Annotated in this window: 48 protein-coding genes and 2 pseudogenes (1 of these 50 cut by a window edge); 25 read left to right on the forward strand and 25 right to left on the reverse strand. The window is 70.2% G+C overall.

Features of this window, described 5'->3' with window-relative positions:
• Positions 1 to 111: 111 nt before the first annotated feature.
• From ACFWWR_RS33940 to ACFWWR_RS33950, 3 genes are all read right to left on the reverse strand, one after another.
• Complete coding sequence (locus tag ACFWWR_RS33940) at positions 112 to 1,599, reverse strand: glutamate synthase subunit beta (RefSeq protein ID WP_384307316.1); 1,488 nt, start codon at positions 1,597 to 1,599, stop codon at positions 112 to 114.
• Between the two features lie 151 nt (positions 1,600 to 1,750).
• Positions 1,751 to 2,230: a DUF1772 domain-containing protein gene (locus tag ACFWWR_RS33945; protein WP_383860671.1), complete on the reverse strand. Its 480-nt coding sequence runs from the start codon at positions 2,228 to 2,230 to the stop codon at positions 1,751 to 1,753.
• A 156-nt stretch (positions 2,231 to 2,386) separates the two neighbouring features.
• On the reverse strand, positions 2,387 to 3,097 hold the full coding sequence (locus tag ACFWWR_RS33950; RefSeq protein WP_384307319.1) for a DUF2293 domain-containing protein: 711 nt from the start codon (positions 3,095 to 3,097) through the stop codon (positions 2,387 to 2,389).
• 476 nt (positions 3,098 to 3,573) lie between these two features.
• Between ACFWWR_RS33950 and ACFWWR_RS33955 the strand changes: the two genes are divergently transcribed.
• On the forward strand, positions 3,574 to 4,215 hold the full coding sequence (locus ACFWWR_RS33955) for a uridine kinase (RefSeq protein WP_384307322.1): 642 nt from the start codon (positions 3,574 to 3,576) through the stop codon (positions 4,213 to 4,215).
• A gap of 322 nt (positions 4,216 to 4,537) precedes the next feature.
• Positions 4,538 to 4,963 carry a CBS domain-containing protein gene (locus ACFWWR_RS33960; protein WP_383860680.1) on the forward strand — a complete coding sequence of 142 codons (426 nt, stop codon included), beginning with the start codon at positions 4,538 to 4,540 and terminating at the stop codon, positions 4,961 to 4,963.
• Positions 4,964 to 5,000: 37 nt separating this feature from the next.
• Here the strand turns inward: ACFWWR_RS33960 and ACFWWR_RS33965 are convergent, their stop codons facing one another.
• The gene (locus tag ACFWWR_RS33965; protein WP_384307325.1) at positions 5,001 to 6,128 is read right to left on the reverse strand and encodes a magnesium and cobalt transport protein CorA; all 1,128 of its coding nucleotides are present in this window, start codon (positions 6,126 to 6,128) and stop codon (positions 5,001 to 5,003) included.
• A gap of 240 nt (positions 6,129 to 6,368) precedes the next feature.
• Here ACFWWR_RS33965 and ACFWWR_RS33970 point away from each other — a divergent pair, with 240 nt between their 5' ends.
• Positions 6,369 to 7,163, forward strand: coding sequence for a methyltransferase domain-containing protein (locus ACFWWR_RS33970; protein WP_383860686.1), 795 nt, complete (start codon positions 6,369 to 6,371; stop codon positions 7,161 to 7,163).
• Between the two features lie 76 nt (positions 7,164 to 7,239).
• Here the strand turns inward: ACFWWR_RS33970 and ACFWWR_RS33975 are convergent, their stop codons facing one another.
• Entirely contained in the window at positions 7,240 to 8,145 is a 906-nt protein-coding gene (locus tag ACFWWR_RS33975; protein WP_384307391.1) for a carbohydrate kinase family protein, read from the reverse strand.
• Between the two features lie 53 nt (positions 8,146 to 8,198).
• Positions 8,199 to 9,107 (reverse strand): pseudouridine-5'-phosphate glycosidase, encoded by a 909-nt coding sequence (locus ACFWWR_RS33980; RefSeq protein ID WP_384307327.1) that lies wholly within the window; start codon positions 9,105 to 9,107, stop codon positions 8,199 to 8,201.
• Between the two features lie 99 nt (positions 9,108 to 9,206).
• Between ACFWWR_RS33980 and ACFWWR_RS33985 the strand changes: the two genes are divergently transcribed.
• On the forward strand, positions 9,207 to 9,635 hold the full coding sequence (locus ACFWWR_RS33985) for a VOC family protein (protein WP_384307330.1): 429 nt from the start codon (positions 9,207 to 9,209) through the stop codon (positions 9,633 to 9,635).
• 63 nt (positions 9,636 to 9,698) lie between these two features.
• Here the strand turns inward: ACFWWR_RS33985 and ACFWWR_RS33990 are convergent, their stop codons facing one another.
• Positions 9,699 to 10,253 (reverse strand): methylated-DNA--[protein]-cysteine S-methyltransferase, encoded by a 555-nt coding sequence (locus tag ACFWWR_RS33990; RefSeq protein ID WP_383860694.1) that lies wholly within the window; start codon positions 10,251 to 10,253, stop codon positions 9,699 to 9,701.
• 87 nt (positions 10,254 to 10,340) lie between these two features.
• Positions 10,341 to 11,210: a glycerophosphodiester phosphodiesterase family protein gene (locus ACFWWR_RS33995; RefSeq protein ID WP_383860697.1), complete on the reverse strand. Its 870-nt coding sequence runs from the start codon at positions 11,208 to 11,210 to the stop codon at positions 10,341 to 10,343.
• Between the two features lie 280 nt (positions 11,211 to 11,490).
• Between ACFWWR_RS33995 and ACFWWR_RS34000 the strand changes: the two genes are divergently transcribed.
• From ACFWWR_RS34000 to ACFWWR_RS34025, 6 genes are all read left to right on the forward strand, one after another.
• Positions 11,491 to 12,360 (forward strand): MHYT domain-containing protein, encoded by an 870-nt coding sequence (locus ACFWWR_RS34000; protein WP_383860700.1) that lies wholly within the window; start codon positions 11,491 to 11,493, stop codon positions 12,358 to 12,360.
• 86 nt (positions 12,361 to 12,446) lie between these two features.
• Positions 12,447 to 14,585, forward strand: a complete 2,139-nt coding sequence (gene uvrB, locus ACFWWR_RS34005) for an excinuclease ABC subunit UvrB (RefSeq protein WP_383860703.1) — start codon at positions 12,447 to 12,449, stop codon at positions 14,583 to 14,585.
• A 238-nt stretch (positions 14,586 to 14,823) separates the two neighbouring features.
• Positions 14,824 to 15,390, forward strand: coding sequence for a TerD family protein (locus ACFWWR_RS34010; RefSeq protein WP_383860845.1), 567 nt, complete (start codon positions 14,824 to 14,826; stop codon positions 15,388 to 15,390).
• Positions 15,391 to 15,439: 49 nt separating this feature from the next.
• A complete protein-coding gene (locus ACFWWR_RS34015; RefSeq protein WP_384307332.1) occupies positions 15,440 to 17,764 on the forward strand; it encodes a TerD family protein in 2,325 nt (774 codons plus the stop codon).
• A 226-nt stretch (positions 17,765 to 17,990) separates the two neighbouring features.
• Positions 17,991 to 18,992 (forward strand): TerC/Alx family metal homeostasis membrane protein, encoded by a 1,002-nt coding sequence (locus ACFWWR_RS34020; protein WP_383860709.1) that lies wholly within the window; start codon positions 17,991 to 17,993, stop codon positions 18,990 to 18,992.
• Between the two features lie 108 nt (positions 18,993 to 19,100).
• A complete protein-coding gene (locus tag ACFWWR_RS34025) occupies positions 19,101 to 20,201 on the forward strand; it encodes a calcium:proton antiporter (RefSeq protein WP_383860712.1) in 1,101 nt (366 codons plus the stop codon).
• Between the two features lie 154 nt (positions 20,202 to 20,355).
• Here the strand turns inward: ACFWWR_RS34025 and ACFWWR_RS34030 are convergent, their stop codons facing one another.
• A complete protein-coding gene (locus tag ACFWWR_RS34030; protein WP_384307335.1) occupies positions 20,356 to 21,624 on the reverse strand; it encodes an MFS transporter in 1,269 nt (422 codons plus the stop codon).
• Between the two features lie 93 nt (positions 21,625 to 21,717).
• A complete protein-coding gene (locus tag ACFWWR_RS34035; RefSeq protein WP_384307337.1) occupies positions 21,718 to 22,764 on the reverse strand; it encodes a S66 peptidase family protein in 1,047 nt (348 codons plus the stop codon).
• Positions 22,765 to 22,867: 103 nt separating this feature from the next.
• Here ACFWWR_RS34035 and aroQ point away from each other — a divergent pair, with 103 nt between their 5' ends.
• Positions 22,868 to 23,341, forward strand: a complete 474-nt coding sequence (gene aroQ / locus ACFWWR_RS34040) for a type II 3-dehydroquinate dehydratase (RefSeq protein WP_384307340.1) — start codon at positions 22,868 to 22,870, stop codon at positions 23,339 to 23,341.
• A 27-nt stretch (positions 23,342 to 23,368) separates the two neighbouring features.
• On the opposite strand, the gene ACFWWR_RS34045 is transcribed toward aroQ, so the two are convergent.
• From ACFWWR_RS34045 to ACFWWR_RS34060, 4 genes and pseudogenes are all read right to left on the reverse strand, one after another.
• On the reverse strand, positions 23,369 to 24,121 hold the full coding sequence (locus tag ACFWWR_RS34045) for an amino acid ABC transporter ATP-binding protein (protein ID WP_383860723.1): 753 nt from the start codon (positions 24,119 to 24,121) through the stop codon (positions 23,369 to 23,371).
• Entirely contained in the window at positions 24,118 to 25,002 is an 885-nt protein-coding gene (locus tag ACFWWR_RS34050; protein WP_383860726.1) for an amino acid ABC transporter permease, read from the reverse strand. Before ACFWWR_RS34050 ends, ACFWWR_RS34045 begins: the two co-directional genes overlap by 4 nt.
• Positions 24,999 to 25,883 (reverse strand): ABC transporter substrate-binding protein, encoded by an 885-nt coding sequence (locus ACFWWR_RS34055; RefSeq protein ID WP_384307343.1) that lies wholly within the window; start codon positions 25,881 to 25,883, stop codon positions 24,999 to 25,001. Before ACFWWR_RS34055 ends, ACFWWR_RS34050 begins: the two co-directional genes overlap by 4 nt.
• A gap of 608 nt (positions 25,884 to 26,491) precedes the next feature.
• Positions 26,492 to 26,677: pseudogene (locus ACFWWR_RS34060) on the reverse strand (MBL fold metallo-hydrolase); the annotation flags it as partial.
• 53 nt (positions 26,678 to 26,730) lie between these two features.
• On the opposite strand from ACFWWR_RS34060, the gene ACFWWR_RS34065 reads away from it, so the two are divergent.
• Positions 26,731 to 28,206 (forward strand): recombinase family protein, encoded by a 1,476-nt coding sequence (locus tag ACFWWR_RS34065; RefSeq protein WP_384307345.1) that lies wholly within the window; start codon positions 26,731 to 26,733, stop codon positions 28,204 to 28,206.
• Between the two features lie 171 nt (positions 28,207 to 28,377).
• Here the strand turns inward: ACFWWR_RS34065 and ACFWWR_RS34070 are convergent, their stop codons facing one another.
• From ACFWWR_RS34070 to ACFWWR_RS34080, 3 genes are all read right to left on the reverse strand, one after another.
• Positions 28,378 to 28,731 (reverse strand): hypothetical protein, encoded by a 354-nt coding sequence (locus tag ACFWWR_RS34070; RefSeq protein ID WP_384307347.1) that lies wholly within the window; start codon positions 28,729 to 28,731, stop codon positions 28,378 to 28,380.
• A 107-nt stretch (positions 28,732 to 28,838) separates the two neighbouring features.
• Complete coding sequence (locus ACFWWR_RS34075) at positions 28,839 to 29,255, reverse strand: ion channel (RefSeq protein WP_384307350.1); 417 nt, start codon at positions 29,253 to 29,255, stop codon at positions 28,839 to 28,841.
• A gap of 161 nt (positions 29,256 to 29,416) precedes the next feature.
• Complete coding sequence (locus ACFWWR_RS34080; RefSeq protein ID WP_383860740.1) at positions 29,417 to 29,995, reverse strand: hypothetical protein; 579 nt, start codon at positions 29,993 to 29,995, stop codon at positions 29,417 to 29,419.
• A gap of 475 nt (positions 29,996 to 30,470) precedes the next feature.
• Here ACFWWR_RS34080 and ACFWWR_RS34085 point away from each other — a divergent pair, with 475 nt between their 5' ends.
• On the forward strand, positions 30,471 to 30,992 hold the full coding sequence (locus ACFWWR_RS34085; RefSeq protein ID WP_383860743.1) for a hypothetical protein: 522 nt from the start codon (positions 30,471 to 30,473) through the stop codon (positions 30,990 to 30,992).
• 65 nt (positions 30,993 to 31,057) lie between these two features.
• Here the strand turns inward: ACFWWR_RS34085 and ACFWWR_RS34090 are convergent, their stop codons facing one another.
• The 5 genes and pseudogenes from ACFWWR_RS34090 to ACFWWR_RS34110 form a co-directional block, all read right to left on the reverse strand.
• Positions 31,058 to 31,567, reverse strand: a complete 510-nt coding sequence (locus tag ACFWWR_RS34090; protein WP_383860746.1) for a DUF1269 domain-containing protein — start codon at positions 31,565 to 31,567, stop codon at positions 31,058 to 31,060.
• Positions 31,568 to 31,610: 43 nt separating this feature from the next.
• Entirely contained in the window at positions 31,611 to 31,775 is a 165-nt protein-coding gene (locus tag ACFWWR_RS34095; RefSeq protein ID WP_384307394.1) for a DUF1214 domain-containing protein, read from the reverse strand.
• A gap of 67 nt (positions 31,776 to 31,842) precedes the next feature.
• Positions 31,843 to 33,159, reverse strand: a pseudogene (locus ACFWWR_RS34100) (DUF1254 domain-containing protein); the annotation flags it as partial.
• A 285-nt stretch (positions 33,160 to 33,444) separates the two neighbouring features.
• Positions 33,445 to 34,098 carry an MBL fold metallo-hydrolase gene (locus ACFWWR_RS34105; protein WP_384307353.1) on the reverse strand — a complete coding sequence of 218 codons (654 nt, stop codon included), beginning with the start codon at positions 34,096 to 34,098 and terminating at the stop codon, positions 33,445 to 33,447.
• A gap of 47 nt (positions 34,099 to 34,145) precedes the next feature.
• Positions 34,146 to 34,832 carry a maleylpyruvate isomerase family mycothiol-dependent enzyme gene (locus ACFWWR_RS34110; protein WP_384307355.1) on the reverse strand — a complete coding sequence of 229 codons (687 nt, stop codon included), beginning with the start codon at positions 34,830 to 34,832 and terminating at the stop codon, positions 34,146 to 34,148.
• Between the two features lie 223 nt (positions 34,833 to 35,055).
• Here ACFWWR_RS34110 and uvrA point away from each other — a divergent pair, with 223 nt between their 5' ends.
• The 4 genes from uvrA (at position 35,056) to ACFWWR_RS34130 (ending at position 42,296) form a co-directional block, all read left to right on the forward strand.
• Positions 35,056 to 38,127, forward strand: coding sequence for an excinuclease ABC subunit UvrA (uvrA, locus tag ACFWWR_RS34115; protein ID WP_384307358.1), 3,072 nt, complete (start codon positions 35,056 to 35,058; stop codon positions 38,125 to 38,127).
• Between the two features lie 298 nt (positions 38,128 to 38,425).
• Entirely contained in the window at positions 38,426 to 38,845 is a 420-nt protein-coding gene (locus ACFWWR_RS34120) for a DUF4231 domain-containing protein (protein WP_384307361.1), read from the forward strand.
• Positions 38,842 to 40,794, forward strand: a complete 1,953-nt coding sequence (locus ACFWWR_RS34125) for a TRAFs-binding domain-containing protein (protein WP_384307364.1) — start codon at positions 38,842 to 38,844, stop codon at positions 40,792 to 40,794. Before ACFWWR_RS34120 ends, ACFWWR_RS34125 begins: the two co-directional genes overlap by 4 nt.
• The gene (locus tag ACFWWR_RS34130) at positions 40,791 to 42,296 is read left to right on the forward strand and encodes a toll/interleukin-1 receptor domain-containing protein (RefSeq protein ID WP_384307367.1); all 1,506 of its coding nucleotides are present in this window, start codon (positions 40,791 to 40,793) and stop codon (positions 42,294 to 42,296) included. Before ACFWWR_RS34125 ends, ACFWWR_RS34130 begins: the two co-directional genes overlap by 4 nt.
• Positions 42,297 to 42,344: 48 nt before the next feature.
• Here ACFWWR_RS34130 and ACFWWR_RS34135 read toward each other — a convergent pair whose 3' ends face one another.
• From ACFWWR_RS34135 to ACFWWR_RS34145, 3 genes are all read right to left on the reverse strand, one after another.
• Entirely contained in the window at positions 42,345 to 43,250 is a 906-nt protein-coding gene (locus tag ACFWWR_RS34135; protein ID WP_384307370.1) for a carbohydrate kinase, read from the reverse strand.
• Positions 43,247 to 44,386, reverse strand: a complete 1,140-nt coding sequence (locus tag ACFWWR_RS34140) for a LacI family DNA-binding transcriptional regulator (protein WP_384307373.1) — start codon at positions 44,384 to 44,386, stop codon at positions 43,247 to 43,249. The genes ACFWWR_RS34135 and ACFWWR_RS34140 overlap by 4 nt, the downstream gene beginning before the upstream one ends.
• 134 nt (positions 44,387 to 44,520) lie before the next feature.
• Entirely contained in the window at positions 44,521 to 45,477 is a 957-nt protein-coding gene (locus ACFWWR_RS34145; protein WP_384307376.1) for a hypothetical protein, read from the reverse strand.
• 533 nt (positions 45,478 to 46,010) lie between these two features.
• Between ACFWWR_RS34145 and uvrC the strand changes: the two genes are divergently transcribed.
• The 8 genes from uvrC to tpiA form a co-directional block, all read left to right on the forward strand.
• The gene (uvrC, locus tag ACFWWR_RS34150) at positions 46,011 to 48,053 is read left to right on the forward strand and encodes an excinuclease ABC subunit UvrC (protein WP_383860779.1); all 2,043 of its coding nucleotides are present in this window, start codon (positions 46,011 to 46,013) and stop codon (positions 48,051 to 48,053) included.
• The gene (gene rapZ, locus ACFWWR_RS34155; protein WP_383860782.1) at positions 48,050 to 49,009 is read left to right on the forward strand and encodes an RNase adapter RapZ; all 960 of its coding nucleotides are present in this window, start codon (positions 48,050 to 48,052) and stop codon (positions 49,007 to 49,009) included. Before uvrC ends, rapZ begins: the two co-directional genes overlap by 4 nt.
• Positions 49,006 to 50,073: a uridine diphosphate-N-acetylglucosamine-binding protein YvcK gene (yvcK, locus tag ACFWWR_RS34160; RefSeq protein ID WP_383860785.1), complete on the forward strand. Its 1,068-nt coding sequence runs from the start codon at positions 49,006 to 49,008 to the stop codon at positions 50,071 to 50,073. Before rapZ ends, yvcK begins: the two co-directional genes overlap by 4 nt.
• Complete coding sequence (gene whiA, locus ACFWWR_RS34165; RefSeq protein WP_030039584.1) at positions 50,064 to 51,053, forward strand: DNA-binding protein WhiA; 990 nt, start codon at positions 50,064 to 50,066, stop codon at positions 51,051 to 51,053. The genes yvcK and whiA overlap by 10 nt, the downstream gene beginning before the upstream one ends.
• Positions 51,054 to 51,206: 153 nt before the next feature.
• Complete coding sequence (locus ACFWWR_RS34170) at positions 51,207 to 54,158, forward strand: M14 family zinc carboxypeptidase (protein WP_383860788.1); 2,952 nt, start codon at positions 51,207 to 51,209, stop codon at positions 54,156 to 54,158.
• 226 nt (positions 54,159 to 54,384) lie between these two features.
• A complete protein-coding gene (gene gap, locus ACFWWR_RS34175) occupies positions 54,385 to 55,395 on the forward strand; it encodes a type I glyceraldehyde-3-phosphate dehydrogenase (protein WP_307673985.1) in 1,011 nt (336 codons plus the stop codon).
• 134 nt (positions 55,396 to 55,529) lie between these two features.
• Positions 55,530 to 56,741 (forward strand): phosphoglycerate kinase, encoded by a 1,212-nt coding sequence (locus ACFWWR_RS34180; protein ID WP_383860791.1) that lies wholly within the window; start codon positions 55,530 to 55,532, stop codon positions 56,739 to 56,741.
• Positions 56,742 to 56,783: 42 nt separating this feature from the next.
• Positions 56,784 to 57,388: the 5' portion of a triose-phosphate isomerase gene (tpiA, locus tag ACFWWR_RS34185; RefSeq protein ID WP_384307397.1), read on the forward strand. 151 nt of this gene lie beyond the right edge of the window; the window shows 605 of its 756 coding nt (coding positions 1-605); it begins with the start codon at positions 56,784 to 56,786; its stop codon lies off the right edge, out of view.

Below are 57,388 nucleotides of genomic sequence, written 5' to 3' on the forward strand. Positions count from 1 at the left end.
CCTCCGTGCGGTGAAGATTCGACACCTCCACCACACACGGAGGCCTTCGCCATGTTCAAGCCCGGTCAGCGTTAACAACGCTCGTGATCAATACAGCTAGGCGGTCGGGCCCTACACGACCATGGGCCGGTCGTACGGACCGATCGGTGCCGGCAGCCGCGAACTCCCCGTCAGGTGGCGGTCGACGGCCGCCGCCACCGCCCGCCCCTCCGCGATGGCCCACACGATCAGCGACTGACCGCGCGCGGCATCACCGGCGGCGAACACGCCGGGCACGTTGGTCGCGAAGCCGGCGTCCCGCGTGAGCGTCCCGCGCGGCTCCAGCCCCAGCCCCAACTGGTCCACGAGGCCGTCGGCCCGGTCGGGCCCGGAGAAACCGAGGGCGAGGAGCACGAGGTCGGCGGGCAGGGTCCGCCCGGTGTCCGGCACGGGGCGGCGCCGCGCGTCGACCTCGACCAGATGCAGTGACCGTACGTGTCCGTCGGCGTCCCCGGTGAAGCGCAGCGTGGACGCCGCGAACAGCCGCGCGTCCGCGTCCGCCGCCGGGGCCGTCCGCAGCACGCCGGCCTCCTCGTGCGCGGCCGACAGCCGGTAGACCTTCGGGTACGTCGGCCAGGGATCGGTGTCCTCGTCCCGCTCGGCGCCCGGCTGCGCGTAGATGTCCAACTGCGTTACTGACGCGGCCTCGTCCCGCACCGCCGTGCCCAGACAGTCGGCCCCCGTGTCACCACCCCCGACGATGACGACATGCTTGCCGGCGGCGGACATCGGCGAGACCTCCAGGTCCCCCTCGCACACCCGGTTGGCCAGCGGCAGATACTCCATCGCCTGGTGGATGCCGACCAACTCCCGCCCCGGTACGTCAAGTTCACGCCAGGCCGTCGCTCCGGTGGCGATCACGACGGCGTCGTAGCGCGCCCGCAGCTCGGCGGCCCCGATGTCCCGCCCGACCGCGGTCGACGTACGGAACTTCGTGCCCTCGGCCCGCATCTGCTCGATCCGCCGCTCCAGATGGTGCTTCTCCATCTTGAACCTGGGGATGCCGTACCGCATCAGCCCGCCGAGCCGGTCGTCCTTCTCGTACACGGCGACCGTGTGCCCCGCCCGGGTCAACTGCTGTGCCGCGGCAAGCCCGGTGGGCCCCGACCCGATCACCGCGACCGTCCGCCCGGACAGCCGCTCCGGCGGCCGCGGCGGCGCGAACCCCGATTCCCAGGCCCGGTCGGCGATGGCGACCTCGACGTTCTTGATGGTGACCGCCGGCTGGTTGATGGCCAGCACACACCCCGTCTCGCAGGGCGCCGGGCACAACCGGCCGGTGAACTCGGGGAAGTTGTTCGTCGCGTGCAGCCGGTCGGCGGCGGCTCGCCAGTCCTCCCGCGACACCAGGTCGTTCCACTCGGGGATCAGGTTGCCGAGCGGACAGGCGTCGTGACAGAAGGGGATGCCGCAGTCCATGCAGCGGTCGGCCTGCTTACTGATGATGGGCAGCAGCGCCCCCGGGACGTACACCTCGTCCCAGTCCCGGGCTCGCTCCTCGACCGGCCTGCGCGGCCAGTCCTGGCGAGGCGTGGTCATGAATCCCTTGGGATCGGCCATGAGCGTCTTCCTTGCGTACGCGTGCGACGCTTGCGCGTCCGACGTGGCCGTGCGTCATCGGGCGGCACTCTTTCGAAGCATCTTTCGGCCACGATACGTCCCATCGGTCACGCGTGCAGAGCCTTCTCGCCCGTCGGCAGGCCCTCTGCAATCAGGTGACAGCCAGCAGGTACGCCACCGCCGCGGCGGCCGAGGCGACCGTGCGGACGTGGTTCCACAGCGTCCACTCCCGGACGTACGTCGGCCAGTACGCGGCCGCCTCCCGGCTGCCCGGATCAAGCTCGGCCAGCGCGTCGTTGCGCGGCACGTTCGCCACCATGGTCAGCCCGAACACGCCGAAGAGGTACAGCCCGCTGCCCACCAGCAGCTCCACCGTCCCCTCGTCCGGCCACAGCACGAACGTCACCACCGCGATCACCGCGCACAGCACCGCCGACCCGGCGAACACGACCATGAACGCCGGACGCACCGCGCTCACATTGATCGCGTTCATCGCGGCGACCCCCTGCGCGGGCGGCAACGCGGCGAGCCCCCGCATCACGAACGTCGAGAACCCGCAGAAGACCCCGGCCACCAGCGCGGTCCCCAGCACCCCCAGCACGGTCAGCGCGAAATACGGTCCCTCGATCATCCCGACACCCACTCCCACATCCGGCCGGGCTCCCACCCGCCGCCGCCCAGCACCACCGGTCACCACAAGTGAATCCCCGCCCAGACCCACGAACCATGCCCGAACCGCGCGAGGGCATGCGCGAGCGTCCAGTGCTCCGCCGGCAACGCCCGCCCCTCAGCCGACCTCCGCCGCCGCTCCCGCCGTCCCCTCCGCCCGCCACCCCCGCAGCACCGTCTCCACCGCCGCCGCGATCCGCCGTCGCGCCTCATGCCGTGCCACACCGCTCATCAGCAACTGGTCGTACGGCGTGTCCACGTGCCGTACGGACGCCATGACCGCCGAGACCACCGCCCCGTCGGACAACGCGCGACCCGCCGCACTCCGCCCGACCCGCCCGCTGCCCCGGGCCGAGGCGTGCTCGGCGATCGCCCGCGCCCGGTCCGCCGGGCACCCCGGGAAGAGCCGCCGTATCTCCGACGCGAAGGCATCGGCGAACCGCAGGTCCTGAGCCGCCCGCCGCGCGGCATCCCGCACCCGGCGTCGCCGACGGGCCTCCGCGTCCGCCAGGCACCGCCTCTCGGCCCGGGCGAGAGCGGCCTCCTCGACGAGGACGCCCTGCCGCTCGTAACGGCCCTTGCGCCGGTTGAACCGTACGACCACCGCCGACAACGCACTCTCCTCCCGCGACCGGCGCGTCAGCGCCGTGTCACCACGCGGCAGGAACACCAGGTGCCCGAGATCCGCGCAGTCGAGGCAGCGCGGCGCACCGCCCTCCAGCACGAGCAGTGACAACGGCCCGCCGCGGCACTCCGCGCAGTGCCGTCTCCGCAGCGGCTGGATGACGAGGAGCCCGGTCCGGGGCGGGGGAGTTGCGAGAGCTGCCATGCCCTCTTCATTCCCGCCGCCGACGTCCGGAACTACGCCCTCAGCGCCCGACTCCGCCACGCCCGTGCCCTCCGGGCAGACCACCGACACCGGCGTCCGACGCGGCGTCGGCGTCTCGACACCGGTGTCCGACGCTGCGCCGCCACTGGCCACGGGAGACAGGCATACGGCAGGGCGTCCGCCGTGGCCGTGCCCCGGCACCCTCGGTAACCCGCTGCCCCGAGCCGGTACCGCCCGGTGCGCGCAACGGGCGGTACCGGCCGCCGCCCGGCGTGGGCAGCACTCGGTCGACCAGGCCGGCGCCTCCTCCCGCAGGCGCCGCGGACCTGCCGTGCGCACCGGCGCGAAAGGCCGTCCCCGGCGGGAACGCCTCGGGGCCGTCCACCACCGGCAGCCAGGCGACCCGGCCGCCCCTTCACCCCCAGCAGCTTCGCGGACAGCCCGGTGGCGACCCGTCGCCGCGGGCCTGACGCATCATGGGCCGTGTGCGACTCGAAGCGATCACCTGGGACCGGCTCGGCGACCTCCTGGCCGAGCGACTCCTCGACCTGAAGCCGGCCGACGGCAGCCCCTGGCCTCGCATCGCGTTCGACGGCGCCCCGGCCGCCCGCCCGGGCGACCTCGCCGACCGCGTCTGCGAGGCCCTGCGCGTACGCGGCCGCCGCTCGCTGGTCGTCGGCACCCACGGCTTCCTGCGTCCCGCCTCGCTCCGCCTGGAGTACGGCCACCAGGACGTGGAGGCCTACTACGACGGCTGGTTCGACACCGGTGCCCTCTGGCGCGAGGTCTTCGGCTCCCTCGAACCCGGCGGCGACGGCCGCGTCCTGCCCGACCTGTGGGACCCCGCCACGGACCGCGCCACCCGCAGCCCCTATGTCCAACTCCCGCCAGGCGGCTTCCTGCTGCTGCACGGCCCCCTCCTGCTGCGTCACTGGTTCCCCTTCGACCTGACCGTCCACGTCCTCCTCTCGTCCGGCGCCCTGCGCCGCCGCACCCCCGAGGCCGAGCACTGGACCCTCCCCGCCTTCGAGCGCTACCAGGGCGAGACCGACCCGGCCGCCACGGCCGACGTCCTGGTACGCGCCGACGACCCACGACACCCGGCGTGGAAGGGCTGATCCGAGCCCTCAGGGGTTGCGGGGTCGAAGACCGAGAGGCCGATACGGGGAACGCCGCGGAGGTTCGCACCTCGGACGAGGCAAGCGGCCCCCCCGCACGGCCTCTCGCACAAGCGCCTCGGCATCGGCCCGCCCGCCGAGAAGGACGACGAGGTCCGGGGGGGGCAGCCGCGTCGTCCCGCCGACGAAGATCGTGGCCCTCTCGGTCCGGCCGGGAGGTCCGGGGTGCGTGCGTCTGGTCGCGCGGCGAGAATGTAGGACGCCGGGACTTGCGGTGCTCTCCCTCGCGCCGCGCCGGCCGCCCGGCACCGGGAGGTACCCCATGACCACTGCCGGAGACATCATGCACCGTGGTGCCCAGTGGATCCCCGCCCACGAAACCCTCGACCGCGCCGCCCAGCTGATGCGCGAGCTGAACGTCGGAGCACTGCCCATCAGCGACGAGAACGAGCGGCTCTGCGGCATCCTCACCGACCGCGACATCGTCGTCGGCTGTGTGGCCATGGGCCACGACCCGGCCAGGGTCACCGCGGGCGAGATGGCCCACGGAACCCCACGCTGGATCGACGCCGACGCCGATGTCAGCGAGGTGCTCCACGAGATGCAGGAGCACCAGATCCGCCGACTCCCCGTCATCGAGAACAAGCGCCTGGTCGGCATGATCAGCGAGGCCGACCTGGCCCGGAACCTGGCGGAGGACCAGATCGCGACCTGGGCCGAGAGCGTCTACGCCAGGACACCCGGCTGACACCGACCCCGTCGGCGGGCGGCTGTGGTCCCGGTCGTCAGAGCCAGCCGTTGCGCCGGAAGCCGCGGTACAGCGCCAGACATCCGACGGATATCACGCCGATCACCATGCCGTAGCCGTACCGCCAGTGCAGCTCCGGCATGTGCTCGAAGTTCATGCCGTACACCCCGCAGATCATCGTCGGCACGGCGATGATCGCGGCCCACGCCGTGATCTTCCGCATGTCCTCGTTCTGCGCGACCGTCACCTGCGCGAGGTGCGCCTGCAGAATCGAGTTGAGCAGTTCGTCGAACGCGGCGATCTGATCCCTGGCCCGCAGCAGATGGTCGGAGACATCGCGGAAGTAGGCCTGTATCTCCGGATCGACCACCCGGATCGGCCGCGTGGCGAGATCCTCGAGCGGCCGGCCGAGAGGGACCACGGCCCGCTTCAGCTCCAGGAGTTCACGCTTGAGCTGGTAGATGCGCCCGGCGTCGACCCGCGCGCCGTTCTCCGCGAAGACGGCCATCTCGACCAGGTCGATGTCCGCCTGCACGGCATCGGTGACGTGCAGATAGTCGTCGACCACGTGGTCCGCGAGTGCGTGCAGCACCGCGGCCGGTCCCTTGGCGAGCTGCTGGGGAGCGGCCTCCAGCTCCTCGCGCAGCGGCCCCAGCGAGCCGTGCCGTCCGTGTCGTACCGTGATCACGAAGTCGTGGCCGACGAACACCATGATCTCGCCGGTGTTGACCACCTCGCTGGTCGCCGTGAGCTCCTCGTGTTCCACGTAGCAGACCGTCTTGAACACGGCGAACAGCGTCTCGTCGTAGCGCTCCAGCTTGGGGCGCTGGTGGGCCTCGACCGCGTCCTCGACCGCCAGCGGATGCAGGTCGAAGAGCTCCGCGATACCCGCGAACTCCTCGTCCGTCGGCTCGTGGAGGCCGAGCCAGACGAAGCCGTCGCGGTTCTTGCGCACCCGTTCGACAGCGTCCACCAGATCGACGCCGGCCGGCACCCGGACGCCGTCCCGGTACGTCACGCAGTTCACCACCGACGAGCCCAGCGGGGACCGGGCCGGGTGGCTCAGGTCGACGCGCGGGCGCCGCCGTGCCAGCCGTGCCACCTTGCGGAGGCCGCCGACCCTGCTGAGGCTCGTGACCTTCCGCAGATTCCCTGCCATGGACATCTGGATCTCCTTGCGTGGATCTCCCTCGCGCCGCGTTTCCGCGCCCTGGCGAGCCAGTTTGCCAGCTCGGGGTGTGGACCGGGTAAGCCTGTGGGAACAGAGGGTTCCGCTTTGTTCCCGGCTGTGGACGACGGACTCGGCCGTGGACACGGCGGACCCTGCGGACCGGGCGTCCGCCATCTCGTCGCAGGCGACGCGTCGACCGCTCCGAACAAGACGGGCAACTGGGATGATCACGGCATGACGCGAACCGACGGGTATCTCCTCGACAACCGGCAGAACGAGGCGGCGGAGCGTTTCGACGCCTTGGCCACCCTCTTCGACCCCACGACCTTCCGGCACCTCGAAGCGTTCGGCATCGGGTCGGGCTGGCGGTGCTGGGAGGTCGGCGCCGGAGGCACCTCCGTGGTGTCCTGGCTGGCCAAGAAGGTCGGCCCGACCGGACGGGTCGTCGCGACCGACATCGAGACCTCCCGCCTCGCCGCGGCCGCCCGGCCGCCGGTCGAGGTACGCGTCCACGACGTGGGTGCGCACGAGCCGCCGGGGGAGCAATTCGACCTGGTCCACGCCCGCCTCGTCCTCGTCCATGTACCGGACCGCGAAAGGGCGTTGCGATCCATGGTCAAGGCTTTGCGGCCCGGCGGACGGATGCTGGTCGAGGACGCCGACCCCGCCCTGCAGCCCCTGCTCTGCCCCGACGAGCACGGCCCCGAGCAGGAGCTGGCGAACAGGCTGCGGCAGGGCTTCCGCCAACTGCTCGCCGACCGGGGTGCCGACCTCGCCTACGGCCGCAGACTTCCGCGCCTGCTCCGCGAGGCCGGCCTGTGCCGGGTGGAGGCCGACGCGTACTTCCCGGTCACCTCGCCCGCCTGCGCCGCGCTGGAATCCGCCACGATCCGCCAGATCCGCGACCAGCTCGTCACCGCGGGCATCGCCACGGACCAGGACATCGACCGGCACCTCACGAACGTGGCCTCCGGCAGCATGGACCTCGCCACGGCACCGATGATCTCGTCGTGGGGGCGCAAGCCGTAGGAGACGGGCGTGAACCGCCGCCGTCAGCCCGCGAAGGCGGAACGGTGGCCGTACGCATCCGAGCCGCCCGCTCCCGTCAGCCGTCCACCGGCGGCCGACCCCCCACCCACTCGACCGCCACGGCACCCGCCCGGCACCCCTCCGCCGCCGCGGCCTCGGGCCCGGCGCCCATGAGGAGGGCGGCGAGAAAGGCGCCAGTGAAGGCGTCGCCCGCTCCGGTGGTGTCCCGGGGCGTCGCCGGTACCGCCGGGACGTGCGCGACGACGGTGCCGGAGCGGGCCACCAGCGCGCCCTCCGCGCCCTGCTTGGCGACGACCAGCGGAACGTGGCGGCTCAGCTTGGCCGCCGCGTCCGCCGCCTCGGTCAATCCCGTGAGCAGGCATGCCTCGTCACGGCTGGGCAGCAGTACGTCGACGCCCTCGACGAGCGCCAGGAAGCGGTCGACCCCCAGCTCCACGAGGAAACCGGCCGACGCGGGATCCAGGCTCACCGGTACCCCACGCGCGCGTGCCGCCTCCATTGCGACCGCCACCAGCGCGCGGCTCGGCTCGGAGAACAGCAGGTAGCCCGACAAGTGCAGCCGCGCGACCCCGTCGAGCAGTGTGTCCGACCAGTCGTCGGGCGCGAGCCGTAGCGACGCCCCACTGTCCGTGAGGAACGTCCGCTCGGCGGCTGTCCCCGCGTCGACGAGGCAGATCACCGTCCCGGTCGCCGCATCGGAGTCGACGACCAGCCGGGGCCGTACACCGCACGCGACCAGCTCCCGCTCGTGCCAGGCGGCAGAATCCGTGCCCACTCGTCCGAGCAGCCGCACCTCGGCATCGCCCACGTGAGCCGCCCAGCAGGCCACATTGGCGCCCGCGCCGCCCGGCACCGTCCGGATCGTCGCGGCCGTGTCGGTACCCGCCGCGAGGGGACCTCGGTGCCGGGCCACGACATCCGTCACGACGTCCCCGACGACCAGGAGCGCATCCGGCTGCACTCCACTGCGCGGGTGCTCCGCCGTGGCCGCACCGTGCCCAGGCCGCCGTGCCGTCACGTCCCGGCCCAGGCCGCCGAGATTTGCGCAGCCAGCCGTACGTTGCCGCGCACCGCCGCGAGATTCGCGGTCAGCGAGGCGCCGTCGGTGTGCCGCACCAGGTAGTTCAGCAGGAACGGCGTGACTCCCTGGCCCGTGATCCCGTCCGCCTCGCACGCCTGCAGCGCGTCGGCGAGCACGCGCGCGTGCAACTCGGGATCCAGCTGCTCCTCCTCCGGCACCGGGTTGGCGACGATCAGCGCCGACTCGGGCCCGTCGACCGCGTCCTGCGCCCGCATGACGTCCGCCACCTGACCGGGGCTGTCCAGCGTCCACTCCACGGGATGCCCCGAGTCGGACAGGTAGAAGCCGGGGAACCGGTCCGTGCCGTACCCGGCCACCGCCACGCCCAGCGTCTCCAGCCGCTGCAGGGTCGCCGGCACGTCCAGGATCGACTTCACACCCGCGCAGACCACGGTGATCCGCGTCCGGGCCAGCAGGCCGAGGTCGGCCGACTCGTCCTGCGTCACCGTCCACTCCCGGTGCACCCCGCCGAGCCCACCCGTGGCGAACACCCGCACGCCCGCCAGCGCCGCCAGCAGCGCGGTCGCCGACACCGTGGTCGCCCCGCTCGCCCCGGAGGCCACCGCGAGCGGCAGGTCGCGGTGGCCCAGCTTGCGGATGCCGTCCTCGTTCGCGACCCGCTCCAACTGCTGTTTGTCCAGGCCGACATGGGGCCGTCCGTCCAGCACGGCGATCGTCGCGGGCACGGCACCCTCCTGCCGTACGACGTCCTCCAGCTCCAGCGCCACCTGCAGATTGCGCGGGCGTGGCAGCCCGTGCGCGATGATCGTGGACTCGAGCGCCACCACCGGTCGACGCGCGTCGATCGCGTCACGCACCTCTTCGGACACCACCAGCACCACGTGCCTGCCTCCTGTCGTTCGGTCTTCCCTCATCTCTGGCGGGCGGCGCACCCCGCCAAACACTTGCGGCCTGTGGGGGACGACACCAGCCTGGGGTCCATGACGGACAACACCACACGTCTCGACCACGTCGTCCTCTGGGTGCGCGACCCGGTGGCGGCGGCCGACTTCTATGAGAAGGCGGTCGGCCTGGAACCCCTGAGGCTCACCGAATTCGCCGCGGGGACGGAACCCTTTCCCTCCGTACGGCTCAACGACGAGACCATCCTCGACCTCATGCCGCTCTCCATGGCGGAGCGCATGCAGATGGTCCCCGGCGCCGCCGACAGCGCGGGCCACCCGGTCAACCACGTCTGCCTGGCCCTGCCCGCCGACGACTTCGAGGCACTGCGCGCCCGCCTGGAAGAGCGGTCGGTCCCCGTCTCGGACTTCTCGTACGACTCCTTCGGTGCCCGCGGACCGGCCCGGCGGAGCTTCTACTTCCGCGACCCGGACGGGAACGTCTTCGAGGCGCGGCACTACGACTAGCGGGCGAGGGGGCCACGCGCGGGTGGCGTGGCCTGCCTTCGGGGGATGTCGGACCGGCCTCGGCTAGAACAGCGGCTCGGGCAGCACGCCCTCCAGGGCCAGCAGCTTCCGCTTGGTCTCCAGGCCGCCCCCGAACCCGCCGATGCCGCCGTCGCTCTCCACGACCCGGTGACAGGGCACGACGACCGGCAGCGGATTGGAGCCCATGGCCACACCCACCGCCTGGGCAGCGCCCGGCTGACCCACGCGCCCCGCCAGATCGCCGTACCCGACGACCGTTCCGAACGGGACGCCGGACGCCAGTTCGCGCAGCACCTGCCGGTTGAAGCCCGAGACCAGCGACCAGTCCAGCGGCAGCTCGAAATCGTGCCGCTCACCGGCGAAGTACGCCTCCACCTGGCGTATCGCCTCGGCCAGCAGCGGGGAGCCGGGTGCCTCGACGGGCTCGCGGCCCAGCCGGGAGGCGAGCCGGTCCAGCGCCTTGTCGCGGACCGCGTCCGTGGCGTGGAACACCACGGTGACCAGACCCTCGCGGGTCGCGGCCAGCAGCAGCGGACCGATGGCGGTGGCGACGACGGTCCACACGACCTGCTGCTCGTACTGCCCAGGGCTGCTCATGCGACCCACCGTACGACCCGCCACTGACAACGCCCGGGGAAGCGCGGGGAGCCTCCCGGGGCCGTGGGGCTGCTCGGGCGGGGGCGGTCAGCCCCAGCGCAGCGCGGCGCCCACCAGGTCCGGTTGGTTGCTGATGATGCCGTCGACGCCGTAGCCGGCGACCCGGTGGGCGGCGGCAGCGGTGTCGACGGTCCAGGCGAAAACCTCCAGTGGCCTGCCGTGCGGACCCGTGAAGGCGTGGACGGCCGAGACGTACCCCAAGGAGAGGGAGCCGTGCGAGGGGTTGATCTGGTCGGCGAAGGTCGCGTACGAGTCCAGGTCCGCCACGGGCGGCGTACCGAGGAGCCCGGTCTTGACGTCGGGCCTCAGTTTGTGGACCGCGCGCACGCTGGCCGCGCTGAAGCTCTGCACGATCAGCCGGCCCGCGACGTGCCGCCGGTCGAGCCACCCCTCGTTGCCGAGGACCTCGAGGGTCTGGCGCTCGATGCCCGGGTACAGGTCCGGGTTCTTGATCTCCAGGAGCAGCTTCTGGTGGTGAACCTCGACGCGACGCACATACTGCTCGAGCGTGGGCACGCGCGCCCCTGCGTAGGCGGGGCCGAACCAGCTCCCCGCGTCGAGGCACGCGATCTCGGCGGCGGTGAAGTCCCGCACCTTCCATGGCGCCCGGTCGGGGAAGACCTCCTCGACGTCGGTGGTGCGCCGCAGATTGTCGTCGTGCAGGACGACGAGCCGGCCGTCCTTGGTGCGCTGGACATCGTTCTCGACCCAGTCGATGCCCAGCCCGGCCGCCTTGTCGACGGCGGCCAGGGTGTTCTCGGGTGCGTAGGCGGAGGCGCCTCTGTGGGCGATGACCGCAGGCCGCTTGCCGTCGGTCCTGACGTCGGGGGTGGGAGGCAGGAAGGCGGCGGCTCCCAGGAGCGCGGTGGTCGTGGCGGCAACTGTGCGCGCGTGCATGCGCACTCCTCGCGTCGAGCTATTACGGACAGTTCAACTGTGACAGCAGAGAGTCAACGGAAGAGGGCTACACAATGGCCACAACTTGAATGGAGTTGCCCCAAGGCCGCTCACGGGTACCGCACAACTGGGGCAAGGGCGTGTTTCTTTGCCGGAAAATCGTTCGACCATTCCGGTGGGAGTCATACTCTCTGCGTCGACCCTGACCGCTCGGCCGGTCCTGGGAGGGGCCGAACATCAGGGAATTCCGGGACGCAAGAGGGCGGAAGGACAGCCGCGCATGCAAGGCACGGTCGACGGATTCAGCTACGGACTCGTCACACCGGTGGTGGCCTACCTCATGGCCTGCCTGGGCGGTGCCCTCGGTCTGCGCTGCACCACCAGATCCATGCTGGTCAGCAACTCCTGGCGCCCCGGCTGGCTGGCCCTCGGTTCGGCTGCGATCGGCTCGGGCATATGGACCATGCACTTCATCGCGATGATGGGCTTCAAGGTCGAGCAGGCGCCGATCCACTACGACAGGGCCATGACCTTCGCGAGTCTTGGCGTCGCCATCGTCATGGTGGGCCTGGGGATCTTCATCGTCGGCTACCGGGGGGCGTCCGGCACGGCCCTGATGACCGGAGGAGCCATCACCGGCCTGGGCGTCGCCTCGATGCACTACCTGGGCATGGCCGGCATGCGCCTGAACGGCAAGCTGGAGTACAACACCTTCACCGTGGCCGCCTCCGTCGTCATAGCGGTCGTGGCCGCCACCACCGCGCTGTGGGCGGCCGGACAGGTGCGGGGTTTCCTGTGGAGCGTCGGTGCGAGCCTCGTCATGGGGCTCGCCGTGACGGGTATGCACTACACCGGCATGGCCGCCCTCAGGGTCCATCTGCACAGCTCCACGGCCCCCACCGGGGGCGACTCCGCGGCCTCCCTGATCGCGCCCATGATGATCGGTCCGCTCGCCTTCCTGCTCCTGGCGGGCGTCGTCGTGATGTTCGATCCGCTGATGATCATGGGGAAGCCCGCTCGGACACCCGTCGAGAACAAGCCAGGCGTCCCCGCGCGAGAGCTCGTCCCCCACCCGCCCGCCCGCCGCCCTTCCCTGCGCACCCGCCGAGACCTGGACCTCCAGGACTCCCGCACCCCGCAGAACCGCTGATCCGGCCGGGGCCACCGAGACCCCCGTGACCTCGCAGAATCGCTGATCCGGCCGCGTTGTCAGTGGGGGGTCGTACGGTTGATGGCATGCGGCCCGTTTCCCACATCGAACGCACGGTGGCGCCCTTCGAGGTCGTCAGTCCGTACCAGCCCAGCGGCGACCAGCCCGCGGCCATCGCCGAGCTCGCCCGGCGCATCGAGGCCGGTGAGAAGGACGTCGTCCTGCTCGGCGCGACCGGCACCGGCAAGTCCGCCACCACCGCGTGGATGATCGAGAAGCTCCAGCGCCCCACGCTCGTGATGGCGCCGAACAAGACTTTGGCCGCCCAGCTGGCGAACGAGTTCCGGGAGCTCCTCCCGAACAACGCCGTCGAGTACTTCGTCTCGTACTACGACTACTACCAGCCCGAGGCTTACGTCCCCCAGTCGGACACCTACATCGAGAAGGACTCCTCGATCAACGAGGAGGTCGAGCGGCTGCGCCACTCCGCGACGAACTCACTGCTCACCCGCCGTGACGTCGTCGTGGTCGCCTCGGTCTCCTGCATCTACGGCCTCGGTACTCCGCAGGAGTACGTGGACCGCATGGTCCCCCTCAGAGTCGGCGACGAGGTCGACCGTGACCAGTTGCTGCGCCGCTTCGTGGACATCCAGTACACGCGCAACGACCTGGCCTTCTCCCGCGGCACCTTCCGCGTCCGCGGTGACACCGTCGAGATCTTCCCGGTCTACGAGGAGCTCGCCGTCCGCATCGAGATGTTCGGCGACGAGATCGAGGCACTGTCCACCCTGCACCCGCTCACCGGCGAGATCATCAGCGACGACCAGCAGCTGTACGTCTTCCCGGCCTCCCACTACGTCGCGGGCCCCGAGCGCCTGGAGCGGGCCGCCAACGACATCGAGAAGGAGCTGGGGGAGCGCCTGTCCGAGCTGGAGAAGCAGGGCAAGCTCCTGGAGGCGCAGCGTCTGAGGATGCGCACGACGTACGACCTCGAGATGCTCCGCCAGATCGGCTCCTGCTCCGGCGTCGAGAACTACTCGATGCACTTCGACGGCCGGCAGCCCGGCTCCCCGCCCAACACGCTGCTGGACTACTTCCCGGACGACTTCCTGCTCGTCATCGACGAGTCCCACGTCACCGTCCCGCAGATCGGAGCCATGTACGAGGGCGACGCCTCCCGCAAGCGCACCCTCGTCGACCACGGTTTCCGGCTGCCCTCCGCCCTGGACAACCGCCCCCTGAAGTGGGAGGAGTTCCAGGAGCGCACCGGGCAGACCGTCTACCTTTCGGCGACCCCCGGCAAGTACGAGCTCTCCCGCTCGGACGGCGCCGTCGAACAGATCATCCGCCCCACCGGCCTGATCGACCCGGAGGTCGTCGTCAAGCCCACCGAGGGCCAGATCGACGACCTGGTGCACGAGATCCGGGGACGTGTCGAGAAGGACGAGCGCGTCCTGGTCACGACCCTCACCAAGAAGATGTCCGAGGACCTCACCGACTACTTCCTGGAGCTCGGCATCCAGGTGCGCTATCTGCACAGCGACGTCGACACGCTGCGCCGCGTCGAGTTGCTGCGCGAACTGCGGTCCGGCGAGTTCGACGTGCTCGTCGGCATCAACCTCCTCCGCGAGGGCCTCGACCTGCCCGAGGTGTCCCTGGTGGCGATCCTCGACGCCGACAAGGAAGGCTTCCTGCGCTCCGGCACCTCCCTCATCCAGACCATCGGCCGCGCGGCGCGCAATGTCTCCGGCCAGGTCCACATGTACGCCGACAAGATCACCCCGGCGATGGAGAAGGCCATCGAGGAGACCAACCGCCGCCGGGAGAAGCAGGTCGCGTACAACGAGGAGCGGGGCATCGACCCCCAGCCGCTCCGCAAGAAGATCAACGACATCGTCGCGCAGATCGCCCGCGAGGACATCGACACCGAGCAGCTGCTCGGCTCCGGCTACCGCAAGCTGAAGGAGGGCAAGGGCGCCAAGGCACCCGTGCCCGCCCTCGGTGGCAAGGCGGCCAAGGGCACCAAGGCCGCCAAGGGCAAGTCCAAGGAGACGGTGCCGACCGACCGTCCCGCGGCCGAGCTCGCCGAACAGATCGAGGAGATGACCGAACGCATGCGCGCCGCCGCAGCCGACCTCCAGTTCGAGATCGCGGCCCGACTGCGCGACGAGGTCTCCGAGATGAAGAAGGAACTCCGTCAGATGAGGGAAGCCGGCCTGGCCTGACGGCCCGACGGGGCGCCGGTCACCGACCGGAACCGGCGCCTCCGGACCTGCCCGACACCCCGTGGATACGCGCTGTGTTGCAAGACCGACACAAAGTGTGGACCGGGGTACGGCACTGTCAGTGGCCCTGCGTAGGGTGCTGGTCATCCGCGGATCCCGCGGCAACAGGGGAAACACGAGAGGGGATCAGCGCGTGGTGGACGTATCCAAGGGCGGCGCGCCCGGTGGCGGCGTCAATCTGACCAAGGGTCAGGCCATCAGCCTGCAGAAGTCCGACGGCGGCAGCCTGACGGCGGTACGCATGGGTCTCGGCTGGCAGGCGGCTCCCCGGCGCGGCCTGTTCGGCTCGCGTACCCGTGAGGTCGACCTGGACGCCTCGGCCGTCCTGTTCGCGGACAAGCAGCCGGTCGACGTCGTCTTCTTCCGACACCTGGTGAGCGACGACGGCTCGGTACGCCACACCGGCGACAACCTGGTCGGCGGCGTGGGTCAGGGCGGCGACGACGAGGCGATCCTCGTCGACCTGTCACGGGTGCCGGTCCACATCGACCAGATCGTCTTCACCGTGAACTCGTTCACGGGCCAGACCTTCCAGGAAGTGCAGAACGCGTTCTGCCGTCTGGTCGACGAGACGAACGGCCAGGAGCTCGCCCGCTACACGCTCGCGGGCGGCGGCGCGTACACGGCGCAGATCATGGCCAAGGTGCACCGCACGGGTCCCGGCTGGACGATGACGGCCCTCGGTACTCCGGCCAACGGTCGCACCTTCCAGGACCTGATGCCATCGATCCTGCCGCACCTGTAGGACAGCGCGGCAGGCAGCACACGACACAACGACACAGGGGGAGAAGGCGATGGCGGCCGAGCTGGCGCGGGGACAGAACCACCCGCTCACCCAGGCCCGTCTCGAGATCCGCATCGCGGCCGGCACGCCGGTCGTGGTGGGGGCCACGCTCGGCGACGAGCACGGCAAGGTGCACGGCGTCGAGTGGGTCGCCCACCCGGGCGCCCCCACCCTGCCGGGGCTGGAGGTCTCACGTCAGGCGGCCGCCGACCACCGCCTCGCGGTCGACCTCGGCGCCGTGCCGGAGGCCGTGCACCGGGTCGATGTGCTGCTCGCCCTGCCCACGGCGGGCAGGGCGGCACCGGTGTGCTTCGGCGCCGTCGCCGCCCCGTTCGTCGCGGTCACCGACCTCGACGGCACCGAGATCGCCAGCTACACGATCACCGGTCTGGACGCCGAGTCGGCCGTCGTCGCCCTGGAGCTGTACCGCCGGCAGGGCGCCTGGAAGGTGCGTGCCGTCGGCCAGGGGTACGCGGGCGGGCTCGGCGATCTCCTCGCCGACCAGGGACTGTCCGAGGCCCACCGGCTGGCGCGCGGCATCAACGAAGCGGTGGCCCAGGGCTCGGCCCGCTCGCTCCCGCCACCGCCACGCCCGGCCGACGCCGACCACTCCCGCCGGACGACCGCACCGGTCCTCGGTGCCGACCAGGTCGACCCCACTGCCCAGGGTGCCCCTGGCGCCGTACCGCCACTGCCAGTGACTCCGTACGGAACCCAGACTCCCGGCGTCGCGCCGCAGCCCACATCCCCGTCCGGTGCGCAGACGCCCGGCGCCTCACCGCAGTCCGCACCTCCGTATGGTGCGCAGACTCCCGGCGTCGCCCCGCAGCCCGCACCCCCGTCCGGGGCGCAGGCCCCCGGCGGCCCGCCGCAGCCCACGTCTCCGCACGTCCCGCCGGTCACATCGGCCCCCGGCGCACCCCAGCAGCCCGCCTCGCCCTACGGCACACCAAGCCATCCCGTTGCCAATCCCGTGGCCGGTACACCGCAGGATCCCACCTCGCCCTACGGCGCACAGAGCACTCCGGCGGCCGCCGCACCGCAGCCCCGGAACCCCCAGGGACCCGCGCCCGCGGATCCCGCCGCCGTCGCCCAGCCGCCCGGCACCGCCCCCGGTGGTCCGATCGACTACAGCCACCCGAGGCGGCGGAACACAGCGCCGCCGCCTCCGCCGACGGCGCCCAAGGCCCAGCCTGGGCAGCCCGCGCGGCCGGTCGCGGGGGACGCCACCGGGTGGTCGATGGACGAGCGGCTCTACAACCAGGTGTGGGGCATGTTCGAGGACCTGGCCCGCACCATGGCCGCGTACCGCAGTGCCGTCGACTTCGCCGAGTCGCGGATGGAGAAGGAACTCGACCAGGTTCTGTCCGACCCGCGCAGCCGGCTCGGCGGGCAGGGCGATGCCGCGCGCGAGGCGGCCCAGGCCAAGCACGCCCAGCTCGTCGACCAGGCCAGAGCGGTCCTCGACCGGGACCTGGCCCAGCTCGCCGCCGAGGCCGATGTCGTCGAGCCCGCGCTGCCGCCGGCGTACGCACGCTGGGACAACCCCGTGTGGCACGGCTACCGCGTGCCGATGGAGGTACCCATGGCCCTGCGCCTGGGCGACGTGCACCTGCCCGAGGCCGCCGAGCTGCGGATACCCCTGCTGGTCCGCCTGCCGCTGGAGCGCGGCCTGTGGATCGACAGCGGACGCGCCGGATCGCTCGACGGCTCGTTCACCGACTCCCACGACCTGCGACGCCTCGCGATGGAGACGGCGGTGGCGCACGCGGCCCGGCTCCTGGCCGTGTATCCGGCGGGCGAGTTCACCGTGCACGTCATCGACCCGGCAGGCTCGGCCGCGCAGGCGCTCGCGCCACTGGTGCGGACGGGCGTGCTCGCCGCCCCGCCCGCCGTCGGTGCGGCAGGGGTGTCGGACGTTCTGGCCCGGCTCACCGAACGCGTCGACCTGGTGCAGATGGCGGTGCGCGCGGGCGCGGCCGACTCGCTCCCGCCCGGCCTCGACACCGCCGAGCAGCTGCTGATCGTGAACGACTTCCCGCACGGCTTCGACGACCGCGCCGTGACCCAGCTCCGCTACCTCGCGGACGAGGGTTCGGCGGTCGGAGTCCACCTGATGATGGTCGCGGACCGTGAGGAGGCCGCCGGCTACGGCCCGTTGCTCGACCCTCTGTGGCGTTCGCTGCTGCGACTCACCCCGGTGCCCGACGACCACCTCGCCGACCCGTGGGTCGGGCACGCCTGGACGTACGAACCCTCGCTCGTACCGTCCGGCAGTCAGGTGCTCCAGCAGGTGCTCACCCAGGTCGCGACGGCTCGTACCAAGTACTCGTAAAGTCGTCTGACCAGCGATTTTGACCTTTCCTTTGCTAATCGCTTTACCTTTCCTTGGTGATTGGGTACCGTTGTTCCCACGGAGGGGAGTACTCCCTGTCGACTGCGGCGTACCCGTCAATACGGATCAGGCCTGATCCCGGGGCGCCGGCCCATCCTGGGTGGAAGAGACCTCCGGCAGCGCGACGACGCTGGTTACTTGCCGTTACGTACTGCCGGAGGCAGCAGTGGATGTTTCCCCGACCCTGTGGGTCCTGACGATCGTGGGCCTTGCCGCCCTCATCGCGATCGACTTCTTCATCGGCCGCAAGCCGCACGACGTGTCCATCAAGGAAGCCGGGATCTGGACGATCGTCTGGATCGTCCTGGCCGGACTCTTCGGTCTCGGTCTGCTCGTCTTCGCCGGCGGCCAGCCGTCCGGCGAGTTCTTCGCGGGCTTCATCACCGAGAAGTCCCTGAGCGTCGACAACCTCTTCGTCTTCGTCCTGATCATGGCGAAGTTCGCGGTTCCCTCGCAGTACCAGCAGCGGGTGCTGCTGATCGGTGTCCTCATAGCCCTGGTGCTCCGAGCGATCTTCATCGCCGCCGGTGCCGCCATCCTCGCCAGCTTCGCGTGGGTCTTCTACCTCTTCGGTGCCTTCCTGATCTGGACCGCCTGGAAGCTCATCCAGGAGGCCCGAGCCGACGAGGAGGACGAGGAGTTCGAGGAGAACAAGCTGCTCAAGGCCGTCGAGCGCCGCTTCGGCGTGGCCGACCGGTACCACGGCACCAAGCTGTGGATCCAGGAGAACGGCAAGCGGGTCATGACCCCGATGCTGGTCGTGATGCTCGCGATCGGTACGACGGACGTCCTGTTCGCCCTCGACTCGATCCCGGCGATCTTCGGTCTGACCCAGGACCCGTACATCGTCTTCACGGCCAACGCGTTCGCGCTGATGGGCCTGAGGCAGCTGTACTTCCTGATCGGCGGCCTGCTCAGGAAGCTGGTCCACCTCAGCTACGGCCTGTCGATCATCCTCGGCTTCATCGGCGTCAAGCTGGTCCTGCACGCGCTGCACGAGTCCGGCGTCCACGTCCCGGAGATCAGCATCCCGGTCTCCCTCGGCGTGATCTGCTCGGTCCTGATCGTCACCACGATCACCAGCCTGCGGGCGTCCAAGAAGCAGGCGGCGGCCGAGGCTGCGCAGGCTGAGGACGAAGGCGTTGCGAAGGACAGCATCGAGGCCTGACAACGTCGGACGCAGTGACGGCGTTCAGCAGTGACCGCGTTCAAGTGACGCCGACTGGCCCCGCGCTCCTGGAGTGCGGGGCCAGTTCGCCTCTGCGACGATCACTGCATGATCGCTCGGCTCTGGTCGTCCACGACACAATGGACGTCCGCCGTGCCGGTACTCGCGGTCGTCATGCTGCTGTTCACCTGGGGCCGAGACCTGCCCGGCGCGGTCGTCGCACTGGTGACCGTGGTCCTTGCGGGAGCTGTCCTGGCCGCCGTGCACCACGCCGAAGTGGTCGCCCACCGGGTCGGCGAGCCCTTCGGCTCCCTGGTTCTGGCCGTTGCCGTCACGGTCATCGAGGTCGCCCTGATCGTCACGCTGATGGTGGACGGCGGTGACAAGAGCTCGACCCTGGCCAGGGACACGGTCTTCGCAGCCGTGATGATCACCTGCAACGGCATCGTCGGTCTCACTCTCCTGGTCGCCTCGCTGCGCCACGGCACGGCGGTCTTCAACCCCGAGGGCACCGGCGCCGCCCTCGCGACCGTCGCCACCCTGGCCACGCTCAGCCTGGTCCTGCCGACGTTCACCACGAGCAAGCCGGGCCCCGAGTTCTCCGGCGTCCAGCTGACCTTCGCGGCACTCTCCTCGCTGGTCCTGTACGGCCTGTTCGTGGCGACCCAGACGGTACGGCACCGCGACTACTTCCTCCCGATCAGCCGCCAGGGCGAGGTGATCGCCGCCGAGGACCACGCCGACGTACCGTCCGCCCGTGCCACCCGGATCAGCCTCGGGCTGCTGAGCCTGGCCCTGATCGGCGTGGTCGGCCTGGCCAAGGGCGTGTCGCCGACCATCGAGTCGGGGGTCGAGGCAGCCGGCATGCCGCACGCCGTCGTCGGTGTGATCATCGCCCTGCTGGTGCTGCTGCCCGAGACCATCGCCGCGCTGCGCTCGGCCCGCCGCGACCGGGTGCAGACCAGCCTCAACCTCGCGCTCGGCTCGGCCATGGCCAGCATCGGTCTGACCATCCCCGCGGTGGCCCTCGCCTCGATCTGGCTCTCCGGCCCGCTCGTGCTCGGCCTCGGCCCCACACACATGGTGCTGCTCGCGCTGACCGTGGTCGTGAGTTCCCTGACGGTGGTGCCCGGACGGGCCACGCCACTCCAGGGAGGGGTACATCTGGTGGTGTTCGCGGCGTATCTGGAGCTGGCGATCAATCCCTAGGTGCACCCCAAGATGCTCAACCCCAAGATGCTCGATCCCTGGATGCTCTGGACGGTCGATCGCCAGACGGTCGGTCCATGGACGTGTCGATCGCCGGACGACCGATCCCAGGCGGCCGTAAACGCTCGCGCAAGCGTTTACGCACCGCGCGCGCTCACCCCGTGGCCGGCTCCGCCGCCACCGGCACCGGCCGCGTCTCGGGCAGCAGAGCGAAGCACCCGAGGCTGAGCAGGGCGACCCCTGTCAGATACGCCCCCACACCCCACGGCACCCGCCCGCCCTGCTCGACGAGCGCGGTCGCCACAAGGGGCGTCAGAGCGCCGCCGACGACCCCGCCGAGGTTGTAGCCGACCGCGGCGCCCGTGCAGCGCACCCGGGGCTCGTACAGCTCCGGCAGATAAGCGGCGATCACCGCGAACATGGTGATGAACGCGAGCATCGCGCCCAGGAAACCGAGGAACATCAGCAACGGCTCTCCCGTGGCGAGGAGCGCGACCATCGGGAACATCCACCCGGCCGCGCCCGCACACCCGGCCAGGCACAGCGGCCGCCGTCCGTACCGGTCGCCGAGCAGTGCCGCCACCGGCGTCAGCGAGCCCTTCACCAACACCGCGGCCATGATGCAGGTCAGCATGACGGTACGGCTCACTCCGAGCCGCTCCGTGCCGTACGCGAGGGACCATGTCGTCACGGCGTAGAAGATCGCGTACCCGACCGCGAGCGCCCCGGCGGTCAGCAGGACGAGCCGCCAGTGGTCACGCGCCACCTCGGCGAGCGGCACGCGCGCGTGGTCGTCGATCTCGAGGAAGCTGGGGCTCTCGACGAGCGAGGAACGCAGCCACAGCCCCATCACGGCCAGCACCCCGGCCGCCCAGAACGGCACCCGCCAGCCCCACTGCGCGAACTGCGCCTCGGACAGCGTCGCCGACAGCGCCAGCACCACGCCGTTGGCGAGCAGGAAGCCCAGCGCGGGCCCGATCTGCGGGAAGCTCGACCACAGGCCACGCCGTTCGGCGGGCGCGTGTTCCACGGTCAGCAGCACGGCCCCGCCCCACTCCCCGCCGAGCCCGAGCCCCTGCAGAAAACGCAACACGAGGAGAAGCACGGGAGCGGCGACGCCGATGGTGTCGTAGGTCGGTACGCAGCCGACCGCGACCGTGGAAGCACCCGTCAGCAACAGGGAGGCGACCAGGACCGGTCGGCGCCCGTGCCGGTCTCCGATGTGCCCGAACAGCACCGATCCCAGCGGACGGGCGACGAACCCCACGCCGAACGTGCCGAAGGCGGCCAGCGTCCCCGCCACCGGTGAGAACGTCGGGAAGAACAGCGGCCCCAGGACCAGCGCCGCAGCGGTCCCGTAGACGAAGAAGTCGTAGAACTCGATGGCCGTCCCGGCGAGCGAGGCGGCCGCGAGCCGCAGCATGGAGGGTGCCTTTACGGTGCGTACGTCGTGCATGCCGCGTCAACTACCCACGGTGATCGCGGGTTACGGGGGCGTGCGGGGTCGCGGCCCGCGTCAGTAGGTGACGATGACGCGCCGGGCGGGACCGTCGACCCGGACGATACCGCCGTACGGGATGACGAGTTGTGGGTCGGTGTGACCGAAGTCCACGTCGAGGACGATCGTGGTGTCGGGGGCGTACACCCGCATGGCGTGCAACACGGCCTCGCGCTGTCCGGCGGCGTAACGAGCCGCCTCCTGCGGGCTGTTGGGGCGCTCGAAGGACCAGGTCTTCGCTCGGCCCATCAGTAGCGCGGAGAAGCGCTGGAGCAGGCCGCGCTCGCCCATGTTGCGCATCGTCGAGAAGACCTCCGTGGCACTCGGCAGGTCCTCCGAGGTCTCCAGGAGGAGTACGCCGCCGTCGTACTCGGTCAGGTCGTGCGAGACCTCGCGGTCGGCCATCAGCAGCCAGCCGAGGATCTCCAGGCATCCGCCCCAACTGCGGCCCTCGACCACCCGGTCGGGGTTCACCCAGGTCCATCCGGTGCCGGGCCGGGTCTCCGGTTCCGCGTCGAAGGTCGCCGGGTCGGCCCAGTCGCGGTTGACGTCGTTCCAGCGCTCGGCGGGCTTCAACTCGTACTCGCCGGAGGTGAACAGCGCCGCCCGCAGCGACTCGGCGGTCTGCGGGTGCATGGCGCCGGGGCGGCCCAGCTCGCACATCACGGACGCACCGTGGTAGCTGACGATTCCGGCGTTGCGCAGGAACGCGAGCAGGTTGGTGTTGTCGCTCATCCCGAAGAAGGGCTTCGGGTTCGCGGCGATCAACTCCCGGTCCAGCAGCGGCAGTACCGTGATCTGGTCGTCGCCGCCGATCGACGCGACGATCGCCTTGATGTCCGGGTCGGCGAAGGCGGCGTGGATGTCGTCGGCCCGCTCCTGCGGCGTGGAGCCCATCTTGCGGGTCGCCGGGTACTCGACCGGTTCGAGTCCGTACTCCTTGCGCAGCCGCTCCAGCCCCAGTTCATGGGGGCGCGGGAAGAGCCCGGGCAGGCCGGACGAGGGCGAGATCACGGCTATGCGGTCGCCGGGTGACGGCTTGGGCGGGTACGAGGGCGTCGTCATACGGGGAGGGTACGGGCGGCCGCCCCGGCCCCGCACCGTGATAAACCGGGTCTGAGCAGCGGTCCTCACCGGATCGCCCCACCCTGAACGGACCGGAGGAACCGTGCCCCGCACCCTGGCCAACGCCCCGATCATGATCCTCAACGGCCCCAACCTGAATCTGCTCGGCCAGCGCCAGCCGGAGATCTACGGCTCCGACACCCTCGCCGACGTCGAGGCCCTGTGTGCCAAGGCGGCGGCCGCGCACGGCGGCACCGTGGACCTCCGCCAGTCCAACCACGAGGGTGAGCTGGTCGACTGGATCCACGAGGCGCGGCTGAACCACTGCGGGATCGTGATCAACCCGGGTGCCTACTCGCACACCTCGGTCGCGATCCTGGATGCGCTCAACACCTGTGACGGACTTCCGGTGTTGGAGGTCCACATCTCCAACATTCACCAGCGCGAGTCGTTCCGGCACCACTCGTACGTCTCGCTGCGCGCGAACGGCGTCATCGCCGGATGTGGAGTGCAGGGGTACGTGTTCGGGGTGGAGCGGGTAGCGGCGCTGGTGGAGGCGGGGCAGGCGGACGCGTAAGCGTTTACGCCGGCCCTCGTGACCCTCTCAGAGCCGGCCCGCCTCCACGATCCGCCGCAGAAAGCGCCGCGTGCGCTCCTGCTGCGGATCGCCGAAGATCTGCTCGGCGGCGCCGCGCTCCAGGACCACACCGCCGTCCAGGAAACACACCTGGTCGGCCACCTCGCGCGCGAAGCTCATCTCGTGCGTGGCCAGCACCATGGTCATGCCGTCGTCCTTCAGATCGCGCACGACGGCGAGGACCTCGCCCACCAGCTCGGGGTCCAGCGCGGCGGTGACCTCGTCGAGCAGCAGCAGCCGAGGACGTACGGCCAGGGCGCGCACGATCGCGACCCGCTGCTGCTGTCCGCCGCTCAGCCGGTCCGGGTACTCGCCCGCCCTGCCGCCGAGGCCGAGCCGCTCCAGCAGCTCACGCGCGCGTGCCTCGGCCTCGGCGCGGGACACGCCGTGCACCCGGCGCGGAGCCAGGGTGATGTTCTCGAGGACGGTCATGTGCGGGAACAGGTTGTACGCCTGGAAGACCACGCCGATACGGCGGCGCACCGCGTCCTGGTCGACCCGCGGATCGGTGATCTCCTCGTCGTCCAGCCAGATCGCGCCGTCGTCGATGTCCTCCAGGAGGTTGGCGCACCGCAGCAGCGTCGACTTGCCGGAGCCGGAGGCGCCGATCAGCGCGGTCACCGTGTGCGGGGCGACCTCCAGGTCGACGTCCCGCAGCACGACCGAGTCGCCGAACGTCTTGCGGACCGACTCCATGCGCAGCACGGGGGCGTCACTCATAGGGATCCTCCCTGGGCCCGCTCACGGTCCATCCGGGCGGTCACCCAGTCCGTGAACCGCGTCATGGGAATGGTCAGCGCCACGAAGACCAGGCCCGCGACGATGTACGGCGTGTAGTTGAGGCTGCGGCCGACGATGATGTCGGCGGCCCGTACGGCGTCCACCGCGCCGCCGATCGACACGAGCCCGGTGTCCTTCTGCAGCGACACCAGGTCGTTGAGCAGAGGCGGCACCTGGCGGCGTACCGCCTGCGGGAGGACGACGTACCGCAGCGCCTGCCGGTTGTTGAGGCCGAGCGAGCGGGCCGCGGCGCGCTGCGAGGGGTGGACCGACTCGATGCCGGCGCGGAACACCTCGGCGACGTACGCCGAGTACGTCAGCGTCAGCGCCGTTCCGCCCAGCAGGACCGGGTCGACGGTGACACCCTGCAGCCGCAGCGCGGGCACACCGAGGACCACGATCATCAGGTTGATGATGAGCGGCAGGCCCCGGAAGAAGTCGGTGTACGCGGCGGCCAGCACCCGCAGCGGGAAGAACACCGGGCCGCGCAGGGTGCGCGCGACGGCTATGAGCATCCCGAGGACCAGTACGGCGGCACCGCAGATCAGCAGCAGCCGGACGTTGAGCCAGAGTCCTTCGAGGATCTTGGGCAACGCCTCGCGCGCGTACTGCCCGCTGAAGAACGTCTCCTTGGTGCGCGCCCAGCCGGGTGCGTTGACGACGACCAGGTAGAGCACGACGCCGGTGATCAGGGTCGAGAGCGCGGCGATGGCGGTGGCGCGACGGGAGCGGGCGCGCTTGTACGCCTCGCGGTCGATGCGCCGCTGCGAGGGGACGTACCCCTCGCTCTCCTGGCCGGACTCGTCCTTGGTGAGCGTCACTTGAGTACGGGGGCGTCGACGGCGTCGGACAGCCACTGCTGCTCGAGCTTGGCCAGCGTGCCGTTCTCACGGAGGGTGTCGACGGCGTCCGTCACGCACGACGTGAGTGCGCTGCCCTTGTCGAGCACGAGCCCGAACTGCTCCGGTGTACCGCCCTGGTTCTCGAACTGCCCCACGATCGTCGCGTCCGTGACCTCGGCCGCGGTGATGTAGAAGGCGGTCGGCAGGTCGACGACGATGGCGTCGACCTGGCCGTTCTGCAGGGCGGACTTGGCCTGGTCGTTCTTGGCGTAGGCAGCCGGATCCCGCGTCGGCTTCACCACGTCGTCGATGTAGTCGAGGCTGGTGGTGCCGACCTGGGCGCCCAGCTTGAGGCCCTTCAGGTCGGCGAGGCTCGTCGCCTTCGCGGCCTTGCTGTCCTTGAGGGCGATGACAGCCTGACGCACGTCGTAGTAGCCGGACGAGAAGTCCACGGCCTTCTTGCGCTCGTCGCTGATCGACACCTGGTTGACGTCGAAGTCGAACGTCTTCGCGCCGGGCGCGAAGGCCTTGTTGAAGGGAACGCTCTGCCAGACGACGGCGCTCTTGTCATAGCCGAGCTCCTTCGCCACGGCGTACGCGACCGCCGACTCGAAGCCCTCGCCGTTCGCGGGCTTGCCGTCCTTGAACCACGGCTCGTACGCGGGCTCGTCGGTGGCGATCGTCAGCTTGCCGGAGGTCTCGGTCGCCAACTTGCCCTTGGCGCAGGTGGTCGCGGCCGACCCCGAAGGCGTGTCGGCCGCCTTCTCCTCCGGCTGCGGAGCGCAGCCGACAGCGGTGGCGAGCAGGGCTGTGGTCGCGGCGGCGACGGCGCGGCGCAGCGCGCGCGAGGCAAGAGGCATGGCGGGAGAGTGACAGTCCGCCGCCCCGTTTGTCGAGGTCATGGCGGCATTCGTCCGCATGGTGGGAACGGGTGTTGCGTTCATGTGAACGCGTCCGAGACGCGACGCTCGCCGGGGCCGCCGGTCGAGGGCGGGGATCGAAGGACCGGCGGCCCGTACCGCGCAGGAGCCGTCGTCCTGTGCGGGGCTGCCACCAGTTGACCGCGCAACCACGCGCGCCGGGAGCGCGCGCATGGCACCGGCGTGTGCGAAGAGTTCACACGGGGCGCGTGTGGGGAGTGGACGCGGGGCGCACACTCACCGCCGCGCGCCTGCGCTGATCGACCCCGCGTGCTGGGCTCTCGCCGTCCGCGTGCGCCGCGTGCTCACCAGCCGCGTGCGCCGGGCCCTCGTTCGCCCCGCGCGCCGGGCACTCGTCGGCCCAGCGCCGGAGGCTCACCAACTCCGCACAGGGGGCTGTCATCCGGTGCGAGGCTGCCCCCGGTTGACTGCGCAACCCACATGCGCCGGGAGCGCGCGCTCGGCGCCGGTGTACGCGAAGGGTGCACGCGGGACGAGCTCTCATCGAGCCGGGCGCCGGGTGCTCACGAGCCCCGCGCAACGGTCGCTCACCAGCCCCGCGCGTGCCACTCCGGCAGATGCGGCCGCTCAGCGCCCAGCGTCGTGTCGTCGCCGTGCCCCGGGTACACCCACGTCTCGTCGGGGAGCGCAGCGAAGATCTTCGTCTCGACGTCGTGGATCAGGCTGGCGAAGGCCTTCGGGTCCTTGCGGGTGTTGCCCACCCCGCCGGGGAACCCCTAGGGTCCTCTCCCGTGACAAGACGCTTCCGCGCCGTACCCTCGTCTTCTTGTACGCACGGATCTCCGAGGACCCCCGCGACCGCCGACGGGGCGTCAACCGGCAGATGAGCGACCTGCGCACGTTCTCCGAGGAGAACGGCTGGGAGGTCGGCGGCGAGTACATCGAGAACGACGTCTCCGCCCACTCGGGCGAGGAACGCCCCGAGTACGACCGGCTGATGGCCGACGCCATCGAAGCCGCCCGCGAACCGGGGGTCCGGGTCATCGTCGCGGGCTACCACCCGTCGCGCGTGTGGCGGCGCCGTGTTGAGCGCGCGCAGGCGATCGAGGACTTGCGGCACGCGGGGTGCTGGGTGGCGTTCGAGTCGGGCGGCCTGTTCAACATGGCGAAGGCGTCGGACCGCTCGCAGCTCGCCAACCTCGGTGAGTCCGACACCGCCGAGTCCGAGGTGAAGAGTGAGCGGGTGGCTCGGGCCGCCCTGGAGCGCGCCCAGGAGGGCCGGGCGAACGGCGCTGTGGCGTACGGGTGGCGGCGTCAGTACGAGTACGACGCTCGGGGGCAGGTCAGTGGCTTCCATGACGTCGAGGACCCGGTACAGGCCGGGATTGTCCGGGAGATCGTCACCCGCCTGCTGGCTGGTGGCAGCCTCATCGGCATCACGGCTGACCTGAACGGGCGCGGTGTGCCGTCGCCCGGCTCGGGGATGCAGCTCAAGCGGCGGGCGGTCGGGCAGAACGAGGACGGGTCGCTGTGGAACAAGACCAGCGTGAAGAAGCTCGCGCTGCGGCCGGCGAACGTGGGGCTCCGCGTGCATCAGGGCGTGGAGTACAAGGCGGCATGGCCGGCGCTCATCACGGACGAGCAGTACGCGCAGCTGCGGAACCTGTTCGCGGAGCGGGCCGTGGTGCGGGAGCTGCCGGGGGCGCGGAAGCACCTGCTGACGTGGGGTGAGGTCGCCACGTGCGGGCCGTGCGGAGCAGTGTTCCGGGTCGCTCTGAGGGGGAATGCGAAGCGCGGCAGGAAGCAGCCGACATACGTCTGCGACGCGAGCGGCTGCGTCGGCCGGAACGAGGAAGCTCTCGACCGCTATGTGGGGCAGGTGGTTGTCGGGGTGCTGTCGCGGCCCGAGGCGGCCGAGGTCTTCCGCGGTGACGACTCGGCAGCCCTGGCGGCCCTGGAACGGGCGGAGGGGTTGAAGGCGCGCCAGGAGGCGGCGGCGGACGAGTACGCGGACGGGATCATTACCCGTGAGCAGTTGCGGCGCATCACGGCGAAGCTAGCGAAGCAGATCACGGACGCGCAGAACGAGGCGCGCCGGTTGCGGCCGGCCTTCGACCTCGACGCCTTCGACGGCCTCGTGGGGCCGCAGTCGGGGGAGACGTGGGAAGCGCTCGCAGTGCCGCAGCAGCGGCGGGTCCTGGACGGCCTGGGCCTGCGGTTGAGGGTGCATCCGGTGGCGCGGCGCGGCCCCGGGTTTGACCAGAGCACCATTGAGCTCCAGTGGGCGCGGACGGGCGACTGAGCGCGCGGATGCCGTACGGGCCCGGCAGATCATTCGGACCTGTTGGCGAATTGGCCGGACCCGCCGGAACGAGTCTGCGCTGAGCGGTGAAGCCGCACGGCAGTGGTCCAGTCGGAAGGTTCCGCGAATTCGCCAAGAGCGTCCGGGGTCGGTCGGGCCCCCGGCCGTACCTCACGGCGTGATGTTCAGAGCTTCCTTGGCTTGCCTCCGGAACTTGGCGAGCAGCAACTCGTAGAAGTTGATCTCTGCGCGCAGGAGATCCACCTCGGCTGGCGAGGGACTCTCCGGGTGGTCGGGGTCGATCTGCTCCTTCGCTTCCCTGGCGAACAGTTCGAGGCCAGCGCTCAGACGGTGCGCCGAGTCAATGATCTCGCTCGCCCTGTCGGCGATGGCGGACGGACCCTCGAAGGCGACGCGTTCGTACGCGACAGCCAGACCATGCAGCCGCTTGGGCGCCCTCTTGTAGAAGCCCTCACCCAGATCGTCAACCGAGGGGACGTCCCCCATCCATGTCCCGTCGAACATGTCGGCCTGGGGATTACGAGCCATAGCGACGCCAGCAGCGGTCACATTGCGGTTCTCGGACCGAAAGCTTCTTCGGTCAGGGGGGCGAACGCCCGTGCGGCATCTAGTTAGCGGTGGATCTCCTCGGGGGGCTGTGCGCCTGAGGCGCCTCCCGGTTGTCGGCGCCGACTGACAGCGCCCATGATGATCTTGATCGCGAGCCCGAGGATGACAAGATCAGCGATCATCTGCCCGGTGACAACGAGCCGAGCAGCCTCGCTCTTGGCCGTAACGTCACCGAACCCGACCGTCGCGAAGACGGTGACGGCGAAGTACAACCCGTCGGTGTGCGTCAGCGGCCCGCCGAAGTTACTGGCCGACATCGCGGCCATGACGACATAGGTGCTGGCGAACAACAGCAGGAACAACGGAACACTGGTGGTCAGCGCTTCGACGGCCCGCAGTCCCGGGAACGGTGACCGGACGATCGAGCGCACCTGAAACGCGACCAAGGCGATGAACACCACCAGCCCGATCACCAGCATCGTGACGGCGGACCAGGCCGAGGAGTGGTCCAGGGGCAGCAGAAAGTACAAGGTCACCAGCGCAGTGGCGGATCCCACGATCCGCAGAACAACCCGCACGATCATGCGGCGCGGGAGTCTGGCCTCACGCCGGGTGTCCGGCCCGGGGCCGGCGCTGTCAGTCACTGGCCGCGGCGTGTGGGGGAGGGCTCACCGACAGCGGCGCGCACCCAATCGTGAGCGCTGCCGGGGTCGAGGGCGGCGAGAAACTCTGTGAGCGGGCCATCCCAGCTCTCTTCCGCACGTTCGGCCGCTGCAGCGGCGACCATCTGCCGTGTGTCCGTGTCCTTGCAGCGAACCAGCGTGACGGCGGCATCGGGGCCGGCTTCCGCGAGGATCCTGTGGGCTTGCTGCGCGTCGGATCCGACGTGACCTTTACGCGCTTCAGCGGCGTGGGCCCCGACCGTTGCCCCTTTCAGGGAGGCGAACAGACCCATGAATCCGGCCATCCATGCGAGGGAGATGCGGAAAAGGGCGTTCACGAAACCGTTGGCCGTCAGTACGCGAGACTGGGTCACCCTCAGCGAGCCGTCGGCGTTTCCTCTGATCAGAACAGCAGTCGTGCCGCCCTTGCGGGCCTTCCTGCGGAAGCCTCGCCCGAGCGACACCAGCATGCGTTCGGCGTGATGGCGGTTGTCGAAGTTGGCGATGACTACCGATTCCTGCCCAGATTGCGCGACCGAGGTGGTCTCCGACGTCATGGGGAGCGTCCTTCGCAGCCGAGGGACCGAGATCAAGACCTGGCTGAGGGCACAGCCACGCCTGCTCGATGGGCCTGCTGTCCCATTTTAGCTGTTCAGAAGCCCGTCGCTCTGTCGATCATGATGAGGGCGGGTTTGAGTGTGGTGGCTCGACCGGGTGCTTCTCGCGCTGATCGACGCCGTGCTCATGTTCACGTCCAGGCGATTGAGGGGAACTTCCTGCAACCGTTCCCCCAGAGCCGCACGGTGTCCCTGCGCCCCGCCACGGTTAACCGTCAGCGAGGCGGGTGAACGGGATGCGGGGGTGCCGCGGCTTCCACACCCGAAGGCTCAAAGCAGCTGACCCGGGTGTTCGGGTGCCGCCGTTGCTGCCAGAGCCGTCGTCAGCTACGTCACCCGGGTGCTGCGTCCTGCTGGTACGGCCGGCCGGGCTGGCTGACGCTGGACGGGAAAGTCCGTCGAGGTGGGAGAAGCCATGGAATGCCAGATCAGCCGATCTGCTGTTGTCGGGGTGGCCGTCATGCTCGGCTGGGCCGGTCTGACCGGCTGTTCGTCGGACGACGAGTCTCCGAGCTCTCCCGCTTCCTCGGCGGCTTCGGTGGTGAAGTCGGGTGCGTCCGAGCTTGCCTCTGCGGCCAGCAGCGCGGCAGCCTCCGCAGTGGCTTCTGCGGCCGCTTCCGCGGAGGCAGCCGCCTCGTCTGCTTTGGACGAGGTGAAGGGCGGCCTGGACGCCAAGTCGGACGTCACCCTGGGCAGCGTCACGACGGGCTCCGACGGCAAGGCAGAAGTCCCGGTGACCATCGCCAACCACGACTCGAAGTCGAGGAGCTACATCATCGTGGTCAATTTCAAGGACCAGTCGGGCAACCTGGCCGACGTGGTCGTCCTCGACGTCCCCGAGGTCGCCGCCGGCAAGACCTCCAAGGCCACAGCTCGGAGCAACCGGGACCTGACCGGCACGGTGACCACCGAGGTCCGCGACGCATTGCGGTATTGAGGGTCTCGATGGATCTTGGTTGCATGGTGGCGCGGTCCCACCCATGAAGCGGATGCGGCGGGAGGTCAGCGGACCTCAGTGGCGGCCTGCTGGACGGCCCTGTCGACGTCTTTCGCGCTCACGTTGAGTTCCTTGGCGACATGCTTGTCCGCTTTGAGCTGGGCTCGCTGCAGCGCCTGCGAGAGCGTGCTTTCGCCGACGATGACCAGGGCGGCCTGCCCCTCGTCGATGAGCTCGCCGAACTCCTTGACGTCGGCCCGGGACATGCCGCGCCACAGATGACCGCTCACGCCACCGACGGCGGCCCCGACGGCGGCCGTACCGATGATCGCCGGAGGGAACAGCAGGCCGACGACCGCACCGGCAGCGGCGCCGCCCCAGACCCCGTGCCGGGTGGCTGTCTCGTCCTTGTTGACGTGGACCTTGCCGGCCTCGTCCTTGGTGACGACTGATGCATCGTACGAGCCGACCGCACCGACCGCATGAAGGTCCTTGAGGACGTCGTAGTCGGCTTGCGCGGCGGGTCCGCTCGGGTAGGTGCCGATGTAGATGAAGACTGCGTCAGGGGTAGCCATCGTGTCGCTCCTTTCATTCCTCGTGTGCGGCTGAACGTCCGTGTCAGTTGGCGGGTTCGACCTCGCTCGGCCGCCAGGTCTTGTCGAAGAACGGCTGTTCGGGGCTGTACAAGCGCAGGATGGCGAACCAGCCCTTGCCGGGCGTGGTCTGGATCCAGGTGCCTTCGGCCGCGTCGCCGGGCCGCTCGGGGGCGAGGTGCAGGGTGATGGTGCCGTCCCGGTTCGCCGTCGCCGCCGGGCCCGGGTAGGTCTGGCTTGCCCGCCCACGGGAACCGCTGCGGGGTCTGCAGCATGGAGCGGGTCTGGTTGTCGTAGACGGTGAAGGACCAGAAGCGGGCGGCGGGGATCCCGGCCGGCAGCGTCAGCCGGTAGTGACGGGCACCGTCGAACGGCTGACCGGCGGAGTCGAGGGCGACCATCAGGTACTGGGAGCCGACGCCCGTCAGGCGCATGCACATCGCGGGTGAGTCACCGGTGGCGATGTAGAAGAACGCGGTGCGGGAGTCCAGCGCCCGCCCCGAGACGTGCTCATCGAGCCGCACCCCGTCTGCGGTGATCTCCGGCGGCGGGGACGTCCAGTCGTACCCGCCGATGAAGAGCGGGTTGTACCAGGCCGAGGCCTCGTAGTACGAGAAGCCCTCCTGCGGGCGGGCACGCAGACCGACCGTGCGGGCGCTCGCGTTGCCGATCGCGACGGCCTCCTTCAGAAGCCGCCGCATCCGCTCGTCGGGCTTGAAGTCGTGACCCTTGGCGATGCCGATCTCGCGGAACGCGCCGCCGTCCTCCGGGTCGACCGAGTCGGCGGGCTGTTCCTGGACGAGCGTGTCGAGCAGTTCGTAGAAGGAGTAGTCGTTCGGCGGGAGGGTGTTGATCGCCAGGCCGGTGCCCTCGGTGAAGGCCGGCGGGCCGGCGGAGGAGATCGACGCCAGCGGCGCCTTGCCCCGGAGGAACGATCCGATGCTGGTGCCGTAACTGCCGGGCGTGTAGCGGGTGATCCGCAGCATCTCCTTGATGCGCTCGACCGTCGGCGCCGGGTCTCCGTCCTCAAGGAACGCGCGTCCCAGCACGATGGCTTGCCAGGTGGAGCAGCGGTAGACGAACAGCCCGCCCTCAGGCTCCGGCCCGTCGTAACCGGGCGGCAGCAGCAGATAGGTGCCGCCGACGCCGCGGTCCGGCCCGGGCAGACCGAAGTCGGTCACCCAGCGGAACCACATGTCGTCGATCGTGCCCAGACACCCGGGCGGGACCTGAAGCGTCACCGGCCCGTCCGTGAGGTCGAGGAAGCTCAGGAAGTACACGGTGTCGGCGTTGCCGGTCAGGAACAGCGACGCGCTGTCCATCAGGCCCGAGTACAGCAGCACCGTGTTGTCGGCCACCCCAGCGTCCAGGAAGCCCTGCCGGATCGCCCGGACCGACACCCCCGGCAGACCTGCGAGATACGCGTCCACACCGTGCGTCAGATCCAGATTGTCGAACACCTTCTCGCATGTGTCCGCGTCCGGAATCCCGTCGGTGAACCGCAGCGCGCCGATCCTGGTCTCCTCCGCGTCGGGCGTCGTCACCGACGGGGGTATCTTCGTGAATCCACTCATATCGCCATGCTGCGCGCCTCATGGATCATCCGCATGCTCACCAGCCGCGTCGGGCGGTGACGCGGGCGGGCCCGCGACGCGTGTCGGTGCCGCACTCGGGCTCCGGCCTCGCGCCACGAGCATCACAGTCCCCGAGGTCTTCACCGTCGACGAACTGAAGACCGCAGAGGCCACTGCCACCGGGAGGCCACCGCCCGTGGGGTATGACCCTCCCCGAGCGCGGACGGGCCTGAACGCGCGACCGCCCCGCTTCGGTTTCGAAACGGGGCGGTCGTCGTTGGACGGTTACCAGCCTCGTGCGCGCCACTCCGCAAGGTGGGGCCGCTCCGTGCCGAGGGTGGAGTCGTCGCCGTGGCCGGGGTAGATCCACGTCTCGTCGGGCAGGACGTCGAACAGCTTGGTTTCCAGGCCGTCCATCAGGGAGTTGAACTCTTCCGGACGTGTTGTCCGACCAGGACCGCCCGGGAACAGGCAGTCGCCGGTGAACACATGGGGATGGCCGTGCGGGTCGTCGTAGACGAGGGCGATCGAGCCCGGGGTGTGGCCGACCAGATGGCGTGCGGTGAGCTCCACGCGACCCACCCGGATGGTGTCGCCGTCGTCGACCAGGACGTCGCTCGGTACGGGGATGCCCTCGGCGTCGTCCCGTCCCGCGTACGTGCGCGCGCCCGTGGCCGCGACGACCTCGGCGAGCGCCTGCCAGTGGTCACCGTGCTGGTGCGTCGTGACGACCGACGCGATGCCGTCCTCGCCGATGCTGCCGAGCAGGGTGCCGGCGTCGTTGGCGGCGTCGATGAGCAGCTGCTCGTCCGTGGCCCGGCAGCGCAGTACATAGGCGTTGTTGTTCATGGGACCGACCGCGATCTTCGTGATCATCAGGTCTCGCAGTTCGTGCACATCGGCCGGGCCGCCGACCGTCACCGCTCCGCTGTACGTCATGGCGTTCAGCCTATAGCGGGGGAGGGGCCCGGCCGAGGCGGAGCGGACTACAGCGGGGGAAGGGCCGGCAGCGGGCCCCCGGCCACGGTCAGACCGGATCCGTCGCGGCGCCCCGCGAGCCAGCCCAGCAGGTCGGCGCGGCGGCCGGTGACGGTGATCCGAGCCGCCTCGTCGCGGCCGGTCGGGATCCGGCGACGGTCGTCCTGCTCGAGCAGCACGGCGGGTACGTCGGGACGGCCCCGGAAGCGGTCGGCGAGGAAGTCGATCTCGCGCTGGGTGAACTCCTCGGGGAGATCCTCCAGCTCGTACCCGATCCCGAGGTCCACGCGGTGCAGCTCCACCTCGATCCAGCGTCGGAACGGCACCCGGGACGCGGAGTCGGTGACCCCGTTGCGCAGCTCCACCGTGCGTGACCAGTCCGCCGGCGTGGCCCCCGCCTCCTGGAAGCGCGTCGCGCTGTCGCGCAGGTCGCTGAGCTGGACGGAGAGGGGGCGCGGGGCGTCCCGTTCGATGTCGCTGTCCCGGGCGTCCGCGGAGGCGTACATGGGACGGCCTTCGAGGACGTTCACGAGGGCGTCCGCATTGCGGGCCAGGTGGGCGAGGATGTGACCGCGGGTCCAGCCGGGCAGCCGTGACGGCTCCGTCACAGCCGCGTTGTCCAGTTCGGCGACTGCGATGAGCAAGCGTTCGGTCGCGTCACGTACAGACGCCAGGTCATGCGCGTGATCAATCATGGTCCTGACCCTAGCTCCGCCACACCTTCGGGTGAAGGTGGTGAAGCAGTGCCGGAAATCGAATGCACGTGCTATATGGTCGGGCGTGGCGTCGGGCATGCTGGAGAGCCGGGGATTGTTATGCATCCGGGAATCCGACCGGCGTTGTCAGTGGCTCCCCCTAGTCTGAGAAAGCACGGGGGCCTCGCCCCTGTCACTTCTCTCAAGAAAGGTGCGGACCGGCGTGGCCGACCGTCTCATCGTCCGTGGCGCGCGCGAGCACAACCTGAAGAACGTCTCGCTCGACCTGCCTCGCGACTCGCTCATCGTCTTCACGGGCCTGTCCGGGTCGGGCAAGTCCTCCCTGGCCTTCGACACCATCTTCGCCGAGGGCCAGCGGCGCTACGTGGAGTCGCTCTCCTCGTACGCCCGCCAGTTCCTCGGTCAGATGGACAAGCCGGACGTCGACTTCATCGAGGGCCTCTCGCCCGCGGTCTCGATCGACCAGAAGTCGACCTCGCGCAACCCGCGCTCGACGGTCGGCACCATCACCGAGGTCTACGACTATCTGCGACTGCTCTTCGCGCGCATCGGCAAGCCGCACTGCCCCGAGTGCGGCCGCCCGATCTCGCGCCAGTCGCCGCAGGCCATCGTCGACAAGGTCCTGGAGCTGCCGGAGGGGAGCCGCTTCCAGGTGCTGTCGCCGCTCGTCCGTGAGCGCAAGGGCGAGTTCGTCGACCTCTTCGCCGATCTCCAGACCAAGGGCTACTCCCGCGCGCGCGTCGACGGCGAGACGATCCAGCTCTCCAACCCGCCGACTCTGAAGAAGCAGGAGAAGCACACCATCGAGGTGGTCATCGACCGCCTCACGGTGAAGGACTCCGCAAAGCGTCGCCTCACCGACTCCGTGGAGACCGCGCTCGGCCTGTCCGGCGGCATGGTCGTGCTCGACTTCGTCGACCTCCCCGAGGACGACCCGGAGCGCGAGCGCATGTACTCGGAGCACCTGTACTGCGCGTACGACGACCTGTCCTTCGAGGAGCTGGAGCCCCGCTCCTTCTCCTTCAACTCGCCCTTCGGCGCCTGCCCCGAGTGCACCGGCATCGGCACCCGCATGGAGGTCGACCCCGAGCTGATCGTCCCGGACGAGGACAAGTCCCTCGACGAGGGCGCCATCCACCCCTGGTCGCACGGCCACACCAAGGACTACTTCGGCCGCCTGATCGGCGCCCTCGCGGACGCCCTGGGATTCCGTACGGACATCCCCTTCGCCGGTCTGCCGCAGCGCGCGAAGAAGGCCTTGCTCCACGGCCACAAGACGCAGATCGAGGTCCGGTACCGCAACCGCTACGGCCGCGAGCGCGTGTACACCACGCCCTTCGAAGGCGCCGTCCCGTTCGTCAAGCGCCGGCACAGCGAGTCCGAGAGCGACGCCAGCCGGGAGCGCTTCGAGGGCTACATGCGCGAGGTGCCCTGCCCCACCTGTGAGGGCACGCGCCTCAAGCCGGTGGTCCTCGCGGTCACGGTCATGGGGAAGTCGATCGCCGAGGTCTCCGGGATGTCCATCAGCGACTGCGCGGACTTCCTGGGCGAACTGAAGCTGAGCGCCCGCGACAAGAAGATCGCCGAGCGCGTGCTGAAGGAGGTCAACGAGCGGCTCAAGTTCCTGGTCGACGTCGGCCTGGACTACCTCTCGCTGAACCGCGCGGCCGGCACCCTGTCCGGCGGCGAGGCCCAGCGCATCCGCCTCGCCACCCAGATCGGCTCCGGCCTCGTCGGCGTCCTGTACGTCCTCGACGAGCCGTCCATCGGCCTGCACCAGCGCGACAACCACCGGCTCATCGAGACCCTGGTCCGGCTGCGCGACATGGGCAACACGCTGATCGTCGTCGAGCACGACGAGGACACCATCAAGGTCGCCGACTGGATCGTCGACATCGGCCCCGGCGCGGGCGAGCACGGCGGCAAGGTCGTGCACAGCGGATCCCTGAAGGAACTGCTCGCCAACCCGGAGTCGATGACCGGCCAGTACCTGTCCGGCAAGAAGGCCATCCCGCTGCCCGACGTCCGGCGCCCGCAGGACCCGTCCCGTCGGCTCACGGTGCACGGCGCCCGCGAGAACAACCTCCAGGACATCGACGTGTCCTTCCCGCTGGGCGTGTTCACCGCGGTCACGGGTGTGTCCGGCTCCGGCAAGTCGACGCTGGTCAACGACATCCTGTACACGCACCTGGCCCGCGAACTCAACGGCGCCCGGAGCGTTCCGGGGCGGCACACGCGCGTGGACGGCGACGACCTCGTCGACAAGGTCGTACACGTCGACCAGTCGCCCATCGGCCGTACGCCCCGGTCGAACCCGGCGACGTACACCGGCGTCTTCGACCACGTCCGCAAGCTGTTCGCCGAGACCACCGAGGCGAAGGTCCGCGGCTACCTGCCCGGCCGCTTCTCCTTCAACGTCAAGGGCGGCCGCTGCGAGAACTGCGCGGGCGACGGCACGATCAAGATCGAGATGAACTTCCTCCCGGACGTGTACGTCCCGTGCGAGGTCTGCCACGGTGCCCGGTACAACCGGGAGACCCTGGACGTCCACTACAAGGGCAAGTCCATCGCCGACATCCTGAACATGCCGATCGAGGAAGCCATGCACTTCTTCGAGGCCGTGCCCGCGATCTCCCGCCACCTGAAGACGCTCAACGACGTCGGTCTCGGCTATGTCCGTCTCGGCCAGTCCGCGACCACCCTCTCCGGTGGCGAGGCCCAGCGGGTGAAGCTCGCCAGCGAACTCCAGAAGCGCTCCACCGGACGCACGGTCTACGTCCTGGACGAGCCGACCACCGGTCTGCACTTCGAGGACATCAGCAAGCTGCTCACCGTGCTGTCCGGTCTCGTCGACAAGGGCAACACGGTCATCGTCATCGAGCACAACCTCGACGTGATCAAGACCGCCGACTGGGTCGTCGACATGGGCCCCGAGGGCGGCGCAGGCGGCGGCCTGGTCGTCGCCGAGGGCACGCCCGAGCAGGTCGCCGGCGTCCCGGCCAGCCACACCGGCAAGTTCCTCCGGGAGATCCTCGACTCCGACCGGATCAGCGACGCCGACCCGGTGAAGGCCCCGCGCAAGACGGCCGCCAGGAAGGCGGTGGCTGCCAAGAAGGCGGTGGCGGCCACATCGGCGGTGAGGAAGACGGCGACGGCCAGGACGACCACCGCGAAGACGGCCAAGGCCGTCGACACCACGGCGGCCAAGAAGGCGACCGCGGCCACCAAGAAGGCCACGCCTGCGAAGAAGACGACCCGGGCCCGCACGGCCTGACAGCCAGAGCCGGACAGGCAGGGACAGCCGGACACCTGAGAGGGAGAGCCGGAAAGGGAGAGCCGGGCAAGGAAGCGCCGACAGAGGACCGCTGCGGGGCGAGCGCGAGCAGCCCGCAGCGGTCCAGCTGTGCCCTCCTCCATCCCGGACCACCCTCACGCGTTCTTGCACCGCCCCTGCGCTTACGCCATCGTGACCTTGGCGGAACGGCCCGTGACGACGCGGACACGCCCCGCTGACGACCACGGAGGGGGAGCCTGTGGCGGAACCTGGTATTCCGGCAGCTCGGGGCGGGCCGGTGGAACCGCGGGCGGCACGGCCTGCCGACGTCACCTGGGACCGGCTCCAGGACCAGCTGCACTGGTTCGACCGGAAGAGCAGTCTCGCCCAACGCCGCTTCAAACAACTGAAGTTGGCCACGCTGATGCTGGCGGCCGGACTTCCGGTGACCGTCGCCGCCTCCGCGCCCAACTGGATACCCGCGTTGATGGGCGCCCTCGTCGCGGTCATCGAGGGCGCACAGCAACTGTTCAAGTTCCAGGAGAACTGGATCAACTACCGGTCCGTGTGTGAGAACCTGCGCCGCGAGCACTACCTGTACCTGGCGCGGGCGGGGCACTACGGCGACACGGCCGACATCGACACCCTGCTCGCCGAGATGGTGGAGCGGATCGTCGGCCAGGAAACCACCCACTGGGTGGAACGGGAGGCCACGTGATCATCGTCTTTACCGGTCGGCGTCCCTCAGGGCCCGACGGTGTGTTCCCCGATGCCGCCGTGGACTGGCTGGAGGAGCGCCTGAAGCTCCTCATCGCCGGACTCCGGCCGCGGCTCGCCGTGGGTTCCGCCGCCGCGGGCACGGACCTGCTCGCCGCCGGGGCGGCACTGCGCGCCGGTATCCCGGTCGAACTCCTGGTCACCGAGGACCCCGAGGAGTTCGTGGGCGCTTCCGTCGCCGACAAGGGGCCGCAGTGGGAGGAGCGCTTCCGCACGCTGACCACGCAGGCGAAGGCCGCCCTGATCCCCGTGCCGGGAGCGAAGGCCGACGACGACGGATTCCGCGCCGTCAACCAGGCGATCCTGAGTCACGCCCGCGACAGCCTGCGCCACCCGGTCGAGGCAGCGGATGAACCCGAAGAGCTCGTGGTGGTCGCGGTGACCGAGGGACGCCGCGAAGGAGAGGACCACACCGAGTCCCTCGCCCGGTCCGCCGAAGCCCTCGGCCACCTGGTGCTGCGCCTCACCCCCACCCAGAGCCAGTCCGAGGCGCCGACGGCGTTCGTCGCCATGCCGTACGGCGTCAAGGCCGACTCCACCCGGGAACTCAAGCGTTTCGAGGCGGACGAGTCCTGGCACCGGGTGGTCGTACCCGCCCTCCTCGACAGCGGATACCGACCGATCCGCACGGACCTGGAAGCCGGCCTGAAGAGCATCGACGCGCGCATGCTGCACAGCATCAACACCGCCGATCTCTTCGTGGCGGATCTCGCCACGCTCAACCCCAACGTCCTGTGGGAACTGGGCGTGCGACACGCCTGGCGGCCCCACGCCACGCTCCTGATGGCGCCGAACTGGGTCACGCCGCCCTTCGACCTGGGGCATTCGACCATCCAGCGCTACGAGCGGGGAATGAAGAAGGTCAGCGACCGGCAGGCGGTCACGGCCATTCGTAAGCTCAAGGCCGCGCTGAACGCGACGCGGCGGGGGGACGACAGCCCGGTGTGGGCGGTGTTCCCCGCGCTGGAGCCCGTACAACTGCCTCCTGACGCCGATGTGGAGCTCTTCTCGCGGCTCACGCGCTACAGCGAGGAGATCACCCTGGCCGCGGCACTGCGCGACGCCGGGAAACTGCTCGACCTCGCCGACCAGGTACGGGCGGACGGACTGCCCGACAGCAACTGCCGCGACCAGCTGGAGCAGATCGGGCTGGCCCTCGTGACGCTGGGCGACTTCGACGAGGGGCGCAGGTTGCTCGAGCCGCTGGCCGCGGCCGACGTCTCCTTCGGCCGGATCCGCATGCAGCAGCGGTACGCCCTCACGCTGATCCACCGTGCCGGAACGCCCGTGGAGCGGCTGGAGTACCTGAAAGAGGCCGAACGCAGGTTACTGCTGCTCGACGACCGCCACCCGGGGTCCTCCGAGACCTGGGGACTGCTCGGCAGCGCGGCCAAACGAGCCTTCGAGCTCGCCTTCCGTCTCGAGGAGAAGAACGCCTCGGCCCATCTGAACCGTGCCATCGAGGCGTATCGCAAGGGCATGGAGGCCGATCCCGGCGACTACTACCCGGGGATCAACGCCCTTGCCCTCGTACGGGTGAGGGGGCAGCACTTCGATGGCGGCCAGGACGATGTGACGCTGGCGGAGTCCCTGCTCCCCGTGGTCCGGTTCGCCGTCGAGCGCCGCCCGGTCGGCCCGAACGACACCTGGGAGCACGCGACGCTCGCCGAACTGGCCCTGCATCAGCACCTGTTGGACAAGGGCATGGCTCCGGTACCGCCTGTCGAGGCACTGCGCCACTACACCTTCGCGGCCCATTCCGCGGACGGCGCCGAACTCACCTCCATGCGCCGCCAACTCGAGTTTCTCCTGGCGGTGGGGGACCCGCCCGAGGTGCTTGGACCACTGCTCGCGGCCCTCCCCGCACCCGCCGAAGGGAACGCCCTGTGACACACGGGACCACCGAGCCGTACGTGATGGTGAGTTTCTCCAGCCGGGACGCGGCGCAGGTCGACGAACTCCTGGCAGAGCTCGACCGGCAGAGCGTGCGCCACTTCGAGTACCGGCGTGACATCCGGCACGGGGCGGACATCCTCGGCACGGTCCGGAACGCGATCGAACAGTCCTCGCACGTCGTGATCTACCTGTCGCCGGCCAGCCTTGAGTCCCCATGGGTGTGGCTGGAGGTCGGCATGGCCTTCGGCCGGGAGAAGGCACTGGTCTTCGTCCTCGACGAGGCGCTGACCTCCATGCCGATGCCGTTCGACGGCCTGCGACACGTCACGGGCCGGAGCGAGTACGCCCGGTTCGTGCGCGAACTGGTCGAGACCGGGAAGTCGGGCACCCCCGACTTCCCGCCGGGCTCCGTCGAAGAGGCGGCCCGGGACAAGCTGTACTACCACCCGGGAGGGTGGGTGAGCGCCGTCAGACTCTGGGGCGCCGAGGACGTGTACTTCACCGAGGACCGGGTGCGGGTCGAGTACGAGCACGTTCCCCTGCACATCCCACCGGAGCTCGCGCAGGCCCGGGACCGCACGATCGAAGCCAAGAAGAAGCGCGCCGAAGCCATCGGCCAGGTGTTCTTCGACGGCCCGAACACGCGCCTGCTGGACTTCCGCGCCTCGCCGGTCGACGAGACGTCGGCACTGGAGGTTCCGGTGCTCCGGCTCCGGCTCGGCCCGGTGGGCTGGTACGACTACGAAGGGCTCGACGAGGCGTTCAGAGAGACGCAGGGCGATTCGCCCCCGCTCCACGTGTACCGGTACTTCCTGAAGCTCGACGCCCTGATCCGGGACGGCGACGTCTCGGGCAGTCGGCTGTCGAACATCATGGACAACGCCGTGACGATCGTGACGGAGGACGGCCACGTCCTCTACGGCGAACGGTCCCGGCGGGTGACCTACCCGGGTGGTCTCACCTGTGCCGTCGCGGAAAACCTCAATCGCTACCTGGACGACACCGATCCGCGGACCGGTCAGCTCCTCAATCCGCTTCCCTCGGCGGCGGACGGTCTCCCCGGGAACGCCCTCGACGGGTCCTATGTGCCGACGGGCGTCCCCAGCCCCTTCGCCGCCGCCCGACGAGGCCTGTCCAGCGAGGTGTCGCCGCGCCTCGACGGGCTCTACCCGCCCTCCGCGCTCAAGGTCACCGGTCTCGCGTTCGGCTTCGACATCCTCCACCCGAGCCTGCTGTTCTGCGTGTTCGTCCCGGCGTCACGCGACGAGATCTTCGCGATGCGCGCGCAGGAGCCGGGCGACGAGGCGTACGAGCAGGTCCTGCGGAGCGTCCCGGCGGACCGGGACAGCCCCGAGACGGCCCGGGTCCTCAACCTCGGCAACTGGGCGCAGGGCGGCAAGGCCTCACTCGTCCGGGCGCTCGAACTGATCCACGCCGTCCGGCGCCGGCGCGGGTGCTCCTTCGCCGACGCCTTCCAGCTGCTGCTCGACGAATAGCGGTCCGACGGGGCATCACCCGGGGTGCCCCGTCCGACAGTCGCCGTCTCAGGCCAGCTCCGCCGCATACGGCGGCTCCGCCCCCGCACGCGAGCACGTGATCGCCGCCGCCCGCGCGGCGAACCTCAGCAACCGTGCCCAGCCGTCCGTGCCCAGGCCGGCGAGCGCCTCCGAGGGCAGGGCGTCACGGGCGGACAGACCGTGCAGCAGGGCCGCGTTCACGGTGTCGCCGGCGCCGATCGTGTCGACGACGTCGACCTTCTCGCCCGGCACCGCGTGCACCGCGCCGTCCCTGGTGAAGGCCGTCAGCCCGTCGCCGCCCCGGGTGATCACGACGGCCGAGGGCCCCGCGGCCAGCCACTCGCGCGGGGTGCCGCCCAGCCACAGCGCGTCCTCCTCGGAGAGCTTGAGCAGTGACACCGACGGCAGCCAGCTCTTGAAGCGGGCCCGGTAGGCGTCCGCGTCGGGTATCAGTCCCGCCCGGATGTTCGGGTCGAGCGCGGTGAACACGCCCTGCGCGGACGCGCTCCGTATCAGCTCCTCGTAGGCGCTCGCACCCGGTTCCAGGACGAGCGAGCAGGTCCCGAACGAGACCGCCCGGGTCCCCGCGGGAAGCTCCGCGGGCGCGGTGAACAGCCGGTCCGCGGTGCCGTCGACGTAGAAGGAGTAGGCGGCCGAGCCCTGCGTGTCGATCGTGGCGACCGCGAGGGTCGTCGGCTCGGTGCCACGCTGTACGGCCGTCACGTCCACCCCCGCCGCCCGCAGCCCGTCGAGCAGCGCCTCGCCGAAGGCGTCGTACGAGACGCGGGAGCAGAAGGCCGTGGGGGAGCCGAGGCGGCCGAGGGCCAGGGCCGTGTTGTAGGGGCCGCCGCCGAGTGCCGGCTTCAGGCCCGCGAGGGCACCCGTGCCCTGCGGTACCAGGTCGATCAAGGCCTCTCCGGCGACGGCGATCACGCGACGGTTCCTCTCTCGGACTGCGATGGCTGCAAGGGTTGCGAGGGCTGAGGGGACTGCGGCGGCTGAGCGGACTGCGAAGGCCGCAGGAACGGTGAGCCCTGCGCCGACGGCTCCGGCTCGTCGGCGCAGCCGCACGAGGCGCGGTGGACGAAGGCGCAGGCGAGCCGCACGGTCCGGGCGGGCCGGTCCGGCGTGGCGAGGCGCTCCAGGAGGACGTGGAACGCCCGGGCGCCGATCTCCTTGCCGGGCTGGGCGATCGCGGTGAGACGGGGCGTGAACAGGTCGGCCCAGGCGAAGTCGTCGAAGCAGCACAGGGCGATGTCGTCCGGCACGGACAGGCCGCGCCCGCGCAGGACGCGCAGGGCGCCGATGGTCATCGCGTTGTTCGCCGTGACGAGCGCGGTGGGCGGCGCGGCGAGGGACAGCAGGGCCGCGGTGGCCCGTTCGCCGCCGTCCGACTCGGAGTCGCCGTGCACGACGAGGCGTTCGTCGTAGGGGAACCCGGCGGCGGCCAGGCCGTGCCGGTACCCGGTGATCCGCTCGCCGGTGGTGCTCAGCCCGGCCCGCCCCGCGACCAGGGCGATCCGCCGGTGGCCGAGCTCGGCGAGATGGGTGACCAGCTGGGCCGTCGGTTCGGCGCTGTCGGCGCAGACCTGGTCGAAGCGCGGTGTGCGGTCCTCGGGGGAGTCGATCACCCGGTCGAGGAACACGGTGGGTACGTCGTGACGCGTGAGGTAGGCGACGAGCTCCCGCGGGTCGGCGGAGGGCGCGACGATCATGCCGTCCACCCGCCGTTCGTGCAGAAGCTGGACGACCTTGAGCTCGTGCTCCGGATCGTCGTGCGGGTCGGCGATGAGCAGGCTGTAGCCGTGCTCCAGGGCGGCGGCCTCTACTCCCTGGAGGATCTCCGTGAAGTACGGGTTGCTGATCGCCGACACCGCGAGGCCGACGGACCGGGTGCGGGAGGTCACCAGGGAGCGGGCGAGGGTGTTGGGCGTGTAACCGAGCTCCTCGACGGCGTCCAGCACGGCCTGGCGGGTGTGCGGCAGGACCGGCCGGGTGTCGTTCAGCACGTGCGAGACGGTCGCCACGGACACACCGGCGCTGCGTGCGACGTCGGCCATGGTCGGCATGGAGTCCTCCTCCCGGAACGGCAGCGGAAGCGCCAGAACAGCAGTGGCGGCACCGGGAACGTATCGCATACCGGGCGACACGTAAACGCTTGCGCAAACGCTTACGCGCGCTCACCGGCCCTGTAGTGGGGGAGTCACTCCCAGTCCCACCCGATCCCCACGATCCCGGATCGCACTCGCGGCTCGACGAGGTGCACGGAGTGGTGCCGGCCGGTCAGGGCCAGCTCCTGGCGCCCGCTGCGCGGCGCCGCCGCAGAGTGCTGGGCGAACCGGTGGCAGCGCACCGGCAGCGCGTGCTCGTCGAAGCGGACCTGGAGTGCGTACTGGCCGCCCGCCGGCCCGAACCCGCGGACGTACTCCCGGGACACACCGGCCGTACCGTCCTCGACGCCGTAGCGGAAGAGGAACGTGTCGCCGGCCCGCAGCCGGGTGTCGAAGAGCAGCTCGGCCACCAGCACCCCGGTCTCGTGGTCGGAACGCACGCGTCCCGTCCGGCAGTTCTCCACCGCGTGGACGGTCATGCGCTCCGGAGCGCACCCCGGATCGCCGTGGTGGACGGCCACGAAGCGGTCGACGCCGTCCCGGTGGGCGCGCACGATGTGGTGCGACTCGCGCCCCGCCAGTTCGCGGCGCCCGCCGATCCGCACCCGCTCGTGGTGCCCGAGGGTGTGCAGGCCGCCGTCGAGCGGCGAGCCCAGCTCGGCCAGCAGGTGTTCCAGGACGCCGGAGGCCTCGACGAGGGAACGGTAGGAGCGTGCCGCGGGCCGCTGTGCGCCCTGGTCCTCGTCGGGCTGGGCGAGCAGCCGTATCAGCGACTCCTCCGGCAACTGGAGGATCTCTTCCAGCGCCCGTACGGCCCGCAGCGACTCTGGGCGCTGCGGGCGCCGGGCGCCCTGCTGCCAGTAACTCAGACTCGTCACGCCGACCTTGACCCCGTGGCGCGACAGATGGTGCTGCACGCGCTGCAGCGGCAGCCCACGGGCGGCGATCGCGGCGCGCAGCGCGACATGGAAGGGGCCGACACGAAGGGCCGAGTCCAGTTCCGCGATGGCGACGGTGGCGACGTCCGCGTGCTGTGTGGCGTGCGGCATGCAGGGGCCTTTCTGTGAATGTTCACAACGGCTGGTCAGACCGTTCGCGGGAGTGTCGGGGCCACCGATCCGGCGCCGGGGGTCTTCACATCCGTACGCCGACGTTCAGGGCCCCGAGTTCCCCCGCATTGAAGCGTGTTGACCAAGCCCCGACAACACCTGATGCCCAACCGCGGTGCACTCCTGGCCGACTTCGCGCCAGTGCCGACCTGGGCAGGAATCCGCTCATGTGCCCCGGCCCCTTCGAGCCGGTCGCCGACGAGCACCCCGGTGGAGCCGCCGCCGGGCGGACGCGAGGCCGGCCGTCCCCTCACGAGCCGGGTCTCGGAATGTGGACGTGTTCACCGAGGACCCGGAAAGCCGGAAAAGGAGCTCGCCCGTGCCATCGTCGGGCAGCGGGCTTGTCTCCAGGAGGTCACCGACGGCCGCCGCCGGGTACCGGCGGTTCTCACCGTCCGGAGTCCCGCGGAAGGCGTCGGTCCGTCGTCCACGGGCTCGCCGCGCTGTCAGCCCCCGCCAGTAGGGTGTGAGACATGGCCGACCCCTCCAGCTACCGCCCCAAGCCGGGACAGATCCCGGACTCTCCCGGGGTGTACAGGTTCCGCGACGAGCACCGCCGGGTGATCTACGTCGGAAAGGCGAAGAGCCTGCGCCAGCGCCTGGCGAACTACTTCCAGGACCTGGCGGGCCTGCACCCCCGCACCCGCACCATGGTCACCACGGCCGCGTCCGTGGAGTGGACGGTGGTGTCCACCGAGGTCGAGGCCCTCCAGCTGGAGTACTCCTGGATCAAGGAGTACGACCCCCGGTTCAACGTCAAGTACCGCGACGACAAGAGCTACCCGTACCTCGCGGTGACGATGAACGAGCAGTTCCCGCGCGTACAGGTGATGCGCGGTCACAAGAAGAAGGGCGTGCGCTACTTCGGGCCGTACGGCCACGCGTGGGCGATCCGCGACACCGTCGACCTCCTGCTGCGCGTCTTCCCGGTCCGCACCTGCTCGGCCGGCGTCTTCAAGAACGCCGCCCGCACCGGCCGCCCCTGCCTGCTCGGCTACATCGGCAAGTGCTCCGCACCCTGCGTCGACCGCGTCTCCGCCGAGGAACACCGCCAACTCGCCGACGAGTTCTGCGACTTCATGGTCGGCCGTACGGGCACGTATCTGCGGCGCCTGGAGCAGCAGATGACGGCGGCGGCCGAGGAGATGGAGTACGAGCGGGCGGCCCGCCTGCGCGACGACATCGAGGCCCTGAAGAAGGCCATGGAGAAAAGCGCGGTCGTGCTCGCCGACGCGACCGACGCCGACCTCATCGCGGTCGCCGAGGACGAGCTGGAAGCAGCCGTTCAGATCTTCCACGTCCGAGGCGGACGCATCCGCGGCCAGCGCGGCTGGGTCACCGACAAGGTCGAGGAGATCACCACCGCAGCCCTGGTGGAGCACGCCCTCCAGCAGCTCTACGGCGAGGAGACCGGCGACTCGGTCCCCAAGGAGGTCCTGGTCCCCGCCCTGCCCGACCCGGTGGAGCCGGTCCAGGAGTGGCTGACCGGGCGCCGTGGATCCCACGTGTCGCTGCGCATCCCGCAGCGCGGCGACAAGAAGGCCCTCATGGAGACCGTGCAGCGCAACGCGCTCCAGACGCTCGCCCTGCACAAGACCAAGCGCGCCTCCGACCTGACCACGCGCTCGCGCGCACTGGAGGAGATCGCCGACGCCCTGGACCTGGACAGCGCCCCGCTCAGGATCGAGTGCTACGACATCTCGCACCTCCAGGGTGACGACGTGGTGGCCTCCATGGTCGTCTTCGAGGACGGGCTCCAGCGCAAGAGCGAGTACCGCCGCTTCCAGATCAAGGGCTTCGAGGGGCAGGACGACGTCCGCTCCATGCACGAGGTGCTCACCCGCCGCTTCCGGCGCTACCTCGCCGAGAAGGAGAAGACGGGCGAGTGGACCGACGGCGAGGAGGGCCTCGGCAACGGTCTCAAGGACGACGACGGCCGCCCCAAGCGCTTCGCCTACCCGCCCCAGCTCGTCGTCGTCGACGGTGGGCAGCCCCAGGTGGCCGCCGCCAAGAAGGCCCTCGACGAGCTCGGCATCGACGACATCGCCGTCTGCGGCCTGGCCAAGCGCCTGGAGGAGGTCTGGCTGCCGGACGACGACGACCCGGTGGTCCTGCCCCGCAGCAGCGAGGGCCTCTACCTCCTCCAGCGCGTCCGCGACGAGGCCCACCGCTTCGCGATCACCTACCAGCGCGCCAAGCGCGCCAAGCGCTTCAGGTCGAGCCCTCTGGACGAGGTCCCGGGGCTCGGAGATGCGCGCAAGCAGGCAGTGCTGAAGCATTTCGGTTCGTTGAAGAAACTGCGATCCGCCACCATCGACCAGATCTGTGAGGTTCCCGGCATAGGCCGCAAGACGGCCGAGACGATCGCCGTGGCCCTCGCCCGGACGGCTCCGGCCACGCCGGCGGTGAACACGGCGACTGGAGAGATCATGGAAGAGGAACCCGACACCATGGGTTCCGGTGGGGAGCCCGTGACGACGGGCGCCCCGGACGAACGACGGGGGCAGGAGACATGAATGTGAACGAGCACGACGTGCAACAAGGCCAAGCCGGAGACGGAGCACAGGTGAGTACGGGCACGCCCAACGAGACGGCCGCGGTCCCGGACGCGGCCATCCCCGAGCTGGTGATCATCTCCGGTATGTCCGGGGCCGGTCGCTCCACGGCTGCCAAGTGTCTGGAGGACCTCGGCTGGTTCGTCGTCGACAACCTCCCGCCCGCGCTGATCCCCACCATGGTGGAGCTCGGCGCCCGCTCCCAGGGAAACGTGGCGCGGATCGCGGTCGTCGTCGACGTACGCGGCCGCCGCTTCTTCGACAACCTCCGCGAGTCCCTCGCCGACCTGGACAGCAGGCAGGTCACCCGGCGGATCGTCTTCCTGGAGTCCTCCGACGACGCCCTGGTGCGCCGCTTCGAGTCGGTGCGCCGCCCGCACCCCCTCCAGGGCGACGGCCGCATCGTCGACGGCATCGCCGCCGAGCGGGAGCTGCTGCGCGAGCTGCGCGGCGACGCCGACCTGGTGATCGACACCTCCAGCCTGAACGTGCACGAGCTGCGCGCCAAGATGGACGCACAGTTCGCGGGCGAGGAGGAGCCCGAGCTGCGGGCCACCGTCATGTCCTTCGGCTTCAAGTACGGCCTCCCGGTCGACGCCGACCTGGTCGCGGACATGCGCTTCCTGCCCAACCCGCACTGGGTCCCCGAGCTGCGCCCCTTCACCGGCCTCAACGAGGAGGTGGCCGCGTACATCTTCAACCAGCCCGGCGCCAAGGAGTTCCTCGACCGGTACTCCGAACTGCTCAGGCTCATCGCGGCCGGCTACCGCCGTGAGGGCAAGCGGTACGTGACCATCGCCATCGGCTGCACCGGCGGCAAGCACCGCTCGGTCGCCACCTCGGAGAAGCTCGCCGCGCGCCTCGCGGCCGAGGGCGTGGAGACGGTGGTCGTGCACCGGGACATGGGACGGGAATGACGGGACGTACTCCCCGGCTGGGCAGGCTGCGCCGGGTCGTGCCCGAGGGGCGCGCGAGCCGGCCAGTCGAGGCCCGCGGCGCCAAACCCCGCCGCCGCGGCACTCAGCCCAAGGTGGTCGCCCTCGGTGGCGGCATGGGCCTGTCCGCCTCGCTCGCCGCACTGCGCCGGATCACCGGCGACCTCACCGCGGTCGTCACCGTGGCCGACGACGGCGGCTCCAGCGGGCGCCTGCGCGACGAACTGGGTGTGCTGCCCCCCGGCGACCTGCGCAAGGCCCTGGCCGCGCTGTGCGGCGACGACGAGTGGGGCCAGACCTGGGCCCGGGTCATCCAGCACCGCTTCCAGTCCCAGGGCGACCTGCACGAACACGCGGTCGGCAATCTGCTGATCGTCGCCCTGTGGGAGCAGCTCGGCGACCACGTCCAGGCTCTCGACCTGGTCGGCAGGCTGCTGGGCGCGCACGGGCGCGTGCTGCCCATGTCCGCCGTGCCGCTGGAGCTCCAGGCCCTGGTCAAGGGCCACGACCCGGACCGGCCCGAGGACGTCGACACTGTGCGGGGACAGGCGACCGTCGCGCTCACGCCCGGCGAGGTGCAGTCCGTGCACGTCGTGCCGCACGACCCGCCCGCGGTGCCGGAGGCGGTGGCGGCCGTCCTCGACGCGGACTGGGTGGTCCTCGGCCCCGGCTCCTGGTTCTCCTCGGTGATCCCGCACCTGCTCGTGCCCGAACTCCTGGACGCGCTCACCCAGACGAAGGCGCGCCGGGTGCTCTCCCTGAACCTCGCCCCGCAGCCGGGAGAAACCGATGGCTTCTCCCCGCAGCGTCATTTGGAGGTTTTGGGACGACACGCCCCTAAACTCGCCCTGGACGTGGTGCTGGCCGACGAGGCCGCCGTGCCCGACCGCGAAGTGCTCACCGAGGCCGCCAAGCGGCTCGGTGCCGCGGTCGAGCTGGCCCCGGTAGCCCGGAGTGACGGAACTCCTCGGCACGACCCGGAGCTGTTGGCCGCCGCGTACGACCGTATTTTTCGGATGCATGGAAGGATCGGCCCATGGCGATGACGGCAGCGGTGAAGGACGAGATCTCCCGGCTCCCCGTCACCCGTACCTGCTGCAGGAAGGCGGAGGTCTCCGCCATTCTGCGGTTCGCCGGCGGCCTCCACCTGGTGAGCGGGCGCATCGTGATCGAGGCGGAGCTGGACACCGCGATGGCGGCCCGCCGCCTCAAGCGGGACATCCTGGAGATCTTCGGCCACAGCTCCGAACTGATCGTGATGGCGCCCGGCGGACTGCGCCGCGGCTCGCGTTACGTCGTGCGGGTGGTCGCCGGAGGTGACCAGCTGGCCCGGCAGACCGGCCTGGTGGACGGCCGGGGCCGGCCGATCCGCGGCCTGCCCCCGCAGGTCGTCTCGGGCGCCACCTGTGACGCGGAGGCGGCCTGGCGCGGTGCCTTCCTGGCGCACGGCTCGCTCACCGAGCCGGGCCGCTCCTCCTCCCTGGAGGTGACGTGCCCGGGCCCGGAGGCCGCGCTCGCCCTGGTAGGCGCCGCCCGCCGCCTGTCGATCGCCGCGAAGGCCCGCGAGGTGCGCGGAGTGGACCGGGTCGTCGTCCGTGACGGTGACGCGATCGGCGCCCTGCTGACCCGACTCGGCGCCCACGAGTCGGTGCTGGCCTGGGAGGAGCGCCGGATGCGCCGCGAGGTGCGTGCCACGGCGAACCGTCTCGCCAACTTCGACGACGCCAACCTGCGCCGCTCCGCGCGCGCGGCCGTCGCCGCCGGCGCCCGCGTCCAGCGAGCCCTGGAGATCCTCGCCGACGACGTCCCCGAGCACCTCGCCGCCGCCGGCCGGCTGCGCATGGACCACAAGCAGGCCTCCCTGGAGGAGCTGGGCGCGCTCGCCGACCCGCCGCTGACCAAGGACGCCGTGGCCGGCCGTATCCGCCGCCTGCTGGCGATGGCCGACAAGCGGGCCCAGGACCTCGGCATCCCGGGCACGGAGTCCAGCATCACCGAGGAGATGGCGGACAACCTCGTGGGATGAGTCCCGCGATTCGCTCAACACGCCGGTGCCGACGCCCACTTGGGTGAACGGCACCGGCGTTTGCGTGTCGTTGAGGCACCCTTGACTGGATCATCGACTGACATGAGCCTGGCATCTGTTCGCCGACGTGGCGAACCACTGCTAGGGGGGTTCATGAGACGAAAAGCGAGACCGATCCTCGCTGTTGGCGCGCTCCTGCTGGGCGGTGCGGGAATCGCACCCATCGCCCAGGCCGCAGGGAGCGAAGGCTCTCCCGATCCGAACGAGGTCAAGGTCTTCCGCGCCGACGTCACGCAGAAGCAGGTACCCCTGCTGCTGGCGGCCGGCCAGGACGGCCACGAACTGGGTGAGCAGGTACCCGAGAAGGGCGAGGCCACGGTCGAGGTCTACCTCACCGACCGGGAGGCCGAGAAGCTCGAGGACCAGGGCGTCGACCTCACCGAGCACAAGCTGTCCGCCAAGGCCGAGAACCGCGTCGAGGCTGCCGCCGAGGGTGTGTTCCGCCCGTACAGCGGAAGCGGCGGTCTGAAGGAGGAGATCGTCAGGACCGGGCAGGAGAACCCCGACCTCACCAAGGTCGTCTCCATCGGCAGGACGGTCAACGGCCAGGACATCCTCGCCCTGAAAATGACCAAGGGCGCGAAGAAGACCAAGGACGGCTCCAAGCCGTCCGTCCTGTACCTGTCCAACCAGCACGCACGCGAGTGGATCACGCCGGAGATGACCCGCCGGCTGATGCACCACTACCTGGACAACTACAAGACGGACAAGAAGATCAAGAAGCTCGTCGACTCGACCGAGCTGTGGTTCGTGCTCTCGGCCAACCCCGACGGCTACGACTACACCTTCCAGAACTCCGACAACCGCCTGTGGCGCAAGAACCTGCGCGACAACAACGCCGACGGGGCCATCACCACCGGCGACGGCGTCGACCTCAACCGCAACTTCGCCTACAAGTGGGGCTACGACGACGAGGGTTCGTCCCCCAACCCCACCAGCCAGACCTACCGCGGCACCGCCCCGGGCTCCGAGCCCGAGACCCAGGCCCTGGACGCCTTCCAGAAGCGGATCGGCTTCACGTACGGCATCAACTACCACTCCGCCGCCGAACTCCTCCTCTACGGAGTCGGCTGGCAGGTCGCCACCACCACCCCGGACGACGTGCTCTACGAAGCACTCGCCGGCACCCCGGAGAACTCCGCGATCCCGGGCTACCACCCGCAGGTGTCCTCGGAGCTGTACACCACCAACGGCGAGGCCGACGGCCACGCGGCCAACGTCAACGGCATGGCGATGTTCACCCCCGAGATGTCGACCTGCCAGACCGCGTCGAGCGTCGACCCGAACGACGCCTGGGAGCCGGCCGACTGCCTGTCGATCTTCACCTTCCCGGACGACGAGAAGCTGATCCAGCAGGAGTTCGCCAAGAACATCCCGTTCGCGCTCTCCCTCGCCGAGTCCGCGGCCAAGCCCGACCAGCCGAAGTCCGCGGCCGGCCTGAGCGCCGCCGAATTCACCCCGGCCGCGTTCTCGACGTCGTACTCCCGAGGAGCGGACCAGGAGGTCTCGGTCGTCGTACGCAAGTCGGTGCGCGACAAGGAGCTCAAGTACCGCGTCAACGGCGGCCGTACGTGGGACATGGCGCTCAAGCCCTGGAAGGGCGGCGAGACGTACGGGGGTGAGGACAACCTCTACTTCGACGAGTACCGGACCAAGGTCCAGGACGGCGAGCCCGGCGACAAGGTCGAGGTGTGGTTCACCGGCGAGACGAGGAGCGGGAAGGCCGTCTCCAGCGAGCACTTCACCTACACGGTCGCCGAACGCCCCAGGGCGGACGTGCTCGTGGTCGCCGAGGAGGGCGCGGCCGCCACGCAGGCGCAGACGTACGTCGACGCGCTGAAGGCGAACGGCCACAAGGCGCTGGTGTGGGACGTCGCCGCGCAGGGCGCGCCCGACGCGCTCGGCGTGCTGAGTCACTTCGACACCGTCGTCCACTACACCGGCGCGAGCACGCCGGGCGTCGCCACCCAGCTGCAGCTGCGTGCCTTCCTGAACGAGGGCGGCAAGCTGGTGGAGGCGGGCGAGCTGGCCGGCGGCAGCGTCGACCTCGGCGGCGGCACCCTGTCGAACGACTTCAGTCAGTACTACCTGGGCGCCTACACGCGTACGTCGACCCCCGGGGCCACCGGCTTCACCGGCTCCGGCGAGCTCGGCGGTCTCACCGGCGAGCTCGGCCCCGCGGCCGGAAACCCGCTGGACCGGGCCGGAACGTACGGAGTGACGTCCGACGAGCTGCCGGCGGACAAGTACCCGCAGTTCGCGAGTGCGGGCGCGGGTCAGTTCGCCGGGACGGTCAACCCGTACGGGCCGTACGCGGGCTCCTCCATGGCCGCCGCCGTCCACACCGACGACGCCTACAAGCGACTCACCCGGACCGTCGACCTCACCGGGGTGAGCGCGGCCGACACGCCCACCCTGCGCACGCAGTTGCTGTGGGACACCGAGCCCGGCTACGACAACGTGCTGGTCGAGGCCCACACCACCGGGGCCGACGACTGGACCACGCTCCCGGAGGCGGGCGGCGCCAGTAGTACCGCCGTACCGGAGGACTGCACGGCCGGGTACTACGTGGGCGAGCACCCCCAGCTCGAGCACTACCTGACCGTGGCGTCCGGCGGCTGCACCGCGACCGGCACCACGGGCTCGTGGAACGCCCTCACCGGCGCTTCCAGCGGCTGGCAGCAGGTGAACTTCGACCTGAGCGCGTACGCCGGCAAGTCGGTCGAGGTCTCGATCAGCTACGTCACCGACCCGGGCAGCGGCGGCCACGGCGTCCTCGCCGACGAGGCCTCGCTGGTCGGCGGCGGCACCGTCGGCCAGACCGAGGGTTTCGAGACGTCGCTGGGCGTCTGGAGCGTGTCCGGACCGCCCGCGGGCAGCCCGGCCGTCCTCAAGGACTGGGCCCGCACCGGGGCGCTCTTCCAGACGTACGGAGCGGTCACCACGGACGACACCGTGCTGCTGGGCTTCGGCCTGGAACACGTCGCCTCGACGGCCGAGCGGACGACTCTGATGAAGAAGGCACTCGCGGCCCTCGACGGGTGAACGCGCCCGGTCAACACCGTGTGATCCTTCGTGATCAGATCGGGTGATCCAACCTTCGGGCCAGGGCGGTCCGTACCCCTACTGGCGGGTACGGACCGCACTGCCGTGTATGGGTCATCTCGATGTCACTCCGCAGGGCTCAGGGGGGTAGGGTCGTAGGCGGTCGGGGACATCCCATACAGCTCGCCGGAGTCGAACCCGGCGTACCAACGAGGAGATCGGTTTCGTGACGATCCGCGTAGGCATCAACGGCTTTGGCCGCATCGGTCGTAACTACTTCCGCGCGCTGCTGGAGCAGGGTGCTGACATCGAGATCGTGGCTGTCAACGACCTGGGTGACACCGCGACCACCGCTCACCTGCTCAAGTACGACACCATCCTGGGCCGCCTGAAGGCCGAGGTGTCGCACACCGCCGACACGATCACCGTCGACGGCAAGACGATCAAGGTGCTCTCCGAGCGCAACCCCGCCGACATCCCGTGGGGCGACCTCGGCGTCGACATCGTCATCGAGTCGACCGGCATCTTCACCAAGAAGGCCGACGCCGAGAAGCACATCACCGGCGGTGCCAAGAAGGTCCTCATCTCGGCTCCGGCCAAGGACGAGGACATCACCATCGTGATGGGCGTCAACCAGGACAAGTACGACGCGGCGAACCACCACGTCATCTCCAACGCCTCCTGCACCACCAACTGTGTGGCGCCGATGGCCAAGGTTCTCGACGAGAACTTCGGCATCGTCAAGGGCCTGATGACGACGGTCCACGCGTACACGAACGACCAGCGCATCCTGGACTTCCCGCACTCGGACCTGCGCCGCGCCCGCGCCGCAGCCGAGAACATCATCCCGACCACGACGGGTGCCGCCAAGGCCACCGCCCTGGTCCTCCCGCAGCTCAAGGGCAAGCTGGACGGCATCGCGATGCGCGTCCCGGTCCCGACCGGCTCGGCCACCGACCTTGTCGTGACGCTGCAGCGCGAGGTCACCAAGGACGAGGTCAACGCCGCGTTCAAGAAGGCCTCCGACGACGGCGACCTCAAGGGCTACCTGACCTACACCGAGGACCCGATCGTCTCCTCGGACATCGTCGGCGACCCGGCCTCCTGCACCTTCGACTCCTCCCTGACCATGGTCCAGGAGGGCAACTCGGTGAAGATCCTCGGCTGGTACGACAACGAGTGGGGTTACTCCAACCGCCTCGTCGACCTGACGGTCTTCGTCGGCAACCAGCTCTGATCAACAGAGCAGGCACTTTGATGTGAGAGCAGGGCTCGGGCAGCGCAGGGACGCGCTGCCCGAGCCCTGACTCACGTACAGACCAGCCCTCTTACGATCATGAGCATCACGAGCCCTCCCCAGGAGTTCCCTCAATGAAGACGATCGACGAACTTCTCGCCGAAGGCGTCGCGGGCAAGCGGGTCTTCGTCCGCGCCGACCTGAACGTGCCGCTGGACGGCACCACGATCACCGACGACGGCCGCATCCGCGCCGTCCTGCCCACCGTCAAGGCCCTGGCCGAGGCGGGCGCCCGGGTGGTCGTCGCCTCGCACCTGGGCCGCCCCAAGGGCGCCCCGGACCCGGCCTTCTCGCTCGGGCCGGCCGCCGCCCGCCTGGGGGAACTCCTCGGCGCCGAGGTGGCCTTCGCGACGGACACGGTCGGCGAGTCCGCCAGGTCGACCGTGGCCGGCCTCGGTGACGGCGGGGTCGCCGTCATCGAGAACCTGCGCTTCAACGCCGGCGAGACGAGCAAGGACGACGCCGAGCGCGGTGCCTTCGCCGACCAGCTCGCCGCCCTCGCGGACGTGTACGTGGGTGACGGCTTCGGCGCGGTGCACCGTAAGCACGCCTCGGTCTTCGACCTCCCGGCCCGTCTGCCGCACGCGGCCGGCTACCTCATCGCCACCGAGGTCGGCGTCCTGAAGAAGCTCACCGAGGACGTCAAGCGGCCCTACGTCGTCGCCCTCGGCGGTTCCAAGGTCTCCGACAAACTGGCCGTCATCGACCAGCTGCTCGGCAAGGCGGACCGCCTCCTCATCGGCGGCGGCATGGTGTTCACCTTCCTCAAGGCCAAGGGCTACGAGGTCGGCGCCTCCCTCCTCCAGGAGGACCAGATCCCGGTCGTCCAGGAGTACATCGAGCGGGCGCAGAAGAACGGCGTCGAGCTGGTCCTCCCCGTCGACGTGCTGACCTCCACCGACTTCCCGGACCTGAAGACCAAGGCGCCCGGGAACCCCCACACCGTCGCCGCGGACGCCATCCCCGCCGACCAGCTGGGCCTGGACATCGGCCCGGAGACCCGCAAGCTGTACGCCTCGAAGCTCGCCGACGCCGCCACCGTCTTCTGGAACGGCCCCATGGGCGTCTTCGAGCACCCCGACTACGCCGAGGGCACCAAGGCGGTCGCCCAGGCCCTCCTCGACTCCCCGGGCTTCACGGTCGTCGGCGGTGGCGACTCCGCCGCGGCCGTCCGCATCCTGGGCTTCGACGAGAACGCATTCGGCCACATCTCGACCGGCGGCGGCGCCTCCCTCGAATACCTCGAGGGCAAGACGCTCCCCGGGCTCGCCGCACTGGAGGACTGACCCTTAATGGCTGCATCTATTTCATCGGGGCGCACGCCGCTGATGGCGGGCAACTGGAAGATGAACCTCAATCACCTCGAGGCCATCGCCCACGTCCAGAAGCTCGCCTTCGCCCTGGCCGACAAGGACTACGACGCCGTCGAGGTCGCCGTCCTGCCGCCCTTCACCGACCTGCGCTCCGTGCAGACCCTGGTCGACGGCGACAAGCTCAAGATCAAGTACGGCGCCCAGGACATCTCGGCGCACGACTCCGGTGCCTACACCGGTGAGATCTCCGGCTCGATGCTGGCCAAGCTGAAGTGCACGTACGTGGCGATCGGCCACTCCGAGCGCCGCCAGTACCACAACGAGACCGACGAACTGGTGAACGCCAAGGTCAAGGCCGCCTACAAGCACGGCCTGACCCCGATCCTGTGCGTCGGCGAGGAACTGGAGGTCCGCGAGGCGGGCAACCACGTCACCCACACGCTCAGCCAGGTCGAGGGCGGCCTGGGGGGCGTTCCGGCCGAGCAGGCCGAGTCCGTCGTGATCGCCTACGAGCCGGTCTGGGCCATCGGCACCGGCAAGGTCTGCGGTGCGGAGGACGCCCAGGAGGTCTGCGCGGCCATCCGCGGCAAGATCGCCGAGCTCTACACGCAGGAGCTGGC

This window comes from Streptomyces sp. NPDC058678 (assembly GCF_042714835.1).
GTDB lineage: Bacteria > Actinomycetota > Actinomycetes > Streptomycetales > Streptomycetaceae > Streptomyces.

Excerpts from the sequence above, each read along its gene's own strand:
- ACFWWR_RS33940 (WP_384307316.1), bottom strand. The coding sequence starts at position 1,599 with ATGGCCGATCCCAAGGGATTCATGACCACGCCTCGCCAGGACTGGCCG.
- ACFWWR_RS33945 (WP_383860671.1), bottom strand. The coding sequence starts at position 2,230 with ATGATCGAGGGACCGTATTTCGCGCTGACCGTGCTGGGGGTGCTGGGG.
- ACFWWR_RS33950 (WP_384307319.1), bottom strand. The coding sequence starts at position 3,097 with ATGGCAGCTCTCGCAACTCCCCCGCCCCGGACCGGGCTCCTCGTCATC.
- ACFWWR_RS33955 (WP_384307322.1), top strand. The coding sequence starts at position 3,574 with ATGGGCCGTGTGCGACTCGAAGCGATCACCTGGGACCGGCTCGGCGAC.
- ACFWWR_RS33960 (WP_383860680.1), top strand. The coding sequence starts at position 4,538 with ATGACCACTGCCGGAGACATCATGCACCGTGGTGCCCAGTGGATCCCC.
- ACFWWR_RS33965 (WP_384307325.1), bottom strand. The coding sequence starts at position 6,128 with ATGTCCATGGCAGGGAATCTGCGGAAGGTCACGAGCCTCAGCAGGGTC.
- ACFWWR_RS33970 (WP_383860686.1), top strand. The coding sequence starts at position 6,369 with ATGACGCGAACCGACGGGTATCTCCTCGACAACCGGCAGAACGAGGCG.
- ACFWWR_RS33985 (WP_384307330.1), top strand. The coding sequence starts at position 9,207 with ATGACGGACAACACCACACGTCTCGACCACGTCGTCCTCTGGGTGCGC.
- ACFWWR_RS33990 (WP_383860694.1), bottom strand. The coding sequence starts at position 10,253 with ATGAGCAGCCCTGGGCAGTACGAGCAGCAGGTCGTGTGGACCGTCGTC.
- ACFWWR_RS33995 (WP_383860697.1), bottom strand. The coding sequence starts at position 11,210 with ATGCACGCGCGCACAGTTGCCGCCACGACCACCGCGCTCCTGGGAGCC.
- ACFWWR_RS34000 (WP_383860700.1), top strand. The coding sequence starts at position 11,491 with ATGCAAGGCACGGTCGACGGATTCAGCTACGGACTCGTCACACCGGTG.
- uvrB (WP_383860703.1), top strand. The coding sequence starts at position 12,447 with ATGCGGCCCGTTTCCCACATCGAACGCACGGTGGCGCCCTTCGAGGTC.
- ACFWWR_RS34015 (WP_384307332.1), top strand. The coding sequence starts at position 15,440 with ATGGCGGCCGAGCTGGCGCGGGGACAGAACCACCCGCTCACCCAGGCC.
- ACFWWR_RS34025 (WP_383860712.1), top strand. The coding sequence starts at position 19,101 with ATGATCGCTCGGCTCTGGTCGTCCACGACACAATGGACGTCCGCCGTG.
- ACFWWR_RS34030 (WP_384307335.1), bottom strand. The coding sequence starts at position 21,624 with ATGCTGCGGCTCGCGGCCGCCTCGCTCGCCGGGACGGCCATCGAGTTC.
- ACFWWR_RS34035 (WP_384307337.1), bottom strand. The coding sequence starts at position 22,764 with ATGACGACGCCCTCGTACCCGCCCAAGCCGTCACCCGGCGACCGCATA.
- ACFWWR_RS34045 (WP_383860723.1), bottom strand. The coding sequence starts at position 24,121 with ATGAGTGACGCCCCCGTGCTGCGCATGGAGTCGGTCCGCAAGACGTTC.
- ACFWWR_RS34055 (WP_384307343.1), bottom strand. The coding sequence starts at position 25,883 with ATGCCTCTTGCCTCGCGCGCGCTGCGCCGCGCCGTCGCCGCCGCGACC.
- ACFWWR_RS34070 (WP_384307347.1), bottom strand. The coding sequence starts at position 28,731 with ATGTTCGACGGGACATGGATGGGGGACGTCCCCTCGGTTGACGATCTG.
- ACFWWR_RS34075 (WP_384307350.1), bottom strand. The coding sequence starts at position 29,255 with ATGCTGGTGATCGGGCTGGTGGTGTTCATCGCCTTGGTCGCGTTTCAG.
- ACFWWR_RS34080 (WP_383860740.1), bottom strand. The coding sequence starts at position 29,995 with ATGACGTCGGAGACCACCTCGGTCGCGCAATCTGGGCAGGAATCGGTA.
- ACFWWR_RS34085 (WP_383860743.1), top strand. The coding sequence starts at position 30,471 with ATGGAATGCCAGATCAGCCGATCTGCTGTTGTCGGGGTGGCCGTCATG.
- ACFWWR_RS34090 (WP_383860746.1), bottom strand. The coding sequence starts at position 31,567 with ATGGCTACCCCTGACGCAGTCTTCATCTACATCGGCACCTACCCGAGC.
- ACFWWR_RS34105 (WP_384307353.1), bottom strand. The coding sequence starts at position 34,098 with ATGACGTACAGCGGAGCGGTGACGGTCGGCGGCCCGGCCGATGTGCAC.
- ACFWWR_RS34110 (WP_384307355.1), bottom strand. The coding sequence starts at position 34,832 with ATGATTGATCACGCGCATGACCTGGCGTCTGTACGTGACGCGACCGAA.
- ACFWWR_RS34140 (WP_384307373.1), bottom strand. The coding sequence starts at position 44,386 with ATGCCGACCATGGCCGACGTCGCACGCAGCGCCGGTGTGTCCGTGGCG.
- ACFWWR_RS34145 (WP_384307376.1), bottom strand. The coding sequence starts at position 45,477 with ATGCCGCACGCCACACAGCACGCGGACGTCGCCACCGTCGCCATCGCG.
- uvrC (WP_383860779.1), top strand. The coding sequence starts at position 46,011 with ATGGCCGACCCCTCCAGCTACCGCCCCAAGCCGGGACAGATCCCGGAC.
- rapZ (WP_383860782.1), top strand. The coding sequence starts at position 48,050 with ATGAATGTGAACGAGCACGACGTGCAACAAGGCCAAGCCGGAGACGGA.
- yvcK (WP_383860785.1), top strand. The coding sequence starts at position 49,006 with ATGACGGGACGTACTCCCCGGCTGGGCAGGCTGCGCCGGGTCGTGCCC.
- whiA (WP_030039584.1), top strand. The coding sequence starts at position 50,064 with ATGGCGATGACGGCAGCGGTGAAGGACGAGATCTCCCGGCTCCCCGTC.
- ACFWWR_RS34170 (WP_383860788.1), top strand. The coding sequence starts at position 51,207 with ATGAGACGAAAAGCGAGACCGATCCTCGCTGTTGGCGCGCTCCTGCTG.
- ACFWWR_RS34180 (WP_383860791.1), top strand. The coding sequence starts at position 55,530 with ATGAAGACGATCGACGAACTTCTCGCCGAAGGCGTCGCGGGCAAGCGG.